Annotated in this window: 45 protein-coding genes and 2 pseudogenes (2 of these 47 only partly in view); 24 read left to right on the top strand and 23 right to left on the bottom strand. The window is 71.4% G+C overall.

Annotated features, from left to right (window positions below; translation table 11 throughout):
- From AB0I73_RS12185 to AB0I73_RS12175, 3 genes are all read right to left on the bottom strand, one after another.
- Window positions 1–241 carry the beginning of a TerD family protein gene (locus AB0I73_RS12185; protein ID WP_202276978.1) on the bottom strand. The gene continues 335 nt to the left of window position 1, outside the view, so only the first 241 of its 576 coding nucleotides appear in the window; its start codon is at window positions 239–241; its stop codon lies beyond the left edge, outside the window.
- A gap of 41 nt (window positions 242–282) precedes the next feature.
- The gene (locus AB0I73_RS12180) at window positions 283–549 is read right to left on the bottom strand and encodes a GlsB/YeaQ/YmgE family stress response membrane protein (protein ID WP_363036376.1); all 267 of its coding nucleotides are present in this window, start codon (window positions 547–549) and stop codon (window positions 283–285) included.
- A 93-nt stretch (window positions 550–642) separates the two neighbouring features.
- Entirely contained in the window at window positions 643–1638 is a 996-nt protein-coding gene (locus AB0I73_RS12175) for a sporulation protein (RefSeq protein WP_363036374.1), read from the bottom strand.
- 446 nt (window positions 1639–2084) lie between these two features.
- Here AB0I73_RS12175 and AB0I73_RS12170 point away from each other — a divergent pair, with 446 nt between their 5' ends.
- Complete coding sequence (locus AB0I73_RS12170; protein ID WP_363036410.1) at window positions 2085–3149, top strand: acyltransferase family protein; 1065 nt, start codon at window positions 2085–2087, stop codon at window positions 3147–3149.
- A gap of 121 nt (window positions 3150–3270) precedes the next feature.
- Here the strand turns inward: AB0I73_RS12170 and AB0I73_RS12165 are convergent, their stop codons facing one another.
- A complete protein-coding gene (locus tag AB0I73_RS12165; RefSeq protein ID WP_363036372.1) occupies window positions 3271–6288 on the bottom strand; it encodes a family 16 glycoside hydrolase in 3018 nt (1005 codons plus the stop codon).
- Between the two features lie 668 nt (window positions 6289–6956).
- Between AB0I73_RS12165 and AB0I73_RS12160 the strand changes: the two are divergent.
- Window positions 6957–7961, top strand: a pseudogene (locus tag AB0I73_RS12160) (lectin); the annotation flags it as partial.
- Window positions 7962–8056: 95 nt separating this feature from the next.
- On the opposite strand, the gene AB0I73_RS12155 reads toward AB0I73_RS12160, so the two are convergent.
- On the bottom strand, window positions 8057–9070 hold the full coding sequence (locus AB0I73_RS12155) for a LacI family DNA-binding transcriptional regulator (protein ID WP_363036370.1): 1014 nt from the start codon (window positions 9068–9070) through the stop codon (window positions 8057–8059).
- Between the two features lie 300 nt (window positions 9071–9370).
- Here AB0I73_RS12155 and AB0I73_RS12150 point away from each other — a divergent pair, with 300 nt between their 5' ends.
- The 4 genes from AB0I73_RS12150 to AB0I73_RS12135 all read left to right on the top strand — a co-directional run bounded on the left by AB0I73_RS12150 (window position 9371) and on the right by AB0I73_RS12135 (window position 14251).
- Window positions 9371–10681: an ABC transporter substrate-binding protein gene (locus AB0I73_RS12150; protein ID WP_363036368.1), complete on the top strand. Its 1311-nt coding sequence runs from the start codon at window positions 9371–9373 to the stop codon at window positions 10679–10681.
- Between the two features lie 93 nt (window positions 10682–10774).
- Window positions 10775–11773 (top strand): sugar ABC transporter permease, encoded by a 999-nt coding sequence (locus AB0I73_RS12145; protein ID WP_363036366.1) that lies wholly within the window; start codon window positions 10775–10777, stop codon window positions 11771–11773.
- A gap of 12 nt (window positions 11774–11785) precedes the next feature.
- Complete coding sequence (locus AB0I73_RS12140) at window positions 11786–12709, top strand: carbohydrate ABC transporter permease (protein WP_363036364.1); 924 nt, start codon at window positions 11786–11788, stop codon at window positions 12707–12709.
- A gap of 90 nt (window positions 12710–12799) precedes the next feature.
- Window positions 12800–14251 carry a GH1 family beta-glucosidase gene (locus AB0I73_RS12135; protein WP_363036362.1) on the top strand — a complete coding sequence of 484 codons (1452 nt, stop codon included), beginning with the start codon at window positions 12800–12802 and terminating at the stop codon, window positions 14249–14251.
- Between the two features lie 157 nt (window positions 14252–14408).
- On the opposite strand, the gene AB0I73_RS12130 is transcribed toward AB0I73_RS12135, so the two are convergent.
- Window positions 14409–15431 (bottom strand): LacI family DNA-binding transcriptional regulator, encoded by a 1023-nt coding sequence (locus tag AB0I73_RS12130; RefSeq protein ID WP_363036360.1) that lies wholly within the window; start codon window positions 15429–15431, stop codon window positions 14409–14411.
- A gap of 138 nt (window positions 15432–15569) precedes the next feature.
- Here AB0I73_RS12130 and AB0I73_RS12125 point away from each other — a divergent pair, with 138 nt between their 5' ends.
- From AB0I73_RS12125 to AB0I73_RS12100, 6 genes and pseudogenes are all read left to right on the top strand, one after another.
- The gene (locus tag AB0I73_RS12125; protein ID WP_363036358.1) at window positions 15570–16874 is read left to right on the top strand and encodes an extracellular solute-binding protein; all 1305 of its coding nucleotides are present in this window, start codon (window positions 15570–15572) and stop codon (window positions 16872–16874) included.
- Between the two features lie 7 nt (window positions 16875–16881).
- Window positions 16882–17838: a sugar ABC transporter permease gene (locus AB0I73_RS12120; protein WP_363036356.1), complete on the top strand. Its 957-nt coding sequence runs from the start codon at window positions 16882–16884 to the stop codon at window positions 17836–17838.
- Complete coding sequence (locus AB0I73_RS12115; protein WP_363036354.1) at window positions 17835–18653, top strand: carbohydrate ABC transporter permease; 819 nt, start codon at window positions 17835–17837, stop codon at window positions 18651–18653. The genes AB0I73_RS12120 and AB0I73_RS12115 overlap by 4 nt, the downstream gene beginning before the upstream one ends.
- Window positions 18650–21031, top strand: coding sequence for a glycoside hydrolase family 3 N-terminal domain-containing protein (locus tag AB0I73_RS12110; protein WP_363036352.1), 2382 nt, complete (start codon window positions 18650–18652; stop codon window positions 21029–21031). Before AB0I73_RS12115 ends, AB0I73_RS12110 begins: the two co-directional genes overlap by 4 nt.
- A gap of 42 nt (window positions 21032–21073) precedes the next feature.
- Window positions 21074–21355 (top strand): annotated as a pseudogene (locus tag AB0I73_RS12105) (dihydrolipoyl dehydrogenase); the annotation flags it as partial.
- Between the two features lie 444 nt (window positions 21356–21799).
- On the top strand, window positions 21800–23263 hold the full coding sequence (locus AB0I73_RS12100) for a TIGR00366 family protein (protein ID WP_363036350.1): 1464 nt from the start codon (window positions 21800–21802) through the stop codon (window positions 23261–23263).
- 252 nt (window positions 23264–23515) lie between these two features.
- Here AB0I73_RS12100 and AB0I73_RS12095 read toward each other — a convergent pair whose 3' ends face one another.
- From AB0I73_RS12095 to AB0I73_RS12085, 3 genes are all read right to left on the bottom strand, one after another.
- On the bottom strand, window positions 23516–23716 hold the full coding sequence (locus AB0I73_RS12095; RefSeq protein WP_363036348.1) for a DUF397 domain-containing protein: 201 nt from the start codon (window positions 23714–23716) through the stop codon (window positions 23516–23518).
- The gene (locus AB0I73_RS12090; RefSeq protein WP_363036346.1) at window positions 23713–23886 is read right to left on the bottom strand and encodes a hypothetical protein; all 174 of its coding nucleotides are present in this window, start codon (window positions 23884–23886) and stop codon (window positions 23713–23715) included. The genes AB0I73_RS12095 and AB0I73_RS12090 overlap by 4 nt, the downstream gene beginning before the upstream one ends.
- Before the next feature lie 438 nt (window positions 23887–24324).
- Entirely contained in the window at window positions 24325–24747 is a 423-nt protein-coding gene (locus tag AB0I73_RS12085; protein WP_363036344.1) for a DUF6223 family protein, read from the bottom strand.
- 220 nt (window positions 24748–24967) lie between these two features.
- Here AB0I73_RS12085 and AB0I73_RS12080 point away from each other — a divergent pair, with 220 nt between their 5' ends.
- From AB0I73_RS12080 to AB0I73_RS12060, 5 genes are all read left to right on the top strand, one after another.
- Window positions 24968–26095: a sensor histidine kinase gene (locus tag AB0I73_RS12080; protein WP_363036342.1), complete on the top strand. Its 1128-nt coding sequence runs from the start codon at window positions 24968–24970 to the stop codon at window positions 26093–26095.
- A complete protein-coding gene (locus AB0I73_RS12075; RefSeq protein ID WP_363036340.1) occupies window positions 26092–26754 on the top strand; it encodes a response regulator transcription factor in 663 nt (220 codons plus the stop codon). Before AB0I73_RS12080 ends, AB0I73_RS12075 begins: the two co-directional genes overlap by 4 nt.
- A 260-nt stretch (window positions 26755–27014) precedes the next feature.
- Complete coding sequence (locus tag AB0I73_RS12070) at window positions 27015–27323, top strand: DUF1998 domain-containing protein (RefSeq protein WP_363036338.1); 309 nt, start codon at window positions 27015–27017, stop codon at window positions 27321–27323.
- A gap of 35 nt (window positions 27324–27358) precedes the next feature.
- Window positions 27359–27877 carry an SRPBCC family protein gene (locus tag AB0I73_RS12065; protein ID WP_363036336.1) on the top strand — a complete coding sequence of 173 codons (519 nt, stop codon included), beginning with the start codon at window positions 27359–27361 and terminating at the stop codon, window positions 27875–27877.
- 38 nt (window positions 27878–27915) lie between these two features.
- Window positions 27916–30228, top strand: a complete 2313-nt coding sequence (locus AB0I73_RS12060; protein ID WP_363036334.1) for an FdhF/YdeP family oxidoreductase — start codon at window positions 27916–27918, stop codon at window positions 30226–30228.
- Window positions 30229–30276: 48 nt separating this feature from the next.
- Here AB0I73_RS12060 and AB0I73_RS12055 read toward each other — a convergent pair whose 3' ends face one another.
- The 13 genes from AB0I73_RS12055 to AB0I73_RS11995 form a co-directional block, all read right to left on the bottom strand.
- A complete protein-coding gene (locus AB0I73_RS12055; RefSeq protein WP_363036332.1) occupies window positions 30277–31632 on the bottom strand; it encodes an amidohydrolase in 1356 nt (451 codons plus the stop codon).
- A gap of 61 nt (window positions 31633–31693) precedes the next feature.
- Window positions 31694–33652 carry a TOMM precursor leader peptide-binding protein gene (locus tag AB0I73_RS12050; RefSeq protein ID WP_363036330.1) on the bottom strand — a complete coding sequence of 653 codons (1959 nt, stop codon included), beginning with the start codon at window positions 33650–33652 and terminating at the stop codon, window positions 31694–31696.
- A complete protein-coding gene (locus AB0I73_RS12045; protein WP_363036328.1) occupies window positions 33649–34404 on the bottom strand; it encodes an ABC transporter permease in 756 nt (251 codons plus the stop codon). Before AB0I73_RS12045 ends, AB0I73_RS12050 begins: the two co-directional genes overlap by 4 nt.
- Window positions 34401–35372 carry an ABC transporter ATP-binding protein gene (locus tag AB0I73_RS12040; RefSeq protein ID WP_363036326.1) on the bottom strand — a complete coding sequence of 324 codons (972 nt, stop codon included), beginning with the start codon at window positions 35370–35372 and terminating at the stop codon, window positions 34401–34403. The genes AB0I73_RS12045 and AB0I73_RS12040 overlap by 4 nt, the downstream gene beginning before the upstream one ends.
- A 46-nt stretch (window positions 35373–35418) precedes the next feature.
- Entirely contained in the window at window positions 35419–36609 is a 1191-nt protein-coding gene (locus tag AB0I73_RS12035) for a peptidase M50 (protein WP_363036324.1), read from the bottom strand.
- Entirely contained in the window at window positions 36606–37739 is a 1134-nt protein-coding gene (locus AB0I73_RS12030; protein ID WP_363036322.1) for a lantibiotic dehydratase C-terminal domain-containing protein, read from the bottom strand. Before AB0I73_RS12030 ends, AB0I73_RS12035 begins: the two co-directional genes overlap by 4 nt.
- A complete protein-coding gene (locus AB0I73_RS12025) occupies window positions 37727–40609 on the bottom strand; it encodes a lantibiotic dehydratase (protein WP_363036320.1) in 2883 nt (960 codons plus the stop codon). Before AB0I73_RS12025 ends, AB0I73_RS12030 begins: the two co-directional genes overlap by 13 nt.
- Window positions 40610–40628: 19 nt before the next feature.
- Window positions 40629–42281 carry a nitroreductase family protein gene (locus AB0I73_RS12020; protein WP_363036318.1) on the bottom strand — a complete coding sequence of 551 codons (1653 nt, stop codon included), beginning with the start codon at window positions 42279–42281 and terminating at the stop codon, window positions 40629–40631.
- A 99-nt stretch (window positions 42282–42380) separates the two neighbouring features.
- Window positions 42381–44336 carry a TOMM precursor leader peptide-binding protein gene (locus tag AB0I73_RS12015; protein ID WP_363036316.1) on the bottom strand — a complete coding sequence of 652 codons (1956 nt, stop codon included), beginning with the start codon at window positions 44334–44336 and terminating at the stop codon, window positions 42381–42383.
- Window positions 44326–46587: a TOMM precursor leader peptide-binding protein gene (locus tag AB0I73_RS12010; RefSeq protein ID WP_363036314.1), complete on the bottom strand. Its 2262-nt coding sequence runs from the start codon at window positions 46585–46587 to the stop codon at window positions 44326–44328. The genes AB0I73_RS12015 and AB0I73_RS12010 overlap by 11 nt, the downstream gene beginning before the upstream one ends.
- A 142-nt stretch (window positions 46588–46729) precedes the next feature.
- Window positions 46730–48643 (bottom strand): AfsR/SARP family transcriptional regulator, encoded by a 1914-nt coding sequence (locus tag AB0I73_RS12005; protein WP_363036312.1) that lies wholly within the window; start codon window positions 48641–48643, stop codon window positions 46730–46732.
- Window positions 48644–49154: 511 nt separating this feature from the next.
- A complete protein-coding gene (locus AB0I73_RS12000) occupies window positions 49155–49325 on the bottom strand; it encodes a thiazolylpeptide-type bacteriocin (protein WP_031128743.1) in 171 nt (56 codons plus the stop codon).
- Between the two features lie 176 nt (window positions 49326–49501).
- Window positions 49502–50563 (bottom strand): substrate-binding domain-containing protein, encoded by a 1062-nt coding sequence (locus tag AB0I73_RS11995; protein WP_363036310.1) that lies wholly within the window; start codon window positions 50561–50563, stop codon window positions 49502–49504.
- 234 nt (window positions 50564–50797) lie between these two features.
- Here AB0I73_RS11995 and AB0I73_RS11990 point away from each other — a divergent pair, with 234 nt between their 5' ends.
- From AB0I73_RS11990 to AB0I73_RS11960, 7 genes are all read left to right on the top strand, one after another.
- Complete coding sequence (locus tag AB0I73_RS11990; protein WP_363036308.1) at window positions 50798–51793, top strand: asparaginase; 996 nt, start codon at window positions 50798–50800, stop codon at window positions 51791–51793.
- A 100-nt stretch (window positions 51794–51893) separates the two neighbouring features.
- Complete coding sequence (locus AB0I73_RS11985) at window positions 51894–52787, top strand: polysaccharide deacetylase (RefSeq protein WP_109378521.1); 894 nt, start codon at window positions 51894–51896, stop codon at window positions 52785–52787.
- Complete coding sequence (locus AB0I73_RS11980) at window positions 52784–54175, top strand: MFS transporter (RefSeq protein ID WP_363036306.1); 1392 nt, start codon at window positions 52784–52786, stop codon at window positions 54173–54175. Before AB0I73_RS11985 ends, AB0I73_RS11980 begins: the two co-directional genes overlap by 4 nt.
- A gap of 79 nt (window positions 54176–54254) precedes the next feature.
- Window positions 54255–55058, top strand: a complete 804-nt coding sequence (locus AB0I73_RS11975; protein ID WP_363036304.1) for an SDR family oxidoreductase — start codon at window positions 54255–54257, stop codon at window positions 55056–55058.
- Between the two features lie 104 nt (window positions 55059–55162).
- A complete protein-coding gene (locus tag AB0I73_RS11970; RefSeq protein WP_363036302.1) occupies window positions 55163–55912 on the top strand; it encodes an SDR family NAD(P)-dependent oxidoreductase in 750 nt (249 codons plus the stop codon).
- Window positions 55913–55992: 80 nt separating this feature from the next.
- Window positions 55993–56565 carry a hypothetical protein gene (locus AB0I73_RS11965; RefSeq protein ID WP_363036301.1) on the top strand — a complete coding sequence of 191 codons (573 nt, stop codon included), beginning with the start codon at window positions 55993–55995 and terminating at the stop codon, window positions 56563–56565.
- A gap of 146 nt (window positions 56566–56711) precedes the next feature.
- A complete protein-coding gene (locus tag AB0I73_RS11960) occupies window positions 56712–57296 on the top strand; it encodes a TerD family protein (RefSeq protein WP_202280112.1) in 585 nt (194 codons plus the stop codon).
- A gap of 117 nt (window positions 57297–57413) precedes the next feature.
- Here AB0I73_RS11960 and AB0I73_RS11955 read toward each other — a convergent pair whose 3' ends face one another.
- A protein-coding gene (locus tag AB0I73_RS11955) for an ASCH domain-containing protein (RefSeq protein ID WP_363036299.1) crosses the window boundary here: on the bottom strand, window positions 57414–57671 show its 3' portion. The gene runs 150 nt beyond the window's last position; only the last 258 of its 408 coding nucleotides appear in the window; the start codon falls outside the window, past its right edge; its stop codon occupies window positions 57414–57416.

The raw sequence follows: 57671 nt of genomic DNA, 5'->3' as shown, positions 1-57671 counted from the left end.
TGAGGTTGTCACCGGTGTGCTCCACCGAACCGTCCGGGCTCCTCAGGTTGTTGTAGAAGACGAAGTGCTGGTCGGACAGGACCTTGCCGGAGCCGTCGACCAGCAGCGCGGAGGCGTCGAGGTCGTAGTCGGTGCCGGTGGTCGTGCGGACGTCCCAGCCGAGGCCGACCACGACCGCGGTCAGCCCCGGGGCCTCCTTGCTGAGAGAGACGTTGCCGCCCTTGGACAGGGAAACACCCACTGCCTGCTCCTTCTTGGTTGTCCTTGCTCGTGCTCGGTGGTTCAGTCGCGCGAGTTGCCGAAGAGGACGCGGTAGCCGATGAGGAGGACGAGCGCGCCGACGATGGCCGAGCCCCAGGTGGCGGCGTCGAAGAACTCCCGCTGCACCGGACGGCCCAGGAACTGCGACGACAGCCAGCCGCCGAGGAAGGCCCCCGCGATGCCGATGACCGTCGTGCCGATGAGCCCGCCCGGATCACGTCCGGGCAGGACGGCCTTGGCCACCGCTCCCGCGAGCAGCCCCAGTACCAGCCATGCGATGACGCCCATGTCCACCCACTCCTCGTCTCTTCGCGTCCGTGCGTCGGCAGCCTATCTTCTACAATTATGTAGAAGGCGAGGGGTGGGGGCACCGCGCACTGATCAGTCCTCGTCCCCTCCTTCGTCTTCGTCGCCCTCGAAGAAGTCCCCGACCTCGTCGACGACCTCGGCCGCGACCATGCCGCCGACGACACCGACGGCGAGCCCGGCCGCGCCCGCCGCGACGACGGTTCCCATGCCGGGGCCGGAGCGGTGGCCGTCGTGGTGGTGCCCGTCGTGGACGTGGTGGCCGCCGTACCCGTGGCCGGCGTACGCGCCGTACGAGGCCCGGTGCTCCACGAGCCGGCGCATCCAGTCGTCGACGACGGCGTTCCAGTCCTGCTGCTCGACGCCGTCGTGGGAGACGGTGAACCGGTTGACCGCGTCGTGGCCGGAGGAGAAGAGTCCGCCGCGCTTGTCCGCCTCCAGTACGACCTCCATGCCGCCGGGACCGGCGAGGAACGTCACCTCGACCTCGTTGACCTGATGGGCGTACTGTGGCGCCGGGGTCAGCTCGATCTCCTGGTAGAAGGGCAGCTGCTGGCCGGTGCCGCCGATGCGGCCGTACTCGAGGTCGGCGGACCTGAAGCCGAAGCCCAGCCCGCCGAACGCCTCGAGGATCGCCTCCTGTACGGGCAGCGGGCCGACGTTCAGCTGGTCCAGGTCACCCTTGTCCCTGGCGCCCGCCACGGCGAGCTCGGTGCGCACGCCCAGGACGATGCCCAGGCCCTGGCCGTGCAGCTCGGTGACGGGCGTCTCCCAGGGCAGCATCACGGAGAACGGCACGCTGTGCGCCGCGCCCGCGGCGAGCCGGAAGCCGCCGCCCACGGTGAATCGCTCGAAGGCGACGACGCCTTCGCTCTCGCCCTCCCCGTGCTCGGCCTCGACCCGGGCCACCAGCTCCAGCGTGATGTGCTCGATGTCGAAGTCGGCGTCTCCACCCTTGAGGTGAACCTGCCCGGTCAGCGCGGCTCCGGGCCGGGGCGCACCGGGGTCGAGGACCGTGTCGACCGTGGGGCCACCCACTCCGAGCGAACCGAGCAGTCGTTTGAACACCATCGCGGCGTTCACTCCTTCGCGTGCGATTGTTCCGTAGGCGCGACGCCGCACACCCTCGCGGGCATCCGGCAAGGGCCTTCTACAAGCACGTAGAAGCATAGAGGGGGTGGAGATCGAGGAGAGGTTCGCTGCGTGCCCCCACGGCGTGAATGGCTGAAAGTGGACAGCCGTGGCGTGGGCGGATTCCGCGGGTCCGGGAGCCGGTGGGCGTACGCGCGCGCAACGGTGACACGACCACGGGCCCGGGTTTACCCCGGCGTCCGCCCCGGTTACGGTTTCCCGAGTCGTTACTCTCGTGTCGCATACGCAACTCTCGTAAGAGGTGTTCTGCTCTGTCTGGGTTCCCGAAGGAAGGAATCGTGAAAGAAACGCTGCCCTCGCGCAGCCCCGGGGAGACGGACGGGCCACCGACGACGCCCGGCGGGACGGCACCGGCCACGGGGGAGATCCGCGCCGCCACCGCACCGGTCGGCGCGCGCACCCGGTCGGCGAAACCGCGGGACGCGCTCTTCGACAACGCCAAGTACCTGGCCATCGTGCTGGTGGCGGTCGGCCACGCGTGGGAACCGCTGCGCAGTGAGAGCCGCACCGTCACCGCCCTCTACACGCTTGTCTACGCCTTCCACATGCCGGCGTTCATCGTCATCTCCGGCTACTTCTCGCGTGGCTTCGACTGGAGCGCGGGACGGATCAAGCGTCTGGTCACCGGGGTCGCCGTGCCCTACGTCGTCTTCGAGGTGGCGTACACCTTCTTCACCCGGTGGAGTGACAACAAGCCGGACCGTTCGATCAGCCTGCTGGATCCCCTGTACCTGACCTGGTTCCTGGCCGCGCTGTTCATCTGGCGGCTGACCACCCCGATCTGGCGGTCCGTGCGGTGGCCGCTGCCCATCGCCCTCACCATCGCGGCACTGGCCACCCTGGCCCCGTCCATCGGCAAGGACCTCGACCTCCACCGCACCCTGCAGTTCCTGCCCTACTTCGTACTCGGCCTGTCCCTCAAGCCGGAACACTTCGAAAGGGTGCGGCGCCGTCAGGTACGCATCCTGGCCGTACCGGTCTTCCTCGGCGCGCTGGTCATGGCGTACTGGGCCGTGACGCGGATGAACTACGCCTGGTTCTTCCACAATTCCAGTGCCGAGGATCTCGCGGCGCCCGCCTGGTACGGGCCCGTCATGACGCTGGCGATCTTCGGCTGCTCGACGGTCCTGGTCGCCTGCTTCCTCGCCCTCGTTCCGCGACGCCGGACGTGGTACACCGCGCTCGGTGCCGGCACACTGTACGGCTACCTGCTGCACGGCTTCGTCATCCAGGCCGCCAACCACTGGCACTGGTCCCACAACGACTGGTTCCACCGCCCGCTCGGTGCGATCACCGTCACCGTCGTTGCCGCCGTGGGCGTGACCGTCTTGTGCACGGCACCGGTGCGGCGGGCCTTCCGGGCCGTGTTCGAGCCGAGAATGGACTGGGCCTTCCGGCAGCGGGAACCGGCACCACCGAAATCCGGATGAAGCCCGAGGGGCGCACGAACTCGACAGCTCGTGCGCCCCTCGTATTCGTGCGTCCCGCGGGCCCCGCACCACCCGGTCCGCCGACCGGCGCCGAGGGCGTCGGCCGGCGCCGGGCCGGGTGTCAGTCCAGCGGGGCCAGCGGTGTGATCCGGATGTCACGGAACCGGACCTTGTTCCCATGGTCCTGGAGCCGGACGGCTCCCGCGGCGGGCGTCTCGGCCCTGCCCGACGCCGTGGGCCCGTCCAGGGCGACGTCGTCGTGGACCTTCTGCCCGTTCCACACCACCGTGGCCCGGGCATCGGCGATCTTGCGGCCGTCCTCGTCGAAGCGGGCCGCGCGGAAGACGATGTCGTAGGTCTGCCACGTCTCGGGCGCCGTGGCCGCGTTCGTGTCGGGCGCCCGTTTCATATAGAACGCCCCGGCCTCATCGGTGCCGAGCGTGGTGTCGCCGTAGGAGTCCAGGATCTGGAGCTCGTAGCGGTCCTGGAGGAAGATGCCGCTGTTGCCGCGGTCCTGCCCGGTGACATCGGGCGCAAGCAGCGGGACGCGGAACTCCACGTGCAGCGCGAAGTCCTGGTACGCGTCCTTGGTGCGGAGGTCACCGCAGCACACCTCCATCGACTTCTCGTCGGCGAGCGGCCACCGCGGGGTTCTCCCGTCGGTGTGCTGCCACTGGGCCTGCGAACCGGCCGTGCCGTCGAAGAGGGTGACCGGGGCTCCGTGCGGATGGACGCTGATCATGTCGAGGTTGACATGGCCGGTGTCGCCCGGGTCGTACCGGTAGGCGACCGTGTTGTGTCCGGCGCGCAGGCCCAGCTTCTCGGTCCGTGTCGACCACGAGTCCCAGTCACCGGTGGAGGCGAGCTTCGTCTGCCGCGCCTTCTTTCCGTTGACGTACAGGGAGAGGGACTTGGTGCCCTCGAACGGGTTGGGCCCGTTGGAGTAACGCAGGCCCACGTCGTAGGCGCCCGCCTTCGGGACCGTCACGTCGAAGGTGGTGCCGGCCTTGCCCGCCGTGGCGTAACGGTCGACGAAGCCACTGCCGGAATGGCCGACGTGGTCGGTGTTGACGCCGGCCGTGCCCGTCAGGCGCGCCTCCTCGGCCTCGTACCGGGTGGCGGGCGGCGGCTGCTTGCCCGGCATCCGGTTGAGGGTGTACCAGGCCTCGGTGTTCCACAACTGCTCACCGGAGGCGGAGGTGAAGGGGCGCGGGGAGCGGACGTGCACCACGCGGCCCGGCTTCAGACCGTCCAGCCGGAGCTTGACGGTGCGGCCGTCCTTCGAGAGCGTCGCCGAGCGCACCGCGAGCCGCTCCTCGGCGATCTTCGGACCGCCGTAGTCCGCGGTCGGCGTGTAACGCCACTGCTCGACGCGGTAGTGCGCGGCGAGTTCCTCGGCGGTGGCGGCGGAGACCGGCTGGGTGTACGTCAGGTCGAAGCCGCCGGGCACGGCACGCATGGTCCGGATGTCGAAGGTGTTCCCGCCGTTCGGGGTCAGCTTCTGCAGGCCGAACTTGAGTTTGCCCTCCTGACCCCAGTTGCCGCCGGCGCCCAGGCCGCCGGCGTAGATCGCGCCGTCGGGGCCCAGGGTGATGCGGTTGACGCCCGCTTCGAGTCCCTGGGTGTAGCGGAAGACGGCACCCTGGTACTGGCCCTTCACCTTCTCCAGAAAAGCGCGCTGCAGGCCGCCGTAGGTGACGTCACCCAGCAGCATCTGTCCGGCGAACGTGCCCTTCTTCAGATACAGCGGAGTGGAGGGCGAGTTGGCGATCTCGTTCTGCGGCAGCCAGAGCACCGGCTCGGTGACGGGGGAGTCGTCGAAGGGGCCGGAGGGCTCGGTGTAGTGGTTGAAGAAGCGGTCCTTCTTGATCTGGACGAGCTTCGACGAGGGAAGCCACCCGCCCTGGTTGTCGGTGGCGAAGATGCTGCCGTCGGGTCCCCAGCCGATGCCGTTGGGCGTCCGCAGCCCTCCCGCGACCGGACTGATCTTCCCCGTCCTCTTGCTGATCCTGTAGGTGGCACCCCGTCCCGGTGCCGGCTGCGGCACGGTGGTCGCGCCGCCGAGGTCGATGGCGACCGAGAGGTTCACGTAGAAGTAGCCGTCGCGGTAGAGCAGGCCGAAGGCGAACTCGTGGAAGTTGCCTCCGTACGGCCAGGTGGCGACCGTGCGGTACTCGTCGGTGACCTCGTCGCCGTCCCGGTCGACGAGCCGCGTCAGCTCGTGCTTCTGCGAGACGTACAGCGCCCCGTCGACGTACTTGATCCCCATGGGCTCGCGCAGCCCGCTCGCCACCTTGGTGACGGTGACCTCGTCGCGGCTGGTGGTGCCGGTGACGTCGTCGAGCAGGTAGACTTCTCCGGCAACGTTGTCCGAGCCGCCCCAGGTGCTGATCGCCAGCCGTCCGTCGGGCAGCCAGTCCATGCCGCTGACCTGCGGTTCGAAGCCGTCCGGGCGCAGGTCGGTGAGGGTCAGGTCGGGCCGTACGCCGGTGAGCGGCAGACCGTCGCCGGGGGAGTCGCCGCTCGCCTCGCATTCCTTGCGGCCCGGCGCGGTGACGCGGACGACGTCGGCGTCGGTGCTCAGCGCCTCGCGGGGCACGACCGTGAAGTCGCTCTCGCCCGGCGGTTTCCAGGACAGTTGGAGCCGCTGCCCGCCGTCGCGTTCGAAGTGGTCGATGCGCAACGGGTGCGCACCGGCGGTGAGGTGGACCGCGCCGTCCTTCGGCTCGGCGCCGTGGAGGCCGTCGTGATCGATGACGAGGTCGCCGTCGATGACCAGCCGTGATCCGTCGTCACTGGTCAGGCGGAACACGTACGAGCCGTCGCGCGGAACATTGAGGTAGCCCGACGCCTCCGCGACGAAGTGGTCGGACAATCCGCCGAAGTCGGCCTCCGCGGACCAGTCGACCGTCGGCATCAGCTTGTCGTGGTTGGGGGTCTGACCCGGTTTCAGCGTGCACAGCTTGCTCAGGGGCGTCTGCACGTCGAACACGCGCAGAGTGACCCCGGGTTCCTGGGGCGGGATGTCCGCGGGAGCGGCGGCGGCCGACGGGGCGGAACACAGACCGGCGGCCAGGGTCCCCGCGAACAGTAAGGGGACGAAGTGTTTTCGAGCGCGGGAGAACAGACGTTGGGGCATTGGTCCTCCAGGAGGTGGGGACCGGACCGTGCCGGATCTCGCTCCGGTCTGCTGCGGTGGCGCTGCACTCGCGCCGCCAAGCTAGAGGACTTCTGTTTGACATGTCCATACTTTGTCATCGGAGAGTTCAAAGTCCGGGGCCCATGGGTGCCCGGCGGTCATGTCGAGGTCCGCACGACTCCCGAGCGGGGGTGCGGTGCCGGAGATTCCGCACCGCGCGCCGGATTCCGTAGACCCTTGTATTGACGAGGGCATGTCTTAAAAGTTCAATCATGATGTGAGATAAGTCGTTCGGTTCATCGGCCCGACGCCACCCGCCGTTCTCACCCCGTGTCGCACGTGGTCCCCGCAGGCGGCCCCGACGCTGTCGCCCCCTCGGCAGCGCCGCCCCACGGGGTTCACACCCTGAAGGTGAGGACACCCCCCACCGAGAGGTCGCACCCATGACTCCCCTGCGCAGACGCGTCCTGTTCCGCGGCGCACCTCACGCCCGACGGCTCCCCGCGTCACTGGCCGCCGCTCTCACCCTCGCCCTCGCCCTGACCTTTGCCCCCGGCACGACGCCCCAGGCGGTCGCCGCGGGTGAACGGGTCGGCGTACGGCTCACCACGACGTCCGACGCGGGCGGCCGCAACGTCACCCGCGGCCTGGCCGAACAGACACCGGTGAACTTCGGCGCTCCCGTCCTCGCGGACGCCGGGGTGCGCAACGATCCGCTCTTCGGCGGCATCGCCTGGCACGGCTACGCCGGTGACCCCGCGGTGGGCAGCCAGGTGCACGACCAGTACCCGAACGTACGGCAGTTCAGCACCGAGCACTCCGGCGGCACCTGGATCGGCAACCAGCACAACGAGGACCTGGCCGACATCGTGGGCTATGCGCGCGACTGGAGCAGCAGCCTGGTCAAATGGAGCTTGGCGCTCAATCAGGACAGGGGACCGCACAACGGCGGCTGCGGCACCTGCACCGGGCTGATCACCGTGCAGGAAGGCGGCCCGCGGGCAGGGCAGGTCGACTACACGATCGAGTACTGCACCACCGGTCACCTGACCAAGTTCGTCAGGCCCGGCGCCCACCGGATCGCCTCCACCGCCAGTGGCACGGTGCCCAACGTGGCCTGGCGCAACCCCGACGGCTCCAAGGCCCTCATCGCCCACAACGGCGGCACCTCGGCCCGCTCGCTCCGCGTCGACTGGGGCGGCCAGTCCTTCACCTACACCCTGCCCGCCCGTACCACGGCCACCTTCACCTGGTCCGGCACCCCGTCGGGCAACCCGGGCGGCAGCACCGGCACCCTCACCGGACTCGCGGGCAAGTGCCTCGACGTAGCGGGCGGGGCCACGGCCGACGGCACCGCGGTGCAGCTGTACACCTGCAACGGCACGGCGGCCCAGCGCTGGACCGTGGGTGCCGACGGCAGTGTGCGGGCGCTCGGCAAGTGTCTGGACGTGAGCGCCGCCTCCACGGCCGACGGCGCACGAGTACGGCTCTACACGTGCAACGGCAGCACGGCGCAGCGGTGGTCGTACAGCGCCACGACCCACGACGTGGTCAACACCGGTACGGACAAGTGCCTCGACGTCACCGGCAACAATTCCGCGAACGGCACCCCCGCCCAGATCTGGACCTGCACCGGCGGCACCAACCAGAAATGGACCCTGAACACCGCCTGAACCCACCCGCCGCACTCCGGTGCCACCACTGAGACGTGCACTGCCCGGCGCCGAACACCGGTTCCGGGCAGTACGCGTGACGGGGAGTCGTGCGTCTACGACGACTCGCGCACCACCAGTTCCGTCGGCAGCGTCACCTGCTGCCGGGGCGCGCCGTGCCGGGTGATGTCGGTGAGGATCCGGGCCATGGTGCGGCCCAGTTCCTCCACCGGCTGACGCACCGTCGTCAGGGGCGGGTCGGTGTGGCGGGCGAGGACGGAGTCCTCGAATCCGACGACGGCGACATCACCGGGCACGTGCCGTTCCTGTCGACGCAGTTCCGCCAGGGCTCCGACCGCCATGAGGTCGGAGGCGGCGAAGACGGCGTCCAGGTCCGGGACGCGTTCGAGAAGCGAACGCATGGCACGGCGGCCGCCCTCCTCGGTGAAGTCGCCCGCCTCCACCAGGGTTTCCCGCACGGGCACCCCCGCCTCCTCGTGGGCCGCGCGCCAGCCGCCGAGCCGGCTGCGGCCGACGTCCATGTCCAGCGGCCCGGTGATCGTGGCGATCCTGGTCCTGCCGCTGCGCAGCAGGTGCCGGACCGCTTCGGTGGCGCCTCCGGCGTTGTCGGCGTTGACGTAGCTCAGCCGCTCACCCGCGTCGCGGCGGCCGGCCAGCACGGTGGGCAGTCCCATCTCCTCCAGCATGCCCGGCAGCCGGTCCTCGGAATGGACGGAGACCAGCAGGACGCCGTCCACGCGGCGCGCCGCCACCGACTCGGTCAGCTGGTCCCGTTCGGCCTGGTCGCGGACGAGCATGAGCTGCAGCTGGGTCCGGCTCTCGGCGAGGGCGCCGCTGACGCCCCGGATCAGCGCGGCGAAGAAGGGTTCCGAACCGAGTCGGCTCTCCGATTCGGGGATCACCAGGGCCACGGCGTCGGTGCGGTTGGTCACCAGGCCGCGGGCGACCGAGTTCGGAACGTAGTTGAGCTCCTTGATCGCGGCCAGGACCCTGGACCGGGCATCGGCACTGACCAGATCCGAGCCGTTGACGACGCGGGACACCGTGGTGCGGCCCACGCCTGCCCGGGCGGCGACGGTTTTGATCGTGGGACGGCGGTTCCCGGCCATGTACTACCCCCTCGGCGGTCGCGGCCGTGCCGGCCGCGGAGGTGACCAGCGGCAATTCTTGCAGACGGCAGCTCGGGCGGGGTGCGCCAGGGCCCCGGGAACGACGGCCAAAAACCCGACCACGGTCGCGAGTTGCCTTCAAGTCATTGACAGATCGGTGTGCTGCCAGGAGTCTTCGATGCATTGGTGGGAACGTACCCACCTTGAATTGGGCACGTTCCCATTCCATCACCGAAGCAGTTGTGGTCATCGCAGAACGCGTCACTCGGGTGCGTCAGCGCCGTCGCTAGGAGGAGATCCATGGGCAGGACCGGTTCGTTGCGTGCGAGAGCGGTGGCGGCGGTCGCGGTCGCCGGCGCACTGACGCTCGTCGTCGGCTGCAGCGGCGGTGACGACTCCGCCACGGGCGGTGGCAAACAGGACGGCAAGGTCGTCATCACCATGGGCCTGTACGGCGTGATGGGCATCAAGGAGACGGGCCTTCTCGAGCAGTACGAGAAGGAGAACCCCGAGGTCGACATCAAGGCCGAGATCGCCGGCGACGAACAGACGTACTACACCGCGCTGCAGACCCGGCTCGCGGCCGGCAAGGGCCTGAAGGACATCCAGGGCATCGAGATCGGGCGGGCCAAGGAGATCACCGAGACCCAGGCGGACAGGTTCGCGGACTTCGCCGAGGTACCGGGCGGCGACCACTTCCTGCCGTGGAAGGAGTCCCAGATCAGCACCGAGGACGGCAAGGTGCTGGGGCTGGGCACCGACATCGGTCCGATGGCCGTCTGCTACCGCAAGGACTACTTCGAGAAGGCCGGCCTGCCCACCGACCGCGAGGAGGTCGCCGAGCTGTGGGAGGGCGACTGGAAGAAGTACGTCGAGGTCGGCCGCACCTTCAAGAAGGGCTTCAAGGGTGGTGACGTGGCCTACATGGACGCGGCCAGCGGCCTGTTCAACGCCATGGTCTACGGCTACCCCGAGCAGTACTACGACGACAAGGGCGAGCTGATCTACGACAAGAACCCGGCCGTCAAGGAGGCGTGGAACCTGGCCGCCGACGCCGCGGAGGACGGCCTGACGGCCAAGCTCCGCCAGTTCCAGCCGGGTTGGGACCCGGGTCTGGCCAACGGCACGTTCGCCACCGCCGTGTGTCCGGCGTGGATGCTCAGCCACATCAGCGAGAAGGCCGGTGAGGCGAACAAGGGCAAGTGGGACGTCGCCAAGGCCCCCAAGGGCGCCAACTGGGGCGGGTCCTTCCTCGGCGTGGTCGAGCAGAGCCCGGTGAAGGAGGAGGCCAAGAAGCTCGTCGCCTGGCTGACCGCGCCGGAGCAGCAGGCCCACATCTTCGAGAAGATCGGCAACATTCCGTCCTCGCGGGAGGCGCTGGAGAGCGACGAGGTGAAGAACGCCGAGTCGGAGTACTTCAGTGACGCGCCGATCGGCCGGATCTTCGGTGCCGCCGCCCAGGAGATCCCGGACAAGCAGGTCCTGGGCCGCAAGGACGGCACGATCAAGGACACCTTCTCCCAGGGCCTGACTCTGATCGAGCAGCAGGGCACCCCGCGGGACGAGGCGTGGAAGACCACCGCGGAGCGCATCGAGAAGGCGGTCGGCTGACCGCTCGCCCCCGCGGTCGTCCGGGCCCGCCCGCACCCCGCAGGCGGGCTCGGGGCCGGCTCACACATTCTGTTCCCAGGAAGGAAAAGTCGGGTGGCCACCTCCACCACCAAGGACCTGGAAGGCGGGGAGCCCTCGGGCCCGCCGCCGACGCCGGCCGGCGAGAACGACACCGCCCGGCGGCGCGGCGCGCTGCTGCACCGACTGGACGTCAAGGGCGCGCCGTTCGCGTTCGTCGCACCGTTCTTCGTCGTCTTCGCCGCGTTCAGTTTCTACCCCCTCGTCTACACCTCGTGGATCTCCCTGCACGACGTGGAACTGGCCACTCTCGACGTCATGGAGTGGGTGGCGTTCGACAACTACGTCGAGCTCTGGGGCGATTCACGGTTCTGGAACGCGCTGCGGAACACCATCACCATCGGTGTCATCTCCACGGTGCCGCAACTGCTGATGGCCCTCGGCCTGGCGCACCTCCTCAACTACCGCATGCGCGCTTCGCTGTTCTTCCGCGTGGCCTCGCTGGTCCCGTACGCCACCTCGGTCGCCGCCGCCGCCCTCGTGTTCACCATGATCTTCGAACGCGACTTCGGCATGATCAACTGGGCGCTCGGCGCGGTCGGCATCGACCCGGTGGACTGGGAGGCCGACAAGTGGCCCGCCCAGGTCGCGATCTCCACCATCGTCATCTGGCGCTGGACCGGCTACAACGCGCTGCTCTACCTGGCCGCCATGCAGGCCATCCCCGCCGACCGGTACGAGGCGGCCTCCCTCGACGGCGCCTCCCGGTGGAAGCAGTTCACCCATGTCACCGTCCCGGGCATCCGCTCCACCATCGTCTTCACGATCGTGCTCTCCACGATCGGCGCCACCCAACTGTTCGGTGAGCCGCTGATCTTCGGTCAGGGCCCCAACGGCGTCACCGGCGGGGCGGACAACCAGTACCAGACGCTGGGCCTGCTGCTGTACGAGGAGGGCTGGAAGAACTACCAGATGGGCCGCTCGGCGACCGTCGCCTGGGCGATGTTCCTGCTGCTCGCCCTCGCCTTCGTGGCGCAGCGCCTGATCACGCGCCTGCGTTCCCGTACGTCCTGACCTGGAGTCGTCATGACCATCCACAGTCTCCCGGCCCGGACGGACGCCCCGGACCGGACTCCCGCCGGGAAACCGGTCCGCCGCGGCGGCCGCCGGCTGCTGCGCGAGCGCGCCGGGCGCCAGCACCACGCGGGCCCGCTCGCCTACGTCCTGCTCGCCGTCATGGCGGTGCTGTCGATCTTCCCCCTGTACTGGACGATGGTGGCGGCCTCCACCGACAACACCCGGGTCAGCCAGACGCCACCGCCCTTCCTGCCGGGCCCGAACCTGTTCAGCAACCTCGCCCGGGCCTGGGACGAGGCGGCGATGGGCAAGGCCATGATCAACAGTCTGATCGTGGCCGGGGTGATCGCCCTGTCCACGGTGATGTTCGCGACCCTGGCGGGCTTCGCCTTCGCCAAGCTGCGGTTCAAGGGGCGCAACGCCCTGCTCATGCTGGTGATCGGCACCATGCTGGTGCCGCCGCAGCTCGGCGTCGTACCGCTGTTCATGCTGATGTCCGAGCTGGGCTGGTCGCAGCAGCTGCCCGCCGTCATCTTCCCCACTCTGGTGAGCGCGGTCGGCGTCTTCTTCATGCGGCAGTACCTCTCGGAGGCGCTGCCCGACGAACTCGTCGAGGCCGGACGCGTGGACGGGGCGCACTCGCTGCGGATCTTCTGGAGCATCGTGCTGCCCGTCGCCCGGCCCGCGATGGCCGTCCTGTTCATGATCACGTTCGTGCACGCGTGGAACGACTTCTTCTGGCCCTTCGTGGTGCTCGACATGACCAACCCGACGGTCCCCGTCGCCCTCACCCAGCTCAGCGCGGGCTATGTCCGCGACCAGTCTCTGATCATGGCGGGCGCGTTGCTCGGCACGCTGCCGCTGCTGGCGATGTTCGTCGTCTTCGGCCGCCAGATCGTCAGCGGCATCATGGCGGGCGCCGTCAAGGGCTGACCCGCCACGCCCGGACCGGCCGAGGGCCGCCGGGCCCGCACACCACCCCCAGACCCTCGCGCGCCCACCCCACCACTCGAAAGGACTCACGTGGTCACCGCAGCACAGCAGAGCGCGTCCGCCCCGGACGCCGCCCGCACCTTCGCCCGCACATTCCCCAAGGGGTTCGTCTGGGGTTCCGCGACCGCCTCCTACCAGATCGAGGGCGCCGCCGCCGAGGACGGCCGTACCCTGTCCATCTGGGACACCTACGCCCGCACCCCCGGCCGGGTCCGCAACGGCGACACCGGAGACATCGCCACCGACCACTACCACCGCCGGCGCGAGGACGTCGCCCTCATGGCCGAACTCGGCCTGGGCGCCTACCGCTTCTCCCTGGCCTGGCCCCGGATCCAGCCCACCGGACGCGGTCCCGCCGTCCAGAAGGGCCTGGACTTCTACCGGCGTCTCGTCGACGACCTGCTGGACCGGGGCATCCAGCCCGTCGCCACCCTCTACCACTGGGACCTGCCACAGGAGTTGGAGGACGCCGGAGGCTGGCCCGAGCGCGCCACGGCCGAGCGGTTCGCCGAGTACGCCGCCCTCGCCGCGGACGCCCTCGGCGACCGGGTGAAGACCTGGACCACCCTCAACGAGCCCTGGTGCAGCGCCTTCCTCGGCTACGGCTCCGGAGTGCACGCCCCCGGCCGCACCGACCCGGTCGACGCCCTGCGCGCCGCCCACCACCTCAACCTGGCCCACGGCTTGGCCGTCCAGGAACTGCGCGAACGCGTCGCCGCCGACGCCCGGTGCTCGGTCACGCTCAACATCCACCACGTCCGCCCGCTCACCGACAGCGAGGCCGACGCCGAAGCGGTCCGCCGGATCGACGCGCTCGCCAACCGGGCCTTCACCGGCCCGATGCTGCGGGGCGCCTACCCGGAGGACCTGCTCAAGGACACCACGGCACTGACCGACTGGTCCTTCGTGAAGGACGGCGACCTCCGGCAGATCCACCAGCCGCTGGACTTCCTCGGCGTCAACTACTACACGCCCACCCTGGTCTCCGAGGCCGACGGCAGCGGCACCCACACCTCCGACGGACACGGCAACAGCGCCCACAGTCCCTGGCCGGGCGCCGACCGGGTCGCCTTCCACCAGCCGCCCGGCGACACCACCGCCATGGGCTGGGCCGTCGACCCCACCGGCCTGTACGACCTGCTGCGCCGGCTGGCGTCCGACTTCCCGAAGCTGCCGCTGGTCATCACCGAGAACGGCGCGGCGTTCGACGACTACGCCGACCCCGCGGGACAGGTCAACGACCCCGACCGGATCGCCTACCTGCACGACCACCTGGCCGCCGTCCACCGGGCCATCGCCGACGGCGTGGACGTGCGTGGCTACTTCCTGTGGTCGCTGCTGGACAACTTCGAGTGGGCCCACGGCTACGGCAAGCGCTTCGGCGCGGTCTACGTGGACTACCCGACCGGTACCCGCATCCCCAAGGCCAGCGCCCGCTGGTACTCCGAGGTGGCCCGCAGCGGGGTCCTGCCCGGAGCCTGACCGGACCCGGAGGCGCCGCCGGAGCCGGGGGCCGGTCCACGCACCGGTCCCCCCTCGCTCCGGTCATCAGGGTTGAGGGCGTGGAATGCGGCCGGTACGTCGCCGCAACACTTCTTCGGGGAAACCCGAAACATTCGAGTTCTCCTTGCGCGCCCCTTCACGCCTCCTTGGGCGGAGCCGTGCTCTGCCGTACCACCAGGTGTGTCGCCAGCTCTATGCGCTGGGCGGCCGTGCCGGGTGCGTCCGGGCGGAGCAGCATCCGGGCGGCCTCCTCGGCCATGTGCCGCAGCGGCTGGTGGACCGTGGTGAGCGGCGGACTCGACCACTGCGCCGGCGGTACATCGTCGTAGCCGACCACCGACAGGTCCTCGGGCACGCGCATGCCCTTGACCCGCGCCGCCTCCAGCACGCCCAGCGCCTGGAGGTCGCTGCCCGCGAAGATCGCTGTCGGACGGTCGGGCCCCTCCAGCAGGTCCATGGCGTGCTCGAAGCCGCCCTGCACGTGGAAGTCGCCGAATCGCATCAGGCGTGGGTCGGTCTCCAGGCCCGCCATCGCCATGGCCGAGCGGTAGCCGTCGAGACGGGCCAGCGAGCACAGCATGTCCCCGGGGCCGGTGATGATCGCGACCCGCTCGTGACCGAGGTCGGTCAGATGGCGGGTGGCGGCGAGGCCGCCGGCCCAGTTGGCGGAGCCGACCGAGGGCACGTCCGGGTCGGGGTCGCCCGCCGGGTCGATGACGACGAAGGGGATGGCCGCCGCCCTGAGCCGGCGCTTGACGTCCTCGGGGAGTGCGGAGAAGACCAGCACGACGCCCAGCGGCCTGCGTTGCAGCACACCCGGGAGCCATTCCGGCGCGGGCGTGTGCCGGGTGCCGCTCTCGGTGAGCGCCACCGTCGCGCGGTTCTCCCTGGCGACGTTCTCCACGCCCCTGATCAGCTCCATCGACCAGATGCTGTCCAGTTCGTGGAAGACGAGCTCGATGAGCGGGGAGCGGGACGTCGGCTGCCCGCGTCGGCGGTAGCCGTGGTCCTCCAGGAGCTGCTCCACCTTGGCTCGCGTCGAGCGGGAGACATCCGAACGGCCGTTGAGGACCTTCGAAACTGTCGGCATCGAAACGCCGGCCTCTTTCGCGACCGTGGCCAGGGTGACTCTGCCGCTCGCCTCGTCTTCATGGTGCATACCCGCAGGATAGGCCACCGCGCCTCGATAACGGTTTGGGTGAGTACCGGCTCGACCGTTGACCGAACCCCAGGCCTGACCTACTGTCCCACGGCATGGACTTTCGGTGACAGTGCCGAAACTTTCGAAAGGCGAACGATGAAGACACGTGCGCGCTTGCCCAGACTGGTCGCCTGCGGTGCGACGCTCGCCCTGGCACTGAGCCTCTCGGCCTGCGGTGACGGGAACGGCGGGGCGTCGCAGGGCGACGGCAAGATCCATGTCCTGGTCTACGGGGACGCCACCAACAAGGTCGAGAAGCGGATCGTCGACACGTTCAACAAGACGTCCGACGTCAAGGTCGTCCTCGACACCATCCCCGGTGCGGACTACCAGAAGAAGCTTCAGACGATCATCAGCACCCCGCAGGCCCCGGACGTCTTCTTCAACTGGGGCGGCGGCAGCATCAAGCCGTTCGTCAAGGCCGATCTGCTGTTGCCGCTGGACGACTTCATCGAGAAGAACCCGGACCTGGAGAGCAAGTTCCTGCCGTCCGTCTTCAACAACGCCGTCGTCAACGGCCAGCCGTACGGCATCCCGATGCGCGGTACCCAGCCGGTTTTGCTCTTCCACAACAAGAAGGTCCTGGACGAGGCGGGCGTCAAGCCGCCGAAGACCTGGGACGAGCTGCTCGACGCGGTCGGGAAGCTCAAGGACGCGGGCGTCACGCCGATCGCGCTCGGCGGCGGCGACATCTGGCCGACGCAGATGTGGTTCCAGTACCTCTTCGACCGCGTGGCCGGCCCCGGGCTGTTCGAGAAGGCCGTCGGTGGCGACAAGAGCGCCTGGGAGAGCGCGGACAGCAAGAAGGCCCTGGGCATGATCAGGGAGCTCGTCGACGCCGGCGCCTTCGGCAAGAACTACGACTCCGTCAAGTACACCAACGGCGGCTCGGTCCAGTTGGTGGCCTCGGGCAAGGCCGGCTTCGAGCTGATGGGCTCCTGGTACTACTCGCAGCAGTTGACGGACCACAAGGCGTTCGCCGAGAAGGGCCTCGGTTACACCGCCTTCCCGACCGTCGAGGGCGGCAAGGGCGACCCGGCCAACGTCGCCGGCAACACCAACAACTACTACTCGGTGATGAAGAAGACCAAGCACCCCGAGGCCGTCGCCGAGTTCCTGAAGCTCATGTACTCCGACGAGTTCGTCAAGGCGCAGTTGGACATCGGCAACCTGCCGACCACGACCAACACCGCCAATCTCATCGACGGTTCGGCCACCCCCGAGTACTCGCGCTTCCAGTACGACCTGGTCGCCGACGCCCCGTCGTTCCAGCTGTCCTGGGACCAGGCGTACCCGCAGAAGGCGAGCTCGGACATGCACAAGGCCGTCCAGCAGTTCTTCAACGGACAGCTCGACGCGGACGGCTTCATCAAGGCCATGCAGGCCCTCCCCACCGAATGAACGGCTCATGACCACTCAGATCACGAGCGCTCAGCCCGCCGCCGGACCCCGCAAGGGGTCCCGGCGGCGGCCGTCCGCCTCGTCCGCAACGACGGTGGGCCGCCCCGGCTTCGCCTGGGCGCTGCCCGCCGCAGTGTTCTTCACCCTCTTCGCGATCGTCCCGCTGATCATGGTGGCCGTGCTGTCCTTCATGAGCTGGGACGGGATCGGCTCGCCCGAGTTCGTCGGCACGGCCAACTGGTCGCGCCTGATGGACGACCCGGTGATGTTCAAGAGCATCTGGCTGACCCTGCTGCTGACCGTGCTCGGCGTGGTCCTCCAGACCCCGCTGAGCATCATGCTCGGCGTCTGGGCCGCCGGACACCAGCGCAACCGGGCCGTGCTGTCCGTCATCTACTTCATCCCGCTGCTGCTGTCCGCCACGGCCGTCTCCGTGCTCTGGCGGGCGCTGCTCGACCCCAACTTCGGCATCCCCGCCGACGCCACCTGGCTGTTCGGCGACGGAAACCTCTTCGGTGAACAGGCCACCGCCATCGGGGTGCTCGCGTTCGTCAGCACCTGGCAGTTCACCCCCTTCCACACGCTGATCTACCAGGGCGCCGCCCGCGCGATCCCCCAGGTGCTCTACCAGGCCGCGGAGATCGACGGGGCGGGCCGCTACCGGCAGTTCTTCCACATCACCCTGCCGCAGCTGCGCAACGCGATGATCACCTCGATGATCCTGATGATCGTCGGCGGCCTGACCACCTTCGAGACGGTCCTCATCCTGACCCAGGGCGGACCCGGCACCGACACCACCATCAGCGCCTACTACATGTACGACAAGGCGTTCAAGAGCTTCGACTACGGCACCGGCTCCGCGATCGCCCTGGTCCTGGTCGTCGCGGCCACGATCATCTCGCTGATCGTCGTCCGGGTCTCCGGCTACGACAAGATGCGCAGCACCATGGAGGGTTCGTCATGAGGCGCCGCCCCAACTACCTGGCCGGCGCCGGCTCGCTCCTCTGGCTCTTCCTGGTCGGTCTGCCGCTGTACGTGCTGCTCGCCGCGACGTTGCGCACCCGCCAGGACTACGCCGAGAACGGCCCGGTCTCCCTCCCGGACAGCTTCACCCTGGACAACTACACCGGCGCCTTCGCATCGGGCTTCGACCAGTACTTCTTCAACACGCTCGTCGTCACCGCCTGTGTGATCGGCATCGTGCTGCTGCTGGTCCCGCCGCTCGCCTACGCGATCGTCCGCAGCCGCGGGCGGACCACGTCGGCGATCTTCCGGCTGTTCCTGCTCGGCCTCGCCGTCCCCGCCCAGGCCGTCATCGTGCCGATGTTCTACCTGATCAGCGAAGCCGGGCTGTACGACAACCTGCTGGGCGTCATCCTGCCCACGGCCGCGTTCTGCCTGCCCATGTCGGCGCTGATCCTCAGCGGCGCCATGCGCGACATCTCCGCGGAGTTGTACGAGGCCATGGCCATGGACGGCGCCACCCCGCGGCGCATGTTCTTCCAGCTCGTCCTGCCACTGTCCCGCGGCGGACTGTCCACCATCGTGGTCTTCTCCGCACTCCAGGCCTGGAACGGCTTCCTGTTCCCGCTCGTCCTGACCCAGTCCGACTCCTCCAAGGTCGTCACCCTGGGTCTGTACAACTTCCAGACCGAACACGGCATCGACATCCCCGGTCTGCTGGGAGCCGTGGTGCTGTCCATGGTGCCCATCCTGCTCGTCTACCTGTTCGCCCGTCGCGCCCTGGTCCAGGGCCTGATGGGTGTCGGAGGAAAGTGACTACCGACGTGGCCGTAGAGACCACCCCCGAAATCCCCCTCTGGAACGACCCCGACCTCCCCGTCGCCGCCAGAGTCGACGCACTCGTCGGCGCGATGACCCTGGACGAGAAGATCGCCCAGCTGTACGGCGTATGGGTCGGCGCGTCCGCCAACGGCGGCGAAGTGGCCCCCCACCAGCACGACATGGAGGAGGCCGTCGACCTCGACGCCCTGCTGCCCATGGGACTGGGCCAGTTGACCCGCCCCTTCGGCACCGCCCCCGTCGACCCGGCGCTCGGCGCGCTCTCCCTGCTGCGCACCCAGTCCCGGATCACCTCGGCGAACCGCTTCGGCATCCCCGCCGTCGCGCACGAGGAGTGCCTGGCCGGCTTCGCCGCCTGGGGCGCCACCGCCTACCCCGTCCCGCTGTCCTGGGGCGCCACCTTCGACCCCGGTGCCGTACGCCGGATGGCCGCCGCCATCGGCCGCGACATGCGCTCCGTCGGCATCCACCAGGGCCTCGCGCCCGTCCTCGACGTGGTCCGCGACGCCCGCTGGGGCCGGGTCGAGGAGACCATCGGCGAGGACCCCTACCTCGTCGGCACCATCGGCACCGCGTACGTCCAGGGCCTGGAGTCCGCCGGGATCGTCGCCACCCTCAAGCACTTCGTCGGCTACTCGGCCTCCCGCGCCGGACGCAACCTCGCCCCCTCGCCCATGGGCGCCCGCGAACGGGCCGACGTCCTGCTCCCGCCCTTCGAGATGGCGATCCGCGAGGGCGGCGCCCGCTCGGTCATGCACTCCTACACGGACACCGACGGCATCCCCGCCGCCGCCGACGAGAGCCTGCTGACCGGACTGCTCCGCGACACCTGGGGCTTCGACGGCACCGTCGTCGCCGACTACTTCGGCATCGCCTTCCTCAAGACCCTGCACGGCATCGCCGGCGACTGGGCGGAGGCCGCGGGCGCCGCGCTGAAGGCCGGCGTCGACATCGAACTGCCCACCGTCAAGACGTTCGGCGCGCCGCTCGCCGAAGCCGTCGCCGACGGCCGCGTCCCGGAGGAGGTCATCGACCGCGCCCTGCGCCGCGTCCTGACCCAGAAGGCGGTGCTCGGCCTGCTCGACCCGGACTGGAACCCGGTGCCACCCGCCCTCGACGGCGCCGACCCGGACGACCCCGACGCCCTGCGCGGCACGATCGACCTGGACGGTCCCGAGAACCGCGAACTGGCCCGCGAGATCGCCGAGAAGGCGGTCGTCCTCCTCACCAACGACGGCACCCTGCCCCTCACCCGGCCCCGCCGCATCGCCCTGGTCGGCCCCAACGCCGCCGAGGGCACCGCCGTACTGGGCTGCTACTCCTTCCCCCAGCACGTGGGCGTGCAGCACCCGGACGTCCCGGTCGGGATCGACCTACTCACCCTGCACGACACCCTGACCGCCGAGTTCCCCGACGCCGACATCACGGTCGCCCGCGGCACCGGCGTCGACGACGGCGACCTCTCCGGCCTTGGTGAGGCGGTGGACGCGGCCCGGGAGGCGGACCTCGTCATCGCCGTCCTCGGCGACCGCGCGGGCCTGTTCGGCCGCGGCACCAGCGGCGAGGGCTGCGACGCCGAGTCCCTCGCCCTGCCCGGCGCCCAGCAGCACCTGCTCGACGCACTGCTCGACTCCGGCACGCCGGTGGTGACCGTCCTGCTCGCCGGGCGGCCCTACGCGCTCGGCCGCGCCGCCGCCGAGTCCGCGGCGATCGTGCAGTCCTTCTTCCCCGGGGTCGCCGGCACCCAGGCGATCGCCGGGGTGCTGAGCGGCCGAACCAACCCCTCCGGCCGGCTCCCGGTCAGCGTGCCGCGCGGCCCGGGCTCCCAGCCGACCACCTACCTCGGCGCCCGCCTCGCCCAGCTCAGCGAGGTGTCCAACATCGACCCGACCCCGGCGTTCGGCTTCGGCCACGGCCTGACGTACACGGAGTTCGCCTGGGGCGACCTCACCGTGGACGAGCGTGAGGCCCCGACGGACGGCGAGTTCACCCTCGCCCTCACCGTCCGCAACACCGGCGAACGGTCCGGCACCGAGGTCGTCCAGCTCTACCTGCACGACCCGGTCGCCTCCGTCGTCCAGCCGGTGCAGCGCCTCGTCGGCTACACCCGGGTCGAACTGGAGCCGGGCAAGGCTTGCCGCGTCCGCGTCACGGTCCCCGCCGACGTGGCCTCCTTCACCGGCCGCGCCGGCCACCGGATCGTCGAACCGGGCGACCTGGAACTCCGCCTCGCCGTGTCGAGCACCGACCCCCGCCTGACGGCGACGGTCACCCTGACCGGCCCGGAACGCCGGGTCGACCACACCCGCCGCTTCCACGCGGCCCTCACCCAGGAGCCGGCCCCGGAAGGGTGAGCCGGACCTGACACGACCCGGCCGGCCCGGACCGCACGCGCGGTCCGGGCCGAGGGCACTGTCACCTTCGACTACGGCGCCGCGTACAAGCGCGGCCGCAGGGTCGCCGACGGGCGCTTGCCCGGCGTCCACCACCTGATGCGCAAGAACGACGACACCGAGTACGACGGGCGGGGCACCTTCCCCGACGCGAACACCCTGCGAGTCTTCCTCGGCGACAGCCGCACCGAGACGCTCACCTTCGACCACTGCGTGATCGCCGCCGGCGCCACCCGCCTGCTCCCCGGTACGGGGCTGAGCGACCGGATCGTCACCCTGGAGGACACCGACGCTCGGTGCGGCGGGGCTGTCAACGAGATGAGCATGCGGGAGGTGCCCCGTACACCGAGGGCCGAGGGGATCACCGGGGACACCGTTGCCACTCCTTGCGTCGGAGCGAGCCGAGGTGTCTCCCTCGCGCCGGTCAAGTGAGGGCTACTGCGTTCGTGGGTGCACCGACGCCACTCGCGTGGTGAGGCACCTACCCGACGTCTCCTCGGGCTGCCATGTCGATCAGGCCCATGAAACCGGTCGGCGAAGTGGCTTGCACCGCCACCTTTCCGTCGAGTTCCTTCCCGCTGTGTGACCTATGTGCAACGAATCGGGGGACCCTCTTCCCTTTTCGGCTTCCCACCCACGAAGATCTCCGCCCGAGTCACGGATCAGCCGTCAGACGACTCTGTTCGCACGCATGGTGAACAGCCGTCCGAAGAGGAAGCGAGACGAACCATGGTCGGGGACGTCCACACCGAGCGGGACGCCGAGGTGCTCGAGGGTGACACCTGGCTGGCGCGGGTTGCGTTGCGGTTCACCGCCTTCACCGAGAGATGGCTTCCGGACGCCTTCGGGTTCGTCCTCGTCGGCACGTTCCTCATCTTCGCTCTGGGGCTCGCGACGGGGGAGAGCCCCACCACCCTCGTGGACGCGTGGGGCGAGGGCTTCTGGTCGCTGATCCAGTTCACCCTGCAGATGGCGATGATCATCATCGGCGGATACGCGGTCGCCGTGTCCGCTCCGGTCGCCCGGCTGATCGCCCGCATGGCGCAGATCCCCAAGTCGCCGCGTGCGGCGATCGCGTTCACCGCCGCGGTGGCGATGATCAGCTCCTACCTCAACTGGGCGTTCAGCCTGATCTTCACCGCTATCCTGGCGAAGGAGATCGCCCGCGTCGTCCGCGGCGTCGACTACCGGGCGCTCGGCGCCATGGCGTTCCTCGGGCTCGGCACGGTGTGGGCCCAGGGGCTGTCGGGTTCCGCGGCACTGCAGGTGGCCAGCCCGGCCTCCAGCCCGGAAGCCGTGCAGGAAATCATCGCCGAGGGACGGAGCGGCGAGGGAATCATCCCGCTCACCGAAACGATCTTCACCTGGCAGAGCGTGCTGGCGACCTTCGTCGTCTTCGTGGTGGCGGTCGTCATGGCCTGGTTCCTCGCCCCCTCGCCTGCCCGCGCCAAGACCGCCCAGGAGATGGGGATCGAGCTGCGTCCGCTTCTGGCGGAGAAGGACGGGAAGGAGGACGCGGCCTCCGGCTCCACCGGGTCGCGTCCCGGAGACTGGCTGGAGCGCAGCCCACTGCTCACCGTCCTGGTCGGGGTCCTGGGTCTGTGGTATCTGGTGCGCCACTTCACGAGCGTCGAGGGGAACCCGGTCGCGGCGATCGACCTCAACACGGTCAACCTCGTCCTGATCCTGCTGGCGCTCTGCCTCCACTGGCGCCCGATCCGCATGGTCGAGGCGGTTCGGCGGGGGACTCCCGCGGCGTCCGGGGTCCTGCTGCAATTCCCCTTCTACGGCGGCATCTTCGGCATGATCGCATTCACCGGCCTGTCCAAGCAGATCGCCGGCTGGATGGTGAGTGTTTCCAACGAGCTGCTCTTCCCGCCGCTCATCGCGGTCTACTCGGCGGTACTGGGTGTCTTCGTCCCCAGCGGCGGCAGCAAGTGGGTCATCGAGGCTCCCTACGTGATGGAGGCGGCGAACCAGCTGCACATCAACCAGGGGTGGATGGTGGTCGTCTACGACCTCGGTGAGGCGTCGGCGAACCTGCTGCAGCCGTTCTGGATGCTTCCGACGCTGGCGGTGCTGGGCCTCAAGGCCCGGGACATCATGGGATACACGTTCGCGATGTTCCTCGCCTGCTTCCCCGTGGTGCTGATCGTGGTCACCGTCCTCGCGCAGACCCTGCCGTTCCCGTGACCACATCGCACGCGCGGCACGCCGGACCAGCCGGCCGAGCCGGCTTGACGTCCCCGGCGACTTGACGATCTACAGGAGCTTCAGAGTCAAGGTGAAGGTGGGGGACCCGCCCCGCCCATTGACGTGCGAAAAGGCCCTCGACCTGGAAAGAGGGGAGGCGAGGTGACCGGTGGCGGGCCGGAGGGTACCGGGCCGCCACCGGAGGGGAGGTCGTGACAAGAGCCGGAGCGTCACGGCCTCGGGCGCGGTGGGTCAGGTCCGGTCCCGCCCCAGGCCCGCGACGAACCCGGACCATGCGCTCCGCGCGAAGGCGAGCCGGGGGCCGCCGTGCTCCTTGGAGTCCCGTACGCGTATGACGGTCGCGTCGGGGGCGACTTCGACGCACTCGCCGCCTTCGTCGCCGCTGTAGCTGCTCTTCAACCAGGTGAGCTGTGCGGGCTGTTCGGTGTTCACGGGTCTCCCGGCATCTTCTCGGTGAGGCACAGGGACCCGCGCGGGGCGAGCTCCTGCCCTCGGACGCTGCCATGTTTCGCGGCCAGGACACATACCTCCTCCTGGTCGGTGATGAGGCGGCTGATGTGCTGGACCTCCAGTGTCCGCCGCTGCCGCAAGGTTTTCCTCATCTGCGTCCGGACCTGGCGCGACGTCGGCGAACTCCCTCCTTCAGTTGCCGGAGGGACAGGCGTTTTCCCCGCGGTGATCAAGCAAGCGGACCTGATCTTTGCGCTCGACGAAGCCGACTGTCCTCGGCGGCCCTACCCCCGCTGACTTTCGGCGACCAGTGCTCGTTCGTGGCACTCCCCTCAGAAGCGAACTTCACCTTCGAGATCCCCCGGGCGAAGAAACCGTCCTGAACGTTATGGGCCAGCATGGACACGGCTGCTCGTCAAGAAGCCCCGGGTCTGGGCGACCGACGTGAAGCACCGCCAGAACTTGCTTCCGTGACCCTCCGCGACCACTCCCCAAGATCTGTGCCAGAACCACGTTTCGACAGCGCCGGTACTCGGCGGCACCCGACAGGCCTTCAGGCAGGCCCGGACACGTGCTCGTATCCGTTGCCGTCAGCCGGTGCGGCGGGAGCGGGCCAGAGCCAGCCAGCCGCAGACCGCGGCGATCAGCCCCAGCACCAGGGCCAGAGCGCCACCGACCACTCCGTTGCCGGTGCCGGGACCGCCGTCGGCGACGGCCAGATTCAGTGCGCCGATGACCATGCCGGCCAGCCCCGCCACCAGGGCCGCGCCGGCCCTGTTCCTCCTGTTTCCGGTGCCGATACGACCGGCGGAGCGGGCCAGGGCCAGCCCACCGAGGACCACGCCGGCCAGCGCCACGAGCGCGGCCGTGGTACCCACCAGTCGACCGGTGGTCAAGCTGTAAACGTCGACGGCGGCCGACTGGGCCGAGACGTGCGCGGCCGCTGGTGGGGCAAGCCCGATGCCTCCGAGCGCGGCGGCCGCGGCGGCGGCGAGCAGGCGACGAACAGACATTCAAGGTACTCCTTCTCTTCCTGCGACTGGGCGTCGCCTGAGCATGTCTGCCGGCCTCACCCACGGTCGTCCGGCGGACGCAGACACTTCGCACTGCCGCCGATGCGGCATCCGGCTGCCACGGACGGTGCAGGAGGCGCGAAGGTACTGCGCGTGCGGTAGCCGGCCGCTCGTTCCCGAGGGGGACTCGCCCGTGGTGGCAGCCAGCTAGGGTGCGCGCATGAGTGCAGGGGAGTCCGGCGTTCGGGCCCGGTTCGGAGACTGGGCCCTCGCTGTCGGCGTGGTGGCAGTGCTGCTGGTCACCGGGCTGTCCGGACAGCGTGCCGCCACGGACTTCGCCTTGCTCGGGTACGCGCTGCTGACGATCGGCGGGCTGGCGCTGGGCGCACGCCGCCGGGCTCCGGTTGTCGTCCTGGCCGTCACCGGGCTGTGCGCGGTGGGGTACCAGGCGGTCGGTTTCGACGTGCCCGCCGTCGCGTACCTGTTCGCGGTGTACGCGGCCGTACGGGCGGGACACCGCACCGTCACGGTGGCGGTGAGCGTGGTCGTGCTGGCCTTGCTGCCGCTCGCGGCCCTGGCCTCGGGACTGCACGACACGGGCGAGGTGTTCGCGCAGGCCCGAGGCGCCCTCGAAATCGCCTGGCTGGTCGCGGCCGGTGCCGCAGGAGAGGCGCTGCGGCAGGCCGAGCGGCGGGCGGACGAGGCCGAGCGCACCCGGGAGGAGACCGCGCGGCGCCGCGCCGACGAGGAACGGCTCCGTATCGCCCGGGAGCTGCACGACTCGCTCACCCACCAGATCTCGGTCATCAAGGTGCAGGCGGAGGTCGCCGTGCACGTGGCCCGCAGGCGGGGCGAGGAGGTGCCGCCTTCCCTGCTGGCGATCCAGGAGGCCGGGCGCGAGGCGAGCCGGGAGCTGCGCGCGACGCTGGAGGCGTTGCGTGACGACGACACGGTCCCGCCGCGCGGGCTCGACGATGTCCCGGAACTGGTGGAGTGGGCCCGTACGTTCGGCCTGGACACGACACTGACGATCGCGGGACAGCGACACGATGTGTCGGCTGCGGTGAACCGGACCGTCTACCGGATCGTTCAGGAGTCGCTCACCAACGTTGCCCGGCATGCGGACGCGGCCACGGCGTCGGTCCGGATCGACTGCCGTCCGGACGCCCTCGTGATACGCGTCGACGACGACGGCAAGGCGACGCCGGCCACCGCCCCGGTACCCGGCCTCGGGCTGCTCGGCATGCGCGAACGCGTCACCGCCCTCGGCGGCCGGCTGCGGGCCGAACCACGCGGCGAAGGCGGCTTCACCATCCAAGCTGAACTCCCCGTGGACCGGACGTCATGATCCGTGTCCTGCTGGTCGACGACCAGCCGCTCATCCGCAGCGGATTCCGCGCCCTTCTCGATCTCGAGGACGACATCGAGGTGGTGGCCGAGGCCGCCGACGGCAGCGAGGGCCTGGAGCTCGCCAAAGAGCACCTGCCCGATGTTGCGCTCGTCGACATCCAGATGCCGGTCATCGACGGCATCGAGGCGACCCGGCGCATCGCCGCGGACCCGGCCCTGGCCGGGGTGCACGTCGTCATCCTGACCAACTACGGTTTGGACGAATACGTCTTCGACGCGCTGCGCGCCGGCGCTGCCGGATTCCTGGTCAAGGACGTCCTGCCGGAAGACTTCCTGCACGCCGTACGCGTCGCCGCCCGTGGCGATGCCCTGCTGGCACCCTCGATCACCCGCAGACTGATCAACCGGTACGTCACCCAGCCGCTGCCCACCGGCACCGACACGGGGCTGGAAGAGCTGACCACCCGCGAACGCGAGGCTGTTGTCCTGGTCGCGCGGGGCCTGTCCAACGACGAGATCGCCGGCCACATGGTGATCAGCCCGCTGACTGCGAAAACCCACATCAACCGGGCCATGGCCAAGCTCCAGACCCGTGACCGGGCCCAACTCGTGGTCCTCGCCTACGAATCCGGCCTGGTAGCCCCACATAGCCCTTGACCCTGCGTTACGCACACCAAGGCCGTCTTGAGTGGCAAGGGCGCGCTCAACGTCTCCACCTGCCCTGGATCCCGAGCACCTGCGCTTCTGGCGCCTCCAGCAGGCCGCCGGACGCCTTGGCCGGGGTGCCGTCGTTTCCCGTGAACATCGAGCACGATGGGGTTCGAGCGCTTCCCGAAGAACCGAACATCCGCTGTCGCCACCCGTGAACAGAGCCAGCCGGGACGACATCGACGGCACGGTCCACGGGAACCGACGGAATGCCGTTGCTGCTGCTCTTTGACACCACGCCGGGTGATGCGGGCAACACGATCCGTATCGGAGAGCATCTCGAAGCTGTTGCAGAGGAGGCACTCAGCAGAGTCGGCGCTTGTGAGTGCGGACCGGAAAGCAGCCGCTACGCATGCCTGCGGACCTTCCAGAACGAGCGCTTCCACGAATCGCCGAGCCATCGGGAAGCCGTAGCACTCCTTCACGCCCTGACCGGAGGCCACGGCCTCGGGCCTTGCGCCGACCGCCGTGTCCTGCCGTGGAGCAAGACGTGTGGCGGGCTGTCGAGGGGGCACTGAGACTGGGGGGAACGGCGTCTGGAGATGGGTGGGTCATGCACACCGTCGAGGAAACGATCGAGGTCGCGGTCCCGGTGCGGACCGCGTACGACGCATGGACGCAGTTCAAGAGCTTTCCCCGGTTCATGACCGGGGTGCGGCGGGTCGACCAGATCAGGCCGACCGTCACCCGGTGGGTCGTCGGCGTCGGACCCGTGCGCCGTGAGGTCGAGATCGAGATCGTGGAGCAGGTGCCCGACTCGCATCTGGTCTGGCGGAGTCTCGAGCGGCGGCCCTCCCACCGCGGCGAGGTGTCGTTCCGGAGCAGCATGACGGGCACGACGGAGATCACCGTGCGGGTGCGGACCGAGGCGCACGGCGCCACCGGTGTGCTCGCCGCCGTCCCCGGGGTGACCCGCCGTGTGGTGCGGTCCGGGCTTCAACACTTCAAGACGTACATCGAGGGTATGGGGGACGCAAGCGGGGCCTGGCGCGGGACCATCCGCAACGGACATGTGCAGCCCATGGAACCGAAACCGTCCAGAAGCCAGGTGCCCTGCTGGCCCGTCGGCTGAATCCACGGACGGGAAGAGTTCACGCGAGAGGCAAGCCGATGAAGAAGCCCCCCGGCGAAGAGCCGAAGGAGGCGCTCACCACGACCCCGCCCCAGAAGTGGGCCGCGGGAGTCCCCGCGGTGGTGCACGCCCTGGAGTACTCCCTGGAGCAGACGTCCCCCGGGCGCGTCGGCGAGACGCTGCTGACCATGAACCAGGTGGACGGCATCGACTGCCCCGGCTGCGCCTGGGCCGACCCCGCCCCGGGGAAACGGCACCGCAACGAATACTGCGAGAACGGTGCCAAGCACATCACCGACGAGGCGACCGGGCGGCGGATCACCGCCGAATTCTTCCGCACCCACCCGGTCTCCGAGCTGGGCCGGCGCTCCGACATGTGGCTCAACCAGCAGGGCCGGCTCACCGAACCGATGGTCAAACGGCCGGGGTCCGACACCTACGAGCCGATCAGCTGGCATGACGCCTTCGGCCTGCTCGCCGAGGAGCTGACCGCGCTCGACTCCCCCGACGAGGCCGTCTTCTACACCTCGGGCCGGGCCAGCAACGAGGCCGCCTTCGTCCTGCAGCTCTTCGCCAGGGCGTTCGGCACCAACAACCTGCCCGACTGCAGCAACCTGTGCCACGAGTCCAGCGGCTTCGCCCTGCACGAGACGCTGGGCACGGGCAAGGGAACGGTCAGCCTCCAGGACCTCCACCACACCGACCTGATCTTCCTGGTGGGTCAGAACCCCGGCAGCAACCACCCGCGCATGCTGTCCGCACTGGAGGAGGCCAAACGCAACGGTGCCCGCATCATCGCGGTGAACCCGCTGCCGGAAACCGGACTGAGGCGGTTCAAGAACCCGCAGAAGGCGCGCGGCGTCATCGGTCCCGGAACCCAGATCGCCGACCGTTTCCTGCACATCCGCCTCGGCGGCGACATGGCCCTGTTCCAAGGCCTGAACCGGCTGCTGCTCGAGGCCGAGGACGCCCGGCCGGGGCAGGTGCTGGACCACGACTTCATCCGCGCCCACACCACCGGCTTCGACGAGTTCGCCGCACACGTGCGCGCCGTCGACTGGCAGGACGTCACCGCCGCGACCGGCCTGACCCGTGAGGAGATCGAGCAGGTCCGGGACGAGGTGCTGCGCAGCCGGCGCGTCATCGTCTGCTGGGCCATGGGCATCACCCAGCACAAGCACGCCGTCCCCACCATCCGCGAGTTCGTGAACTTCTTGATGCTGCGCGGCAACCTGGGCAGGGCGGGCACCGGTGCCTGTCCGGTCCGGGGGCACAGCAATGTGCAGGGCGACCGCACCATGGGCATCTGGGAGCGGATGCCGGACTCGTTCCTCGACGCGCTCCAGCGGGAGTTCGGCTTCGACCCGCCGCGCGCCCACGGACTGGACTCCGTGAACTCGATCAGGGCGATGCGCGAGGGCCGCATCAAGGTCTTCCTCGGCCTGGCCGGCAACTTCGTCCGGGCCGTCCCGGACAGCGCGGTCACCGAGGACGCCATGCGCAGGTGCCGGCTGACCGCCCACATCTCGACCAAGCTCAACAGGTCGCACACCGTGTGCGGCGACACCGCGCTGATCCTGCCGACCCTCGGCCGCACCGAACGGGACATCCAGGCCCACGGGGAACAGTTCGTCACCGTCGAGAACTCGATGAGCGAGGTGCACACCTCCCGTGGCCGCCTGAGGCCGGCCTCCCCCCTGCTGCTCAGCGAGGTCGCCATCCTGTGCCGGCTCGCCCGCCGCACCCTCGACGGCCGCGTCGACGTCCCCTGGGAGCAGTTCGAGGGGGACTACGGGGCCATCCGTGACCGGATCTCCCGCATCGTGCAGGGGCTGCACGACTTCAACCGGCGCGTGGTCCGCCCCGGCGGCATCCAACTGCCGAACCCGGTCAACGAGGGCGTGTTCCACACCGCTGCCGACAAGGCCCTGTTCACCCGCAACACCGGGGAGACGCCGGGCGTCCCCGAGGGACACCTGCTGCTGCAGACCCTGCGCTCGCACGACCAGTGGAACACCGTTCCCTACACCACCGACGACCGTTACCGGGGCATCCACGGGAGCCGCCGGGTGGTCCTCGTCAACCCGGGCGACCTGGCGGAACTCGGCCTGACCGAGGGACAGTGGGTGGACCTGGTCGGCGTGTGGACGGACGACACCGAGCGCCGCGCCGAGGACTTCAAGGTGGTTCCGTACCCGACCGCACGGGGCTGTGCCGCCGCGTACTACCCGGAGACCCAGGTCCTGGTACCGCTCGACAGCGTCGCCGAGATCAGCAACCAGCCGGCGTCGAAGGCCGTCGTCGTCCGCCTGGAGCCCACCGCCCCCCGCTTGGGCACCGCCGCGCGCTGATCCACGACGGATCCACGGATCCGTGGCCGAGCGCGTGCGGTCGGGCCTTCACGCGGCGGCGAACCGGTCGAGTGCCGCGATGGTCAGCGCGGCGATCGCCGGGCGCAGGGCGCTGCCGATGTGCGGGGCGAAGTGCGGGGAGTGGTTCGGGGCCGGCGATGGTGCGGCGTCCGGTCCGTCGGACGTGGTCCCGTCGGACGTGGTCCGGCGCCATGTGTCCGGGTCTGCCACGCCCAGCATCCAGTAGACCAGCGGGATTCCGCGCTCCCCGTGGATCGCGGCTCCGGCGTCCCCGAACAAGGGGAAATCCTCGGTGGCCATCGATCCCGGCCAGGGCAGCACCCGTGCGGGCCCCAGGAGTCCCGTGTGGGCCCGCCGTATCGAGTCGGTGGTGTGGGGGTCGCACCACAGGGCCGCCGAGCGGGAGGCGACGGTCACCTCGGGTTCCCGGGGCGCGCCCGCCGCGGCGCTCTCGGCGCGCACGATGCGGCGCACCGCGGCCAGCGCCCGGTCCAGGGACGCATCGCCGGCCGCGCGGACCGCGACGCCGAGCACGGCGTGGTCCGGTATGACGTTGGCGGCCGTTCCGGCCCGCACGGTCCCCACGGTCAGCGTCACCTGGTCGGCGGGTGCGGTCTCGCGGGCGACGACGTTCTGGAGCCGGGTGACGACGGCTGCCGCGGTGACGACCGGATCCACCGCCAGGTGCGGGGTGGCGACGTGACCGCCGCGTCCGTGCAGCACCACGTCGAGCACCGCGCCGGCCGCCGCCATCGGCGCCCGGTCCGTCGCGTGCGCGACGGTGCCGGAGGGCATCGGCGCGGCATGCTGGGCGAGGACGGCATCAGGTCTGCCGAACCGTTCGTACAGGCCGTCGCGCAGCATGGCCCCGGCCCCGGCCAGCGTCTCCTCGGCCGGCTGCCCCACCACCAGCAGGGTGCCCCGCCACCGGTCGGACAGACGGGCGAGCAGGTCCGCGGCACCGGCCGCCGCGGCCAGGTGCAGGTCGTGGCCGCACGCGTGCATGGCGTCGTTGCGGCTGGCGTACGGCAGCCCGGACCGCTCGCGCATCGGGAGCGCGTCCAGCTCGGCCCGCAGCAAGACGCGGGGGCCGTCCCCGTTGCGGAGCACCCCGACGACGCCGTGGCCGCCCACCCCGTGGGTGAGCTCGCAGCCGGCCGCCGCGAGGCGCAAGCCGAAGCGGTCCGCGGTGCGGGCCTCCTCTCCGGACACCTCCGGGTGCGCGTGCAGGTCCAGGTAGTGCGTGAGGGCGGGCTTCAGCACCTCCCCGACGCGGGTGAGGAGGTGCTCGGCGCCCGGCGGCAGCGAGCCGGGTCCGGGTGCGGGCGGGGCCCCGGGGCCGGCCGGCGCCGGGACCGGGGCGTGGTGGGACGGTGAAGTCATGGACGTGCTCCGGAAAACGGCCGGGCCTCCGCCGCGGCGCGGGGAGGCCCGGGAGATGGGCTCAGGGGAAGGGGTGCGGGGCCCGGCGGATCTCCGCGTCGGTGAGGTCGCGGTCCCGGTGCCCGCCGCGACGCAGCGCGGTGCGCAGCCGGGGCATCAGCAGGGCCCGCTGCCGGTTCCAGCCGAAGTCGATCGGCAGCAGCCCCGGCACCACCGTGCTCACCGTCCGCAGCCCCATCCGTTCCTGCTCGGGCGAGGTCTGGTCGACGACGATGACGTCGTGGCCCGCCCGGACCAGTTCGTCCCGGACCACGGCGACGTCGTCGCGCAGGTCGCCGGTGCGGGGGCGGCCGTGGCTCTCCCAGTCCCGGTACACCTCGTCGAAGGGGCGGGCCTCGGACGGCTCCAGGTAGCTCCGCGCGTACGCGGCCATGCGGGGCAGTCCGTAGAGCTGGGGATGGTCCTTCAGGTGGCGCACCAGGAAGAAGTCGTCGGCCATGGCCTCCAGTTCGCCGTGGCGTTCGGCGGTCTGCCGGGCCAGGTGCGGGATGTAGCTCAGCACTTCGGACAGGGCCCCCTCGACCGCGGACCTCGGGTCCAGTGAGGCCGCGGCCGCGAAGGACAGGGTGCCCGGGCCCCCGTCCCGGCGGACGCCGACCACGGTGACGGCCGGGACCGCCAGGTCGATCCGGTTGTCGAAGGCGTGGACGTCGTAGCCCTGCAGGGCGGCCCGCTCGGCCATGGCGACCGCCGTGGGACTGCCGACCGTCTCCAGGTCGATGCGGGGCAGCCGGACCGCGCCGTACCAGCCGTTCAGGAAGGAGTCCCGCTCGACGAGTTCGAGCAGGCCGCCCAGGACGGCCTCCTCCAGGCACCCGCCGATGGCGCAGCCGTTGGAGCACTCGAAGACGAAGTTGTCGTCGGCCAGCGGGATGCTGTAGTAGACCAGCCGCGAGGGCACCAGGACGGCGCGCTCGTCCCGCAGCGACCAGCCCCACTCCCAGGGGATGGGCCGGCCCGGGTCGAAGGGCTCGACCGAGGGGTCGTCCCGGTAGGTCTCCGGGCTGTACAGGCCGCACACCGCCGGGTCGACCGCGTCGGACCCCAGTTCGTCGTACGAGCCGATCACCGGTGCCGAGCCGCCGCGCCGGTGGGTTCCCGCGTACCGTTCCAGACCCTCGAGGAACGCGAGCCGGCGGCTGGTGGCGAAGGAGTTCTCCTGCCCGCTCCAGGTGACGTCGTGGAGCCCCGCGTACCCCCGTACGAACGCGCTGCCGGCCACCGGGGCCGTGGTGGACGAGGTGACGTCCGTCCAGGTCCCGGCGCCCAGGGCGCCGCACACCGGGTTGGCCAGGGCGTCCGTGGGCAGCGGGTACGCGAAGGCCGAGCGCAGCCGGTAGGTGCCGGGATCCGGTTTGGGACGCGGAGCGGGGGCGAGTGGCTGGACCTCGTCCGCCGACTGGGGCCGGGCACGGGGGCCGCAGTCCGGGCACAGCGGGTCGGCGAGCAGCGGGTACGTCCTGACCAGCAGGTTCGTCAGGTCCAGCCGGGTCACCTGGGGCAGGGCGCGGTCCGCCGGGTGCTCGGCGGGAGGCGCCGGGCGCGGTCCGTGCAGCAGGGCCTCGCACAGCGCGGCCACGGTGTCGTGGACGTGACCGGTGAGCAGCGGCCAGGCGCCGGCCGGGCGGGGCCCGTCGGCGCCGCCGGTCTCCAGGGCGTTGCGCTCACTGCGGCTGCGCAGCCGCTGCCACCGCAGGGCGAGGCAGCGGCCGCAGGCGGGAGCCTCGCCGTCGCCTCCCCAGGGGCCGAGCAGGACCGCCGAGGCACTGACGTGGACCAGCGCCGTCGGACGCTGTGCGGCCCACGGGTCCCGGGCCCCGGCGTCCCCGCCGCCCGCGCCGACGGCACCGACCGGCACGACCCGGGGGGCGTCGGCGCCGAAGCGGCCGTCCAGGAAGGCCTGGAGGGTGCCCCGGGCCTCCTCCATCGGATGCGGGAGCGGGCGGGTCGCGGTGGTCATGAGGTCTTCGTCCAGCGGAAGGCGCGCGCCGCGATCGCCCCGAAGACGACGGCGAACGCGACGAGCCCGAGAGACCCCGTGCCGATGTCGGCGAGGTCGCCGCGGCCGATCAGGGCGGCCGACACCGCGTCGTTGAGATAGCGCAACGGCATGACCAGCGAGATCTTCTGCAGCCAGTCCGGCATGGCGTCCAGCGGGAAGAACGACCCGGACAGGAAGGCCATCGGCAGCATCAGGAAGTTGGCGATGCCGGCGACCGACTCCGGGGTGTCGGCGATGCTGCCGACGATCACCCCGAGCAGCAGGAAGGTGGTGATGCCGAGGACCATGACGGGGATCAGCAGGGGCCACCGGGAGGCGGGCACCAGGTCGAACCCGGGGAGCATCGCCACCCCGACGAACAGGACCGACTGGACGAGCCCCACGCCCAGGGCCAGGACGTAGCGGGACCCGATGACGGAGGACAGCGGGGCCGGCGACATGCGGATCATCCGCAGGATGTCGTCCGCGCGCCACTGCATCAGCGTGAACCCGATGCCGAAGACGGCGGCGTTGGCGACGCCCCAGGAGAGCACTCCGGAGGCGGTGTAGGAGAGGTAGGAGAAGCCGCTCTCCTCGACGGCCTGGCCCCGGAAGATGAGTCCGAAGACGACGAGGAAGATCAGCGGGAAGGCGAAGGTGAAGAAGACGGTCGTCTTGTCCCGGACCTGGGCGCGGTAGCCCGCCGCGGTCAGCGCGGTGTAGGCGCTCATACCTGGTGCTCCTGGTTGTTCGAGGCGAGGGGGGTCTGCGGGTCCTGCCGGGCGGTGATGTCGAGGTAGACGTCCTCGAGGCTGGGGGTGCGGGTCTGCACGCCGTCCAGACCGGTGACGGCGTCGAGGGCGGCGAGGACCTTGCCGGTGGCGCGGGTCTCCAGGACGAGGTGTCCGCCCTGCACGGTGACGGCGTCCACGCCGGGGAGGGACGCGGCCTTCCGCTCGTCGATCCGGCCGAGCGGCACCAGCATCCGGCTGGTGGCGCCGAAGGTTCCGATCAGGTGCTGCGGTTCGTCGGTGACGACGAGCCGGCCGGCCACCAGGATGCCGACGCGGTCGCAGAGCGCCTCCGCCTCGTCCAGGTGGTGGGTGGTGTACACGATGGTCCGGCCCTGCGCCTTGAGGCCCCGCAGGACTTCCCACAGGGCGCGCCGGCCCTCCGGGTCGAGCGCGGCGGTCGGCTCGTCCAGGAAGATCAGCTCGGGTCCGTGGACCAGCGCGGAGGCGATGGCGAGCCGCTGCCGCTGGCCGCCGGAGAGGTCGTCGACCCGGACGTGGTGCCGCCCGCCGAGGCCGACGGCGTCCAGGGTGGCGTCGACGGCGGCGCGCTCCGCGCCGAACAGGGCCGCCACCGTCCGCAGGTGCTCGTGGACGGTCTGCCGCACGAAGAACGCCGACGACTGGGTCTGCACGCCCATGCGCGGCAGCAGAGCGGTGTTGCGCGGCCAGGGCGACTCGCCGAACACCGTGACCGAGCCGGAGTCGGCCTTGCGCAGCCCTTCCATGATCTCCACCAGGGTGGACTTCCCGGCGCCGTTGGGACCGAGCAACCCGAAGAACTCGCCGCGCCGGACGTCCAGGGAGACCCCGTCGACGGCCCGACGGTCGCCGTAACTCTTGGTCACGTCACCGACCGAGACGGCCGGCCCGGCTCCGCGGTCTGCGGTGGGGGAGGGAGAGGTCATAGGGGTACCTCATTCATGAGTTGCGTGATCTTTCGGGGTGGGGACGTCATCGGAGCAGGAGGAGGACGAGGGCGGTGCCGGTTCCGGCCACCGCGAGCAGGACGAGGGCGGCGGCCGTGACGGCGTAGGAGGTGTAGAGACGGCGGGCGCGCCGCGGGTAGGCGGCGACGGCGTCCCGTCCGCGCCTGCGCAGGGTCAGGTAAGTCCCCGTCTCCGGGGCGAGGTTGGCGGCGCCCACGGTGTGGCCGAGCATGCGGTACCCGTCCAGCGGCGGCAGCGGGACCAGGTTGCTCAGGGCCTGCACCATGCCGACGAAGAGCATCCCGGTGAGCACCGGGCGGCCCGGGGCGGCCGGGTCCAGCAACGCCCACCACAGCGCGAAGGGCAGCAGGAGCAGCAGGTTGACGTACGCGCCCGCGGCGGCGACCACCAACTTCGCCCGCAGACCCGGCAGGAACAGGTAGTTGTCGACCGTGCAGTACATCATCATGGCCGGAAACCGCCAGCGCAGCCCGATCTCGGTGACCACACCGCCGTAGTGCCGGGCGGCGATCCCGTGCGCGAGTTCGTGCAGGCAGATGCTGAACCAGAGGAAGACCGCGAACGGGATCAGCACGAGCGGACGGGTCAGCAGCTCCCACGTCCCGTCGAGGGCGGCCACCGGATCCGCGAGCACGGCGACGATCAGCACCAGTACGGCGGCCACCAGCGGCAGTTGAGCCCAGGGGCGGAGCAGCGGGCGCAGCAGCCGGTGGAGGCGTCCGGTGGTCCGGTGCGCGTCGGCGACGGTCCGCCGGTTGCCCTTCCAGAAGGTGCCGGTGCGGGCCGGTGGCGGCTCGGGCGGCGCGGGGTCCGGGGACCCGGCGAGCAGTCCGCGGGTGCCGAGCAGGCCGAGCAGCCGGGTCCACTGCTCCTCGGGGAGCCGGAGGCGGAACCGGGCCGCGTACTCGGCCACGACGTCGTCGACGTTGCGGGTTCCGTCGAGCCGGCTGATGACGAAGTGCTCCTTGGGGCCCACCTCGAACGCGGCACCGCTGACCGGGTGCTTGATGAGGTGGACGGTACGCGGACCGCGCAGCAGGGGCGGACCGATCAGCACGCCCGGACGCAGCGCGGGGCGGTACGCGCGGGCGGCGGAGGCGCGGTCCGCGGCCACGTGGCCGGCGGTGGCGCGGTCGCCGACGGCGGAGTGGCCGGTGGGTGACTGGCCGGCGGGCGACTGGTCGGTGGCGCTCATGAGGCGTCCTGCCGTCCGTCGGCCGGCTCGCGCAGCACCCGGCCCAGGATGAAGGCCAGGTACGCCTCGTCCCGGATCGTCACATGCAGCCGGTTGTTGGTCATGTGCATGTACGGGGACAGCAGGCGGGGCAGCACCGCGGGCGCGTGGGTGACGGTCACCAGAGGAGCCGCGTCGGGGTCCTCGGCGCGCTCCTGGCCGGTGTCCTCGCGGGCCGGGCCGTCCCAGGCCGGGAAGGCCAGTTCGCCGCGCTCGGTGAGGTCCACCACCCGTCGGCGCAGCTCCAGGCAGTGTTCGGCCCAGCGCCGCAGGAACGCCGGCAGCCGGGACAGGTCGCCGCTCGCCACGGCCTGCCTGATCTGTGCGAACCGGGCGCCGAGGGAGGGCGCCATGCGCTCGTAGGTGCGCTCGTACTCGGTGGACCCGATGAAGTTGGTGCCGGGGAACAGCCGGTGCCAGAAGGCGTAGTAGGAGTCGAGGTAGTCCGCGAGCCGTTCCTCCTCGGGCAGGAAGCAGCTTGCCATCACCATCATCAGCTGGGCGGAGGTACCGAGCAGCACCGTCCGCAGGTGCAGGTTCATGCTCCGGTACGCCTCCAGGACCAGGTCGCTGGAGTGGCGGAAGTGCCATTCGGCGAGGTCCACCCCGGCCGGTCCGCCGTACTTGGCGTACTCGGGGGCGTAGACCTCGTAGGAGAAGGAGTTGTTCGGTCTGAGGTTCATCAGGCCGTCCGGGCCCATGTACTTGGCCCGGTCCTCGCCGGGGAACTCGATGTCGAAGAGGGAGTTGTAGAAGTCCTTGAGGAAGCCGGAGTCGACCTCGTAGAGGGCGGGGCGGGCCTTCAGGAAGTCGTTGACCGCCTCCTCGGTGCGGCGGCGCACCTCGGCCTCGGCGTCGGGGCCGCTCGGGCGCAGGCGCAGCCTGATGTGCGGCCCCTCCAACCAGTAGTTGATGAAGAAGTAGCCGGACAGCAGCCCGTCCTCGGTGAGCCGGTCGACCAGCGGGCGGACGCATTTCACCAGCAGCGGCTGGGGGTTGGCGGCGTAGAAGACGTGCAGCGCGAGCCAGGGCGAGGGACCGGTGCCCTCGGGGTCCGGCCGGAAGGCCGCGGGTTCGGTCAGTTCGGGCATGACGGGGCGGCCTCCGGTTCGGACTGCGGCAGTCGGCGAGTGGTGAAGGTCTCCACGGCGAGCTCGGCCACGTGCCGGCCGCGGTGGGAGGTGAGGTGGAGCCCGTCCTCGGCGGGGAGCATCTCCCGGAAGGTCACCCGGGTGCCCGGCTTGCGCTCCACCAGGGCGTCGAACGCGGACAGGGAGAGCGGGCTGTCGAAGTCGACGTGGACGGGCTTGGCCCCGATCGGTCCCTGGTCGGGGTGGGAGGCCGTGGCGAAGCAGCGGTCGGGCAGGCCGTGGACGCGCTGCCAGCGACGGTACTCCAGGTAGTGCTCCTCCTCCCCGGCTCCGGGACGGCGGGCCGGCAGGCCCTGAGCGTCCGCGGTCCAGCTGCGTCGGCTGACCACCACGTTCCCGTGCCGGACCCGGGGCCTGCGGGTGACCCCGGTCTCGGCCTCGCCCTCGGGCACCCCCGCCCACACGTCGAAGGGGGCCATGGTGCTGGGGGAGAGGAGCAGCAGGGTGCGCGGGATCTCGGGGAGCGCGATCGGCACGAGGTATCCGAGATAGACCGGCACGACCTCACGGTCGAGGCGGCGGGAGCGCAGGACCAGGCGGCCGGCCTGCTCGTCGTGCTCGATGGAGAGGTCGTCGAGATGGATCCGGGCGTCCTCGGGCACCGTGCTGGTCTCGCCCGGGCAGACGATCTGGTGGTCGGTCAGACGGCCGTGCAGGTTCAGGTTGCTGCTGACCGGTCCTCCGGTGACCTCCGCGAACACGGTGCCCTCAGGCCGGCGGGCCGCCATCTCCTCGCGCAGGGTGTCGGAGAAGCCGGGCGCCGCCGGGGCGGTGTCCGCTCCGGCGCCGTCGTAGAGGTGGGTGAACCGGCTGAAGGGGAAGGCCAGTCCGCCGTAGGACTTGTTGAGGACGACCAGCGGCCGGCCGCCGGGCGGACAGGACAGCTGGATGTGATGGCTCTGAGGTGTGAAGTCGCCGGTGAGCGGCGCGAGTTCAGCTGCGGTCTCGGAGAGCAGCCGGTCCGGCAGTTCGATCTCCTCGACGTCAGCGTCGGCCACCGTGCCGTGCCGCCGCCACAGGTCTTTCATGCCCTCGTGGAAGTGGCGGCGGGCCCGGTCCAGGGCCTTCATCTCGCTCTGCCCGAGCCAGTTCTCCTCGGGCAGGTAGGTGCCGTTCTCGTCGTAGGAGGCGCGTTTGGAGGTGAAGGAGACGTACTGGTCGAAGAAGTCCTCGTGGAAGTCGTGGACCAGGCCGAGCAGGTCGTCGCAGCGGCCGCCGCGGCCGTAGCGGGCGGTGAAGAAACCCAGCAGCGTGATGCGTTGGGGCAGGGTCAGGTCGAAGAGGGGCAGGATGCCCTCGACGGCCCGCAGGGCCCGGCCGGTCTCCCCGCCCAGTACGGCGGGCCCGCAGGTCAGGTCGTCGCCGGTGTCGACGTCCTCGTACACCAGGGTCTGCGGAAGGGCCGGCTCGGCCGCCCCCAGTTCCCGCTGCGCGTCGAGCAGTTGACCGCGCAGGGTGCTCAGCAGCGTGCGGCGTTCCCCGACGTCGGCCCCGGGGTAGCGGGCGAGGCAGTCGGCCGGGCCGTCCAGCAGACGGGCCAGCCGGTCGGCCCAGGGCGCCCCGAGGGAACGCAGGGCGTCCTGGTAGGAGCGGAGCGGGTCCTGACTGTGCACGTCCGCGCGGAGCACCGGCACCTGCACCATTCCGAGGTCCAGGAGGGCCGACGCGTACCGTTCGCACTCCTCGCGTCCGGCGTCGTGCTCGGTCTCCAGCCAGGCCACCAGGTCCCGGTGGCGCACCGGCGCGTCCTGGGCGCCGAGCCATTCCAGGAGCCGTTCCAGGGTGCCGCTGCTGCGCAGGTAGAACAGTCGGTCGCGGACCGCGTCGAAGGTGACGGCGGCGCTGTCGTCGCCCGCGGTCATCACGTGGCGTACGTAGCGGATGCGGTCGGCGTCGCGTCCCCAGCCCGGGGAGAGGACCACCGGCAGGTCCTGACGGCGGCCGGGGTCGGCCGTGATCAGTTCGGTCAGCCGGGCCAGCGCCACCACGTTGAGCCGTACGTGGCTCACCCAGTCCTCGCCGGTGCGCAGTGCGGTCCCGCCGTCCGACGGGTCGCCCGCGAAGGTGCCGGGGCCGATACCGGTGAAGGTGCTGAAGGGGCTGGTCTTGCAGGCCGTGCGGTACAGGTAGGTCAGTGCGGAACGCTCGATCTTGCGCAGCCGGTTGCCCGGGCGCGGGCCGGTGTCGCGCAGGTAGGCGTCCAGCCGGCCGTCGAGGGCGGGCGAGGCGAGCAGCAGGCCGAGGCGCAGCCGGTCGTCGGTCAGTACGTCGCGCAGCACACGCCGGTTCTCCCGGAGTTCACCGGCGAGCAGGTCCGCTCCGGTGGCCCGCAGTTCCTCGAGGCGGGCCCGGTCGTGCAGCCACTGGGCGGTGCGCCGACCGGTCTCGGGATCCTGCTCCGTCACCAGCTGTACGGCGGCCTCGGTGTCGGCGGGCAGCCGGTTGTTGAAGACCTGCCGGCGCAGGTTGATCAGGCCGCGGCGCACGGCGGCGTCGCCCGGGTCCTCCTCGGGGCCGGTGGTCGACTTGACCAGGGTGTGCAGCAGGTCGCTGAGGGCCGCCCCGGCGGCGGTCAGGCGTTCCTCCTCGGCCAGCACGGCGTCGGCCCAGCGGCGGGTGGCGGGGCACCGCAGGCCGTGCACCGTCTCGATGGGCAGGCCGGCCGCGCGGAGCATGAAGCGTCGGCCGAGCTCCCAGCGGGTGCCGGGCTCCGTGGCGGCGCCCGGTCCGGTGTCCGTGGGGGTGGCCGCGTCGGTGTCCGTGGGGGCGCCTGCCGCTGTGGCCGCGGCGCCGGACTCTGTGGGTGTCATGGGGAATCCTCTACGGCCGTCAGGCGATCTCGTGGCGGAAGTCGGCGGGCCCGGGCCGTTCGTGACCGAGGGCCATGATGAGCAGCGGGGCCTCGTCGCCGTCCGCCAGCCCGAGCCGCTCGACGAACGAGACGTTGTCGAAGCCCAGCGCCACGCCGGCGCCCAGGCCCAGGGCGGAGGCCGCGACGTAGAAGCTCTGCGCGACGGCTCCGGCGGTGCCGACGGCGAGCCGGTAGCCGCGGTCGCCGAGGGCGTCCAGGACCGCGGTGGTGCGCACGGTGGGCACCAGGACCGCACCGGCCTGCTCCAGGTTGTAGTTGGCCAGGAAGTAGTTCTCCTGGAGGAAGGAACCCTGGGGGCCCGGGGCGACCGGGCGCAGCTCGTCACGGTCGGGGTCGTACGCGTACGCACCCTGTTCCACGCCTTCCACGTGGTTGACGAAGGCGTACAGCTTGGCGAGCCGGATCTCGCCGGACGGATCGGTGTCGCCGGCCAGCCGGGTCCCGGCGCAGGCGGCGAGCACCGCCGACAGGTCCCCGGTGCCGACCGGACGGCGGGCGTCGAACCTGCCGAAGCTGGAGCGGCGGTCGCGCAGGGCGCGGCGGACGCCGGTGTCCGGGAAGGCAGGATCGGGCAGAGCCACGGGGACGCCCACGGCGTCGGCGTCCGTGCCGGCGGCGGGGAGGGCCGCGGCGGCGGCCAGCGCCCCGGGGGCGGGCCGGTCGGCGGCGCCCTCCAGGGTGGCCGTGTGCATCTCGCGCAGTGCGGTGAAGTCCAGCAGGGTGCACGAGCGTTCGACGTCCCGGTGCCGGGCGGCCGGCCGGTGGCGCGGGTCCGTGCGGGGGGCGCCCGGGCGGGCGGCGGCGTCCGGGCGGGGTGCCGGTCCCTCCCAGTGCAGCGGCACGACGGCGAACACCGTCTCCTCCTCGCCCGCCGTCCCGAGGAGTTCGTTCAGCCGGGGTTCGTCGAACCACAGCACGGGGGCGATCCGCAGGCCCCGGGCGGCGGCCCAGATCCGCCAGGTCTGCACGAGGGTGCCGATGTCGGTGCTGACCACGTGGAACGAGAAGCTGTTGTACTTGAAGGAGTTCTGCCAGTACTTGACGCCGAGCAGCAGGTACTGGTCGGTCTCGAGGGCCTCGGCGGGCGCGTCCGCGCCGAGCGCGCCCCGGACCCTGTCCGTGACGTCGCCGGCCAGCAGCCGCTGCAGGGCGTGCCGGTGGATGTCGTAGTAGTGCAGGCCCGGGGTGAGGGGGCCGGAGGGGCCGGACGCCCAGTGGATGCTCACCGGGTAGAGCCCGCCGCCGCCCGCGGTGCCGCGCGACCAGTTCGCGTGGGTGTAGTACGGCAGTCCGGGCAGGTCGGTGTTGGCCTGGATGCCGAGGCGGCGCCCGGTCAGCCCGTAGGAGTCCCGGAGCATCGCCGACAGCAGCGGGAGGCCGAACCCGGGCGAGCCGTCGGCGTCCTGGACCCGGGCGGTGCCGGGCAGCAGCCCCGGAGCGACCGGGACGTCGGCGAGGTCCTCGGTGCCGGGCAGGGCGAACGCCTCGGCGTTCGGGTAGTACTTTCCCTTGCGCGGGCCGTCGTCCCAGTTCACGACATGGTCGGTGGGCTCCATCGGGACGCGGCCGCGGTGCAGGATGGCGTGCGCGTACTCATGGGCGTACCCCATGGGATCCCCCTTTCCTCGGTTCCGTGGTGCTCTCGGTGCTCTCGGTGTGTTCTGTGTGCTTGCTTCTCCGGCGCACGCGCGCCGGGGGCGGGCGGCCGGTCATGGGAACGGGTGCGGGCCGGGATTGAGGTCGGCCTCGGTCAGGTCGTCGGGCCGCAGGCCCGCCTCGCGCAGTGCCGTGCGCATCCGGGGCATGTGCCGGGCGCGCTGCCGGGTCCAGCCGAAATCGAGCGGGAGCAGGCCGGGCACCAGCACCTTCACGGTGTGCAGACCGAGAACGCGCTGCTCGGGCGCGGTCTGGTCGACGACGACCACGTCGAATCCGGCGGACGTCACGGCGTCCACCGCCGCGAGCAGATCGTCACGTACGTCCGGACCCGAGCCGTCCGCGCGGGCCCAGCGCAGGTCGGCCACGCTCGACAGCTCGGGGGGCGAGGAACGGCGGAGCAGGAAGTCGGCGTGGCGGCCCATCTCCGGTACCGCGTAGACCAGCGGATGGTCGTGCAGGCTGGTGATCTTCTCGTGGTCCTCGGCCATGGCGCGGTACCCGGCCTCGTCGCGCCGGAACCGCTGGAGGAGCTGCACCGAGTCGGTGGCGATCTCGCACAGGGCCGCGGCGAGTGCGGCCTCGGGGTCGAGGGCGGCTCCGGCCCCGAAGCACATCCGGGCGGGACCGCCGTCGAACCGCTCGGCGACCCCGGTGACCACGGGGACCGGGAAGGTGATCCGGGTGTCGAAGAACCTGGCCCGGTACCCGTACATGGCCATGCGGTCCACCATGACCCGGGTGTGCGGGTCGGTGCTGGTCGCCGGGTCGATCTCGGGGAGCGGCTGCATGCCGTGCCAGGCGAGCAGGAAGGCGTCCCGTTCCAGGACCTCCATCAGGCCGCTGAGCACGGCCTCCTCCAGACTGCCCCCGGAGGCGCAGCCGTTGGAGCTCTCCTGGACGAACCGGTGCTCGATCCCGGGCTTGTGGTAGTAGGCGAGGATCTCCGGGACGGGGCGGGGGCGCGCGTCCCGCAGCGACCAGCCCCACACCCAGGGAACCGGACGGTCCGGGGTGAAGGGCGGAACCCAGGGGTTCGCCCGGTGGAAGTCGTCCGTGTACAGGCCGGTCTCGCGCGGGTCGACGGCGGCCGGCCCGAGATCGTCCAGGGCGGCGGTCAGGGTGAGGGCACGGCCCCGGGCGCGCATCCCGGCGTAGCGCTCCAGACCCTCCAGCACGCCGATGCGGGTGCTGGCGTGGTAGGTGTCGGCGTGACCGCCCCAGAACGTCTCCCGCAGGTAGTCGCCGGAGCGGCTGGAGAAGCAGCCCACGGTGGCGGAGGTGGTCGGCGAGGTGACGTCGCACACCACCGACGGTCCGACGGCGCCCCAGTGGGGGTTGGCGAACGCGTCCACCTGGAGGCCGTACGCGTCCACCGGCCGGACCCGGCTGACGCCCGGCCGGTACTTGAGCGCCGGCCGCAGGGTGAGGGCGGCGGACTCGGCGGTCACCGGCTCCGGTGTGCCGCAGCCGGGGCAGTCCGGTTCGGGCACCAGCGGGTGGTGACGGACCGTCAGGTGCTCCAGGTCCACCAGCCACACGTCGGGGAACGGCAGCCCGTCGTCGAGGGGAGCGGTGCCGAGCCGGGCGATCAGTGCGGCGACGGTCTGCGCGGCGAACGGCACCGAGTAGGGCCACGGCCCCACCTCCCGGGTGCCGCCGCGCAGTTCGAGGCCCCCCCGCAGACCGACCGAGCGCACTCCCTGCCAACGGCGCCGCAGACACGCGCCGCAGCCGGCCCTTCCCTCCACGGGCCAAGGGCCGACCAGCACATGCCGGCCGTACAGGTGCACGGGGAGCGCGGAGCGCGGCGCCCCGCCGGTGGGGTCGGGGGCGGTGAAGGCGTCCCGTACCCCGAGGGCGAGGACCGCGACATCGGGCACCGGGCGGCCCGGCTCGAACGGCAACTCCGCCAGAGCACGGCGGAGTTCCTCCGCGAAGAGACGGCACGCCCGGTGCCGCGGCTCCTCGGCCCCGCCGACGGTGGCCCGGGCGAGGTCAGCGGTCATCGTCGGCCGCCTCGGTGAGCAGGACCCGGACGGTGTGGATCCCGGCGGCGGGCAGGTCGGCCGCGTGCGTGGGCACGACGAGGGCGTCACGCCCGGCGCCGTCCAGCCGCTCCAGGACCTCCGTCCAGGTCACCGGGGCCGGGCCGGCGTCCGGCCCGGCCGCGCCGTCCTCGGCCGTGACCGGTATCAGGGCCGCGTCGAGGTCGGCCAGCAGCGGATCGCCGGTGTCGGGCGCGCCCAGCACTCCCTCCGCGGCGAGCTGGACGGTGCCGAGCAGGTCGCGCAGCGCGTCGGTGGCCGCGGCCGTCCGGTCCAGGGCGGCGCCGGTGGCCCAGTGGCCCGGCCCGCCCCCCTCCGTCGGCCGGCTCCTGGCCAGCACGACGGACACCCCGGTGCGGTCCGCCTCCCCGAGGTCGAGGAGTTCGACGTCCAGCCCCAGATGCCCGGCGGAACGCAGCAGGAAGGTCGCCTCCACGTCGTCGGCGAACACGGCCCGGGGGATCACCGCGGTCCGCCCGGCCCCGCGCACGGAGCGCCGCAGCGCGTCGTGGGCGAGCGCGGACAGCAGGCCGGCCGCCGCGGCCTCCGGCAGGCCGTCGCCCGCGCCGGCCCCGGCGCGGGACGGCTCGAACCGGCGGTCCTGGTTGTCCGGCCCGAAGGGCCGCACCGCGCCGGTCGGCACCAGCGTCCGTTCCTTGGTCAGCAGCGACATGGCCGGGGTCCAGGAGGCGACCGGATCACCCCCGGCGCCGGTGGCCGTGGTCAGCGCGTCCGGGTCCACCTTCGGCAGCGCGTCGGCGCCGGAGGTGTCGTCCGGGGCGGGGGAGCCGGGCACCACGTGCTCGGCGTAGACCTCGGCGGCGGTGTTGAGGGCCCGCAGGCGGGCGCCCGCGGTGTGCTGGACGTCGAACGCGACGACGGTCCGGGTCCCGGCGGCGCCCAGACCGACCTCCACGGCGCCGACCTTCAGCGGGGTCTGGGTGACCGGCTCGTCCGCGTACCGGGTGAAGACCCCGACGGACGGCCGGAGCGCGAGCGAGCGGCGGTCGAGCTCGGCGAGCGGCCCCTCGGTCGCGTCGTCGTCCGGAGCGGCGGCGACGACCGGCTCGAAGGCGGGCCGTCCGGGGGCCGCGGTCAGGTCGACGGGCTCGGGAGCGCCGGGTCGGGTCCGGCAGAACGGGCACCGCGGATGGGGCAGCAGCCGCTCCGCCAGGACATCGAACGAGGCCATGTCCTGGAGCAGCACCTGGCCCCGGGTCTCGGCCGGCAGTGCCTTGGTGACCAGTCGGAACACCTCGTAGCCGAGCAGGTTGCCGAGCATCGCGGCGAGCGGGCCGCGCGGCCCGGGGCCGGGGTCACCACCCAGGGCCAGACCGCTCCAGAGGTCGGCCGCGACCGCCGCGTCCCCCGTCGCGCCGAGGCGCAGCGCCGCGCAGGCCAGGCAGCCCTCGGAGTCCGGGCCGCTGACCGGTCCGACCACCGCCCGGTCGCCGAAGGTCCAGGCGGGAAGCAGGAAGCGGCCGTCCGGAACGCCGCGGCCCAGCAGGGTGATCGCGGTCCGGAACGCGTCGCGGCCGCAGGCGGCGACGACCACGTCGTACCCCTCGTACGCCGTCCAGTCGCCCGCCGAGCCGGCCCCGGCGTCGGGCAGGACCGTCACCTCGGCCGGGCTGCCCTGCGTGGTGAACTCCGCCGCCTCGGCCCGCAGCTCGCCGAACTCGGCGGTGGTGGCGGGGCCTTCGGCCAGTGCGGCCTCCACGGCGACGGAGGCGCAGCCGTTGCGGATCAGGGAGAGCGCGCACCAGCGGGCGACCGGACCGTCGCCGAGCACGGCGACGCGGGTGCCGCGGAACGCGGCGAACCTGCTCTCGGCGTCGTCGGCGTAGTGGTCGATGTAGGCGATCTGCGGAGCGAAGCGCGCGGCGACCGCCGACTGCACGGGTGCGCCCGGTCCCGGTTCACCGGGGGCCGGCACGGGCCGGGCGAACCCGCGGGCGTAGAGCGCCTTGACCAGTCCGCCCACCATCGCCTTCTGCTGGTTTTTGAAGCCCGCGCAGATCTCCGCCACGGTCCGGCTCCCGTCCAGGTGCGGGACGAGGAGGGTGGCGAACCGGTAGGCGGACGGGGAGCTGAGCTGGAAACCACCGTCGGCGTTGTGGAAGATCACGCCGGTGGGCGTCTCGGTGAACAGCACGTCGCGGCGCACCCTGGGGCGGGTGTCCGAGGTCTCCTCGTACGGGGTCGTGGGCATACGGGGGTCGCACCTCCGGGTCGGGCCTGACGGCCACTCGGGTCTGAAAGGTGGGGAAGGAGGGGAAAAGCGGGGAAGGGCAGGATGTTCAGGTGCCCGGCGCGTCGGTCCGGGCCGCGTTCCGGGCCGCGGCCCCGGTCCGTCAGGTGGCCCCGGACGGAAGGGCGCGCCGGGCCGTGGCGATGACGGCCTGCGGGATGTCGCCGGTCCGGGCGGCCCTGTGCAGTGCGTGGGCGCGGAACAGGGTGTTCATGCGGAGCGTCCCGGGTTGTTCCTCGTCGAGGAGCCCGGTGTCGAGCAGCCGCTCGAGCAGCTCCTCGGCGTGTGTCTCGGGGACGGAGAGGGCACGGGCCGCGGCCGGTACGGTGATCTGCCCGTCCAGCCGTGCCAGGCGCAGGTGCGCGTCGGACACCGGGGCGGGCAGCCGGTCCAGGGCACCGTCGAGGGTCAGGGGCACGGACATCCGGGCGTCGTCGGGCAGTGCCAGCCGGGCGGGCAGGTCCCGCCGCAACCATGCGGCGTGGTCCGCCAGGCGCAGCTTCGGCCGGGTCAGCAGCCGGGCCGCGACGATCCGCAGGGCCAGCGGGACATGCCCGCACGTCTCCGTGAGGGCGTGTGCGGCCGTGGACTCGGCCGCCACCCGCTCATGACCGAGGACGGCGACGAGGAGCGCGTGGGACTCCTGCGGCGGCAGGGCGCCCAGTTGCAGCACCGCCGGGCCGTGCGTGGCGACCAGGGCGGCCAGTCGCATGCGGCTGGTGACGACGAAGGCGCCGCGGCCCGTCATACCGATCAGCCCGCGGACCTGGTCGGGGTGCACGACATCGTCGAGTATCACCAGGCATGATCCGGGGGGAGCGCCGGAGGGGAGCGCGGAGCGCAGTTCGGCGGCCGCCTCGTCGGCGGACCGCGGCGTGCCGTCGGGCCTGGTCAGCGGCAGCAGTACGCCGCCCGCGGGGTACCGGTCCGCCACCAACTGCGCGGTGTGCAGGGCCAGCGCGGTCTTGCCCATTCCCGGCCCTCCGGAGATCACCGCGATCACCGGGCCGGCGTCCGTCCGCCCGTCCCTCCGGCCCCCACCGCTCAGGTGGCTCACCAGATCGGCGGTCTCACGGATGCGGCCGGTGAAGCCGGGGACATGGGGCAGCCTGGGTCCCGGCGGATGTGCCGGCCCTGAGGGCGGGCGGCCGTCGCCGGGGACGACGGACCCGCCGGAGGGGACGCTCTTCCCTCGGATGGCAAGGGCGTCGGGCAGGGTGTCGGCCACCGCGGGCGCCACGTGCGGGGCGAGGGTGAGTGGTGCGGCCTCCATGGCCGGGCCACGGGGTTCGTCGCCCCGCAGGATGGCCAGTTCCAGACCCTGCAGTTCCGCGCCGGGATCGACGCCGAGTTCCTCCCGGAGGTGTGTCCTGATCCTCCGGTACTCGGCCAACGCCTCGATCTGCCGTCCCGCCCGGTACAGCGCCCGCATCAACTGGGCGGCGAGACCTTCGTGCTGGGGGTGGGTGCGGGTGGCCTCCCAGAGGTCCACCAGGACCTCGCGGTACTGCCCCCGGGTCAGCTGGATCTCGCAGACGCGTTCCAGGACGCGCAGGCGCTCCTCGACCAGTCGGGGCACCTCGTCGCGGTGCAGCAGTTCGGAGGGGACATTGGCGAGAAGCGGTCCGTGCCACAGGCCGAGTGCCGTGCGCAGCAAGGGGAGTTCGGACTCGCCCGCCCCGGCCGCGTCGGCCACCAGGCCACGGAAGTGCAGCAGGTCCAGGGTGTCGCCGTCGGCCGGGAGACGGTAGCCCCCGGCGACCGCGACCACCGACTGTTCCTCTATGTCGTACTTCGCGAAGAGGCGGCGCAACCGCAGGACGCAACTCTGCAGGGCCGCCTTCGCCGTCGCCGGCTGCTCGTCGCCCCAGACGGCCTGCCGGAGACGCTGCGTGGGGACCACCTCGCCGGGGCGGATCAGCAGCGCCGCCAGCAGTGACGTCGGTTTGGCCGGCGGGAGGACGGCCACATCGCAACCGTCGGTGATGCTGAGCGGGCCGAGCAGCTGAAAACGCACGAGTATTCCCCCGTTGACCTTCGAAGATCCGTCGAACCGGCTCGTCATGGTCCGCTTCGGGAAGCGGTGTCCTGACGCCGTGTCCGCCCCTGGTCGGGAGGGCGGCTGGTACAGGACCTCTGCCCGCACTCTGACGAGGGCGGGCAGAGCACATGTGAAACCGGTGTGCACGACATCAATCGGCCTTGTGGCAGTGGTGAGTGTCTACTGGCGTAGACCGGCGGTCAAGAGGAGGGCGTGAAGGGCCTCAGAGGCGGACTGCTGTCACTGAGGTGCAGTCAAATGTCGTTAAGAACAGTCTTGTTGCTGGTGAATGACCCTGTCGGTGCCGGCCCGGGACGGACACGCCCGGCAAAGCAAGCATGTGGCTGGAGGGGTTTACCCGCACGAGGTTTGCGGCGGCCCCCATCGTCCCGGCCGCGCGGCCGGGACGGGCATGACGAAAGCCCGGCCGGAGCCCGCCCCTTGAGGGGAGGGACGCCGACCGGGCGTCTGCTTCACCGGACGTGTGTCAGGCGGAGCAGGAGGTGGTGCTGCAGGTGGAGCTGGAGGTCGAGGTGGAGCTGGTGCTGGTGCAGCCGGCCAGCACGACCTCGCTGGCGTCCGAGTAGTCGGAGATCTCGAAGGTCTCGGCCTCGAGCTCGAGGATCTCGTCCGCGAGGGTGCTCAGGTCCTTGTTCATGGTGACTCCCGGTGGGTCAGGGGGACCGCCGTGGCCGGCTGCCTCCGCCGTGTGGGTACGGAACCATTCCAGCGGTCCCCGCTCACCGTTCGGCACGTCTTCCGCTGGCATCCCGCTGGCATCCCGCTGTCACGCACCGCCGGCGGACGACACGGGTGGTCCCCTCCCTTCCGGCCCTACGCCGGGGGCACGACGCCGAGGGTCGAGGCGCGGGCCACGAGGGTGGGGCGCAGGCGCCGGGAGCGGCCGGGCTTGCCCTCGAGCATGTTCACCAGCGTCGTCGCCGCCAGTTCGCCCATCCGGTACATCGGGGAGCGCACGGAGGTCAGGGGCACCGGGAGGGCCGCCGCCAGCGCGACGTCGTTGTAGCCCACGACCGCGACGTCCCTGCCGACCGTCAGGCCGGCGTCCCGGACCGCCGCCATCACGCCGATCGCCGCGAAGTCGTTGACCGCGAAGACCGCGGTGGGCATCGGCCGCAGGCTCAGCAGGTGCTCGGCGGCGGCCCGGCCACCGGGCACGTCGAAGCGGGACTGGGCGACGTGGCTCTCCGGTATCGGCAGGCCCGCCTCGGCGAAGGCGTCGAGGAAACCCCGGGTGCGCTCGACCCCGGTGCTGGCGTAGGGCTCTCCGGCCACCACTGCGGCCCGCCGGTGACCGAGGTCGAGCAGGTGTTCGCCGGCCAGCCGCCCGCCGCGGACGTCGTCGGTGGTCACCGACACCCTGCCCGGCAGCCGGCGGGAGACCAGCACCAGGGGAATGCGCCGGCCGGCCAGCTCGGCCACGAGGTCGGAGTCGGAGTGGGCGTCGCCGAGCACCAGGCCGTCGACGCGCCGGGCGAGCAGTGCGTCGACCCGGCGTCGTTGCATCTCGCAGTCGTCACCGGTGTTGGCCACCACGGTGTGGTAGCCGGCGGTGGCCGCGGCCGCGTCGATTCCCTCGTAGACGGTGGCCAGCACGATGTCGGTCAACCGGGGCACGAGCACCCCCAGCATCCGGGAGCGGCCGGTGCGCAGCGCGGCTCCGGCGGGGTCCCGCTGGTAGCCGAGTTCCTCGGCGAGCGCCCGGATCTGCGTGGCGGTCCCGGTGGCCACCCCGCCCCGCACGCTGTCGTCCTGGCTCAGCGCCCGTGACACCGTGGAGACGTGGACGCCCGCCTGCCGGGCTATCTCGGCGAGGGTGACCGGGGCACGACCGGTCTGTGCACCGGCCCCCGCCCGTGCTCCATGTCGCTCCACTCCCGCTGCCCCTCTTCTCGACATCCTGCTCGAATTCCGTCCGGACGCCCTCGGGTCCTGTTGAGCCCTGTGCGAATCCGCTCGGTGCGGACGGCTGTTCGCCGTCCTGGCGCCCCTGAGCCTCGCACATCCCCGAACGCTCCGGCCAGACGAGTGTCCGACAACCATTGACCAAAGCGCAATCGTTTGCGTAGCCTCATCGCAATCGTTTGCGACGAGGCAAAGAGAGGGTTCATGCGTCGAATCCAGGTCGTGGCCACCGGCGGCACCATCGCGAGCCGGGGCGGGGCGGAGGGCCGCCGGGCGACCGTGCTCGCGAAGGAACTGCTCGCGTCGGCCGGTCCGCTGCCGGCCGGCGCGGAGGTGAGCACGCGGGACGTGGTCACCCGGGGCAGTTACGCCTTCGGCACCGCGGACCTTCTGGCGCTGGCCCGTGAGGTGCGTGGCGCGCTGCACGACGGGGCCGACGGGGTGGTGATGACGCACGGCACCGACACCATGGAGGAGACCGCCTTCCTGCTGGACCTGGCGTTCGACGACCCGCGGCCGATCGTGTTGACCGGTGCTCAGCGCCCCTTCGACGACCGCGCCGCGGACGGCCCGGCCAACCTGGGCGACGCCCTGGCCGTGGCCGCCGACGACGCGGCCCGGGGGCAGGGCCCGCTGCTGGTCTTCGACGGCTTCGCCTTCCCCGCCCGCGGGGTGCGCAAGAGCGACACCATGTCGGCGCACGCCTTCACCGCGCCCGGACGCGGACCGGCGCTCCGCGTCGTGGACGGGCGCGTGGTGCCGCTGTCGCAGCCGAGGCCCCGCCCGCGGCTCCCCCTCGACCTCGGCCTCCCCGACCTGCCCCGGGTGGACGTGGTGCCGGTCTATCCCGGTGCGGACGGACTGTTCGTCCGGGCCAGCCTGGAGGCCGGTGCCGCGGGGGTCGTGGTGGCGGCGGTCGGCGCGGGCAACGCCGGGCCGGAACTGGTCGAGGCGGTCGCCGAGGCGGTGGCCTCGGGTCACCCGGTGCTGATCTGCTCACGGGTGCACTCCGGCCCCGTCGCACCCCTCTACGCGGGCGGCGGCACCGAACTGCAGCGGGTCGGCGCCGTGTTCGCCGACGACCTCAGCCCCTGGCAGGCCCGGCTGCTGCTGGCCGCCGCGAGCGCCGTCCCCGGCCGTTCGCCAGAAGCCCTGGTCCGCGCCTGGCTCGCCGGAGAGGACCCACCGCCCGGCTCCTGAGCCCGAGCGCCCCGCGCCACCCAACCCCCTTGCCAAACCGACTTACTGACACACCCTCACCCAACCACCCCATCCCCAGATGTCATCAAAGGAGATGTCGATGACCAAGGAAATCCTTGTCGGCTTCGGAGTGGACGTCGACGCCGTCGGCGGCTGGCTCGGCTCCTACGGAGGCGAGGACTCACCCGACGACATCTCCCGCGGCCTGTTCGCGGGCGAGGTCGGCGTACCGCGCCTGCTGGAACTGTTCCGGCGCCGCGGCCTGACCCAGACGTTCTTCTGGCCCGGCCACTCCGTCGAGACCTTCCCGGAGGAGTTCGACGCCTGCGTCGCCGCCGGCCACGAGATCGGCGTGCACGGCTACAGCCACGAGAACCCGATCGCCATGAACCGCGAGCAGGAGGCCGCGGTCCTGGACCGCTGCATCGAGCTGATCGAGGCCCGGTCCGGCCGCCGTCCCACCGGCTATGTGGCGCCCTGGTGGGAGTTCAGCCCGGTCACCAACGAGCTGCTGCTCGAGCGGGGCATCAAGTACGACCACTCCCTGATGCACCGCGACTTCGAGCCGTACTACGTGCGGGTCGGCGACTCCTGGACGAAGATCGACTACAGCAAGCCGGCCGAGACCTGGATGAAGCCGCTGGTGCGCGGCCAGGAGACCGACCTCATCGAGATCCCGGCCAACTGGTACCTCGACGACCTGCCGCCGATGATGTTCATCAAGGCCAGCCCGAACAGCCACGGCTTCGTCAACCCCCGTGACATCGAGGAGATGTGGCGCGACCAGTTCGACTGGGTGTACCGGGAGATGGACCACGCGGCCTTCACCATGACCATCCACCCCGACGTGGCCGGCCGCCCCCAGGTGCTGCTGATGCTGGAGCGCCTCATCGACCACATCAACTCCCACGAAGGCGTCCGCTGGGTGACCTTCGACCAGATCGCGGACGACTTCGCCGCCCGCAACCCGCGCCAGAAGGGGGACAGCAGATGACCACCGTGCAGCAGACCGACATACCCCACGAGAACGAATGGCCGCGCAGCGGAGCACCCTCGGACGAGGTCCTTTTCAAGGGCCCCCCGACGCTCAGCCGGCGCACCATCACGACCACCACCGTGGTCTGTTTCCTGGCCTGGGTCTTCTCCGTCTACGACTTCGTGCTCTTCGGCACCCTGCTGCCGAAGATCTCCGAGACGTTCGGCTGGAGCACCGGGCAGGCCACGGCGATCGCCACCGGCGTGACCATCGGCACCTTCGTCGTCTCCCTGCTGGTCGGGCCGATGCTGGACCGCTGGGGCCGCAAGCCGAGCCTGATCGTCACCACGGCGGGCGCCGCGATCTCCTCCGGCCTCACGGCACTGGTCGGCGGCGCCGCCTCGCTGATCGGAGCGCGGGCCGTCTCCGGCCTCGGCTACTCCGAGGAGGTCGTCAACGGCGTCTACCTCAACGAGATGTACGGCAAGAGCCGGCGCCGCGGCTTCATGTTCAGCCTGGTGCAGAGCGGCTGGCCGGTCGGCGCCCTGCTGGCCGCGGCGTTCGCGGCCGTGCTGCTGCCGGTCATGAGCTGGCGCTGGATCTTCCTCCTCGCCACCTTCCCGGTCGTCGTCATCCTCGTCGCCGGATCCAAGCTCCGTGAGTCGCCCTCCTTCGTCGCCCTCAAGCGGACGAGGGAACTGCGCAAGGAGGGACGCGACGCCGACGCGACCAAGCTGGCGAAGCTGTACGACCTCGACATCAGCCGGGACAACGAGTCCGGTCTGCGCCAGCTCTTCGCCCCGGACCTGCGCCGACACACCCTGTGCCTGTCCGGAGCGTGGCTGTTCAACTGGATGGGCATCCAGGTCTTCTCGGTGCTGGGCACCACCATCCTCACCGACGGCAAGGGCGTCTCGTTCTCCAGCGCCCTGGTCGTGCTCATCCTGGCCAACCTGGCCGGCTTCCTCGGCTACCTCACCCACGGGTACCTCGGTGACCGGATCGGCCGACGGACGACCATCATCGTCGGCTGGACCATCGGCGGCATCGTCATGACGGCGATGCTCTTCGGACCGGACAGCGCCGCGTACGTCATCCCGATGTACGCCCTGGGGCTGTTCTTCCTCCTCGGCCCGTACTCCGCCATGGTGTTCTACATGGGCGAGTCGTTCCCGGCCCGGGTCCGCGGCATCGGCTCCAACACCGCCCACGTGATGGGCCCCGCGGGCGCGGTCGCCGGATCGGCACTGCTCAGCGCGGTCATCGGCCTCGGAGCGAGCGCCACCACGGCCGCGTTCGTCGCGGGCGCCCTGGGGATGTTCCTCTCCGGCGTGCTGATGCTCGGCGCCAACAAGGTCAGCCAGGACACGGACGACGAGCCCGCGCTCCAGGCCGCGGCGCCCTGAGCCGACCGTTTTCCCCTCCCTTCCCGGTGCGTGGCGGCCCGCACCCGCCACGCACCGGGGACTCCACGAAAGGCAGGACATGACCTCCACCGAGCTCACCGCACCGGTCCGCGACGACGGGCTGGCCGGCAAGGTCGCCGTCATCACCGGCGGCGCGAGCGGCATCGGCCGCGCCCTGGCCGTCGCCTACGCCCGTGCCGGGGCCCACAGCGTCGTCGGCTTCTACCCCAAGGACCCGCACAGCGCCGACGAGACCGTCCGGCTGGTCGAGGCCGCCGGCGGCCGCTGCACCGCCGTCGCGGTCGACGTCCGGGACAGCGGGCAGGTCGACGCCCTCGCCCGGACCGCCGTCGAGACGTACGGACGGCTGGACATCGCGGTGGCCGGGGCCGGCGTACTGCGCCGGGCCGCCCTGGCGGACCTCGACGACGACGCCTGGAACGACATGCTCTCGGTCGACCTGACCGGTGTGCTGCGCACCTTCCGCTCCGCCGCCGCCGTGATGACCGGTCCCGGCTCCATGGTCGCGGTCTCCTCCATCGCCGGCGGGGTGTACGGCTGGGACGACCACGCCCACTACGCCGCCGCCAAGAGCGGGGTGCTGGGACTGTGCCGGTCGCTGGCGACCGAACTCGCCCCCCGCGGCATCCGGGTCAACACCGTCATTCCCGGACTGATCGAGACCCCGCAGTCGCTGGACGAGAAGAACTCCCTGGGACCCGCCGGGCTCGAAAAGGCCGGCCGGAGCATCCCCGCGGGCCGGGTGGGCGAGGCCGACGAGGTCGCCCGCGCGATCCGCTTCCTCACCAGCGACGACGCCGCGTACATCACCGGCCAGGAGCTGATCGTGGACGGCGGCCTCACGGTCCGCTGGCCGGAGTGACCGACTGACGGCGGGCCGAGCGGCGGCGGGCCGAGCGGTAGTACATCAGGCAGCAGTGAACGAAAGCGGCAGCGGACAGGGCCGCGGCGAGAAAGGTGAACGGCATGGGAGTCCTCGAACAACAGGTCGCGCTGGTGACGGGTGCGGCGAGCGGCATCGGGTCGGCGATCGCCGAGGCCTACGCGGCTGAGGGCGCTCGGCTCTTCCTGGCGGACCGCGACGCCGACCGGCTCTCCGCGCTCGCCGAGCGCCTCACGGCGCAGGGCACGGAGGTGGCCACCGCGGTCGTCGACGTGACCGACGCGGAGCAGACCCGGCAGATGGTGGAGAACTGCGTGTCCGGCCTGGGCGCGCCCGACGTCCTGGTCAACTCCGCGGGCATCCTCACCGAGGTACCGCTGGTCGAGATGGACGTCGAGACCTGGGACGAGATGATAGCCATCGACCTGCGCAGCGTCTTCCTGTGCTGCCGCTGGACGGTGCCGCACATGGTCGCCCGCGGCAGCGGCCGGGTCATCAACATCGCCAGCCAGCTCGGCATCAAGGGCGGCGAGGGCCTGGTGCACTACTCGGCGGCCAAGGCCGGCGTCATCGGCCTGACCAAGGCGCTGGCCAGGGAGGTGGGCCCGAAGGGGGTGCTGGTCAACGCGATCGCACCCGGCCCGGTGTTCACCCCGCTGGTGGACGGCATCAGCGAGGACTGGAAGAAGGCCAAGCAGGCCGAACTGCCCCTCGGCCGCTTCGGGGTCCCGGCGGAGGTCGCCCCCACCGCCGTGCTGCTGGCCAGTGATCCGGGCGGCAACCTCTACGTGGGGCAGACCCTCGGCCCCAACAGCGGCGACGTCATGCCGTGAGTGCGGTGGGTGTCCTGCGTTCCGAGTCCGTGAGAGGCGGGTGAGTTCCGATGTGCGGAGCCTGTGGCGGTGGCCGTTCCGTGCCGCGCTGGGAGGACGTCCTGGCCCCGCCCGCCCGGTCGGTCCTCGCCGACCGGGCGGCACGGACCGGGCAGCTCCTGGACCCCGGGTCCGGACTGCGGGTCAGGTCCTGGCTGTCCGCGGGATACCTGCTCAGCGACCGGGTCGGCCGCACCGTGCACGCGGCCGACCTGGACACGCTGTGGCGGGCGGCGGCGGAGCGCGGTGCGCGGCCCAGGGGCTGGCGGCCACTGGGCGGTGCGGACACCACCGTGTCCGTCGAGCTGACCGGCGGCTGGGACCTGGCCGCGGCGGCGGTCTGGTGCGCCGCCGCGGCCAGGTCGGCACCGGACGCCTCCCTGCGCATCACCCTGCCCGACCGTGCGGGGGACCGCGTCCTCGGGATCACCCTCGCGTCCGGCGCCGTACGGGCGACGGTGCTGCACGGCCCCGGGAGCCCTGCCGGCGACAGCGCGCCGGACGGCCGGGTGTTCGGGGCCGCGGTGCTGATCAGCGGGACCGGCGCGGCCGACGCGGCCCGTCACCTGCGCGGCCACCACGACGTGACGCGCGCCGCGGCCGAGCGGGGCTGACCGAAGCGGGCATCAGAGCCGGGCCGGACGCCGGAGAGCGGTCAAGAGAGGCCATATGTGCCGGTAGGGGACCCCTGGCAGGGAACCGCCGGGGCACCAGGCACACTCTGTGGTTGTAATCCCTCTTCGTAAAGGATGACCCAGGCATGATCACGCTCACGAAGGAAGACGGCCCGGCGGACCTGGACGGAGTGACCCATCTGTCCATCGGAGTCTCCTGGGACCCCACCGCGGGCAGCAGCGGCGGGTTGCTGGGCAAGCTGCGCCACAAGACCGGCACCGACCTCGACCTGATCGCCATCGCCATGCACGGCGGGGACCCGGTGCGCCTCGCCGGCCTCGACTCGCTCGACCCCATGGGCAACGGCTCCCTGGTGCACAGCGGGGACAACCAGACCGGGCACGGGGACGGCGACGACGAGACCGTCACCGTCGAATTCGCCCGGATCCCGCCCCACATCACGTCGATCGTGTTCGTCGCCGCCGCGTACAAGAAGGGCAGCTCCTTCCAGAAGGCGCGCAACATCAGCTTCAAGGTCTACGACGCCACCGGGGGCAGCTCCCAGCAGGTCGCCGACATCTGGCCGAGCATGCTCACCCAGGACAACGGCTGCGCCGTCGCCAAGGCGATCCGGGTCGGCGGCACATGGAAGCTCGAAGTGATCAATGAGACGGGCAAGATCAAGCAGGGCGACGAGCACGCCCTGATGCGCTTCGCCGTCAGCAAGTAGTCCGTTCCCGGGGGCGGCCTCGTCGTCACCCACGGCCCGGCAGGCCACCCGGGCTGCGACGCGCGTCGGTGCCGGACGTGCTCGGTGGGGGGGCGTCGAGGAGCCCCCGGGGGAGGCTTATCGGTGCGAGGACTTCGCGCACGCGGGTGTGGACGGGCCGGCAGCGGGGACGACGCGGAAGGCCAGGCACACGACGGGCGTGTCGTCCTGAACCGGCGTGCCCTCGCGCTCCCAGAAACGGCGGTGCCCGGCGCGCCACTCCTCCAGGGAGGCGTCCCCCTCACCCTCGGCGGCGGCGTGTTCCCAGTCGACCTCGCTGAAGGAGGTCAGCTCCACCCCGGTGATCTCGATGGTGGTGACGGCGTGGCCGTCGTT

It is taken from the genome of Streptomyces sp. NPDC050388, from assembly GCF_040655635.1.
In the GTDB taxonomy this organism is placed as follows: domain Bacteria; phylum Actinomycetota; class Actinomycetes; order Streptomycetales; family Streptomycetaceae; genus Streptomyces.
Note: the sequence above shows the minus strand (reverse complement) of the source record. Positions and strands in the feature narration are given on the sequence as shown.

Coding starts and splice junctions, on each gene's coding strand:
- AB0I73_RS12180 (WP_363036376.1), bottom strand. CDS start 549: ATGGGCGTCATCGCATGGCTGGTACTGGGGCTGCTCGCGGGAGCGGTG.
- AB0I73_RS12175 (WP_363036374.1), bottom strand. CDS start 1,638: ATGGTGTTCAAACGACTGCTCGGTTCGCTCGGAGTGGGTGGCCCCACG.
- AB0I73_RS12165 (WP_363036372.1), bottom strand. CDS start 6,288: ATGCCCCAACGTCTGTTCTCCCGCGCTCGAAAACACTTCGTCCCCTTA.
- AB0I73_RS12155 (WP_363036370.1), bottom strand. CDS start 9,070: ATGGCCGGGAACCGCCGTCCCACGATCAAAACCGTCGCCGCCCGGGCA.
- AB0I73_RS12150 (WP_363036368.1), top strand. CDS start 9,371: ATGGGCAGGACCGGTTCGTTGCGTGCGAGAGCGGTGGCGGCGGTCGCG.
- AB0I73_RS12140 (WP_363036364.1), top strand. CDS start 11,786: ATGACCATCCACAGTCTCCCGGCCCGGACGGACGCCCCGGACCGGACT.
- AB0I73_RS12130 (WP_363036360.1), bottom strand. CDS start 15,431: ATGCACCATGAAGACGAGGCGAGCGGCAGAGTCACCCTGGCCACGGTC.
- AB0I73_RS12125 (WP_363036358.1), top strand. CDS start 15,570: ATGAAGACACGTGCGCGCTTGCCCAGACTGGTCGCCTGCGGTGCGACG.
- AB0I73_RS12120 (WP_363036356.1), top strand. CDS start 16,882: ATGACCACTCAGATCACGAGCGCTCAGCCCGCCGCCGGACCCCGCAAG.
- AB0I73_RS12115 (WP_363036354.1), top strand. CDS start 17,835: ATGAGGCGCCGCCCCAACTACCTGGCCGGCGCCGGCTCGCTCCTCTGG.
- AB0I73_RS12100 (WP_363036350.1), top strand. CDS start 21,800: ATGGTCGGGGACGTCCACACCGAGCGGGACGCCGAGGTGCTCGAGGGT.
- AB0I73_RS12090 (WP_363036346.1), bottom strand. CDS start 23,886: ATGAGGAAAACCTTGCGGCAGCGGCGGACACTGGAGGTCCAGCACATC.
- AB0I73_RS12085 (WP_363036344.1), bottom strand. CDS start 24,747: ATGTCTGTTCGTCGCCTGCTCGCCGCCGCCGCGGCCGCCGCGCTCGGA.
- AB0I73_RS12080 (WP_363036342.1), top strand. CDS start 24,968: ATGAGTGCAGGGGAGTCCGGCGTTCGGGCCCGGTTCGGAGACTGGGCC.
- AB0I73_RS12075 (WP_363036340.1), top strand. CDS start 26,092: ATGATCCGTGTCCTGCTGGTCGACGACCAGCCGCTCATCCGCAGCGGA.
- AB0I73_RS12070 (WP_363036338.1), top strand. CDS start 27,015: ATGCCGTTGCTGCTGCTCTTTGACACCACGCCGGGTGATGCGGGCAAC.
- AB0I73_RS12065 (WP_363036336.1), top strand. CDS start 27,359: ATGCACACCGTCGAGGAAACGATCGAGGTCGCGGTCCCGGTGCGGACC.
- AB0I73_RS12060 (WP_363036334.1), top strand. CDS start 27,916: ATGAAGAAGCCCCCCGGCGAAGAGCCGAAGGAGGCGCTCACCACGACC.
- AB0I73_RS12055 (WP_363036332.1), bottom strand. CDS start 31,632: ATGACTTCACCGTCCCACCACGCCCCGGTCCCGGCGCCGGCCGGCCCC.
- AB0I73_RS12050 (WP_363036330.1), bottom strand. CDS start 33,652: ATGACCACCGCGACCCGCCCGCTCCCGCATCCGATGGAGGAGGCCCGG.
- AB0I73_RS12045 (WP_363036328.1), bottom strand. CDS start 34,404: ATGAGCGCCTACACCGCGCTGACCGCGGCGGGCTACCGCGCCCAGGTC.
- AB0I73_RS12040 (WP_363036326.1), bottom strand. CDS start 35,372: ATGACCTCTCCCTCCCCCACCGCAGACCGCGGAGCCGGGCCGGCCGTC.
- AB0I73_RS12035 (WP_363036324.1), bottom strand. CDS start 36,609: ATGAGCGCCACCGACCAGTCGCCCGCCGGCCAGTCACCCACCGGCCAC.
- AB0I73_RS12030 (WP_363036322.1), bottom strand. CDS start 37,739: ATGCCCGAACTGACCGAACCCGCGGCCTTCCGGCCGGACCCCGAGGGC.
- AB0I73_RS12025 (WP_363036320.1), bottom strand. CDS start 40,609: ATGACACCCACAGAGTCCGGCGCCGCGGCCACAGCGGCAGGCGCCCCC.
- AB0I73_RS12020 (WP_363036318.1), bottom strand. CDS start 42,281: ATGGGGTACGCCCATGAGTACGCGCACGCCATCCTGCACCGCGGCCGC.
- AB0I73_RS12015 (WP_363036316.1), bottom strand. CDS start 44,336: ATGACCGCTGACCTCGCCCGGGCCACCGTCGGCGGGGCCGAGGAGCCG.
- AB0I73_RS12010 (WP_363036314.1), bottom strand. CDS start 46,587: ATGCCCACGACCCCGTACGAGGAGACCTCGGACACCCGCCCCAGGGTG.
- AB0I73_RS12000 (WP_031128743.1), bottom strand. CDS start 49,325: ATGAACAAGGACCTGAGCACCCTCGCGGACGAGATCCTCGAGCTCGAG.
- AB0I73_RS11990 (WP_363036308.1), top strand. CDS start 50,798: ATGCGTCGAATCCAGGTCGTGGCCACCGGCGGCACCATCGCGAGCCGG.
- AB0I73_RS11985 (WP_109378521.1), top strand. CDS start 51,894: ATGACCAAGGAAATCCTTGTCGGCTTCGGAGTGGACGTCGACGCCGTC.
- AB0I73_RS11980 (WP_363036306.1), top strand. CDS start 52,784: ATGACCACCGTGCAGCAGACCGACATACCCCACGAGAACGAATGGCCG.
- AB0I73_RS11975 (WP_363036304.1), top strand. CDS start 54,255: ATGACCTCCACCGAGCTCACCGCACCGGTCCGCGACGACGGGCTGGCC.
- AB0I73_RS11970 (WP_363036302.1), top strand. CDS start 55,163: ATGGGAGTCCTCGAACAACAGGTCGCGCTGGTGACGGGTGCGGCGAGC.
- AB0I73_RS11960 (WP_202280112.1), top strand. CDS start 56,712: ATGATCACGCTCACGAAGGAAGACGGCCCGGCGGACCTGGACGGAGTG.